The 57,671-nt window shown below is 29.1% G+C and carries 50 protein-coding genes; 41 read left to right on the top strand and 9 right to left on the bottom strand.

The features are described from left to right. Window positions 1–139: 139 nt before the first annotated feature. Window positions 140–1,234 carry a redox-regulated ATPase YchF gene (gene ychF, locus EF514_RS08890; RefSeq protein WP_127725093.1) on the bottom strand — a complete coding sequence of 365 codons (1,095 nt, stop codon included), beginning with the start codon at window positions 1,232–1,234 and terminating at the stop codon, window positions 140–142. A gap of 138 nt (window positions 1,235–1,372) precedes the next feature. Between ychF and EF514_RS08885 the strand changes: the two genes are divergently transcribed. The 38 genes from EF514_RS08885 (at window position 1,373) to gltS (ending at window position 43,222) form a co-directional block, all read left to right on the top strand. After that, window positions 1,373–2,260, top strand: coding sequence for an ATP-binding cassette domain-containing protein (locus EF514_RS08885; protein ID WP_127725092.1), 888 nt, complete (start codon window positions 1,373–1,375; stop codon window positions 2,258–2,260). A gap of 1 nt (window position 2,261) precedes the next feature. Beyond that, window positions 2,262–3,098 (top strand): ABC transporter permease subunit, encoded by an 837-nt coding sequence (locus EF514_RS08880; protein ID WP_127725091.1) that lies wholly within the window; start codon window positions 2,262–2,264, stop codon window positions 3,096–3,098. A 158-nt stretch (window positions 3,099–3,256) separates the two neighbouring features. Continuing rightward, on the top strand, window positions 3,257–4,051 hold the full coding sequence (rpsB, locus tag EF514_RS08875) for a 30S ribosomal protein S2 (protein WP_127725090.1): 795 nt from the start codon (window positions 3,257–3,259) through the stop codon (window positions 4,049–4,051). Window positions 4,052–4,111: 60 nt separating this feature from the next. After that, window positions 4,112–4,759, top strand: a complete 648-nt coding sequence (gene tsf, locus EF514_RS08870; RefSeq protein WP_127725089.1) for a translation elongation factor Ts — start codon at window positions 4,112–4,114, stop codon at window positions 4,757–4,759. A 13-nt stretch (window positions 4,760–4,772) separates the two neighbouring features. Beyond that, on the top strand, window positions 4,773–5,480 hold the full coding sequence (gene pyrH / locus EF514_RS08865) for a UMP kinase (protein WP_127725088.1): 708 nt from the start codon (window positions 4,773–4,775) through the stop codon (window positions 5,478–5,480). 11 nt (window positions 5,481–5,491) lie between these two features. Beyond that, window positions 5,492–6,049 (top strand): ribosome recycling factor, encoded by a 558-nt coding sequence (gene frr, locus EF514_RS08860; protein WP_127725087.1) that lies wholly within the window; start codon window positions 5,492–5,494, stop codon window positions 6,047–6,049. Window positions 6,050–6,249: 200 nt separating this feature from the next. Then, window positions 6,250–6,975: an isoprenyl transferase gene (locus tag EF514_RS08855; protein ID WP_127725086.1), complete on the top strand. Its 726-nt coding sequence runs from the start codon at window positions 6,250–6,252 to the stop codon at window positions 6,973–6,975. Then, complete coding sequence (locus EF514_RS08850; protein ID WP_127725085.1) at window positions 6,976–7,752, top strand: phosphatidate cytidylyltransferase; 777 nt, start codon at window positions 6,976–6,978, stop codon at window positions 7,750–7,752. A gap of 10 nt (window positions 7,753–7,762) precedes the next feature. After that, window positions 7,763–8,767, top strand: a complete 1,005-nt coding sequence (rseP, locus tag EF514_RS08845; RefSeq protein WP_127725084.1) for an RIP metalloprotease RseP — start codon at window positions 7,763–7,765, stop codon at window positions 8,765–8,767. Between the two features lie 7 nt (window positions 8,768–8,774). Beyond that, window positions 8,775–9,824, top strand: a complete 1,050-nt coding sequence (ispG, locus tag EF514_RS08840) for a flavodoxin-dependent (E)-4-hydroxy-3-methylbut-2-enyl-diphosphate synthase (RefSeq protein WP_127725098.1) — start codon at window positions 8,775–8,777, stop codon at window positions 9,822–9,824. An 11-nt stretch (window positions 9,825–9,835) separates the two neighbouring features. Then, window positions 9,836–14,104, top strand: coding sequence for a PolC-type DNA polymerase III (locus EF514_RS08835; RefSeq protein WP_420836577.1), 4,269 nt, complete (start codon window positions 9,836–9,838; stop codon window positions 14,102–14,104). Window positions 14,105–14,201: 97 nt separating this feature from the next. After that, window positions 14,202–14,663: a ribosome maturation factor RimP gene (locus EF514_RS08830; RefSeq protein ID WP_127725082.1), complete on the top strand. Its 462-nt coding sequence runs from the start codon at window positions 14,202–14,204 to the stop codon at window positions 14,661–14,663. Window positions 14,664–14,674: 11 nt separating this feature from the next. Continuing rightward, a complete protein-coding gene (nusA, locus tag EF514_RS08825) occupies window positions 14,675–15,847 on the top strand; it encodes a transcription termination factor NusA (RefSeq protein WP_127725081.1) in 1,173 nt (390 codons plus the stop codon). A gap of 21 nt (window positions 15,848–15,868) precedes the next feature. After that, a complete protein-coding gene (gene rnpM, locus EF514_RS08820; RefSeq protein ID WP_127725080.1) occupies window positions 15,869–16,138 on the top strand; it encodes an RNase P modulator RnpM in 270 nt (89 codons plus the stop codon). A 24-nt stretch (window positions 16,139–16,162) separates the two neighbouring features. Beyond that, a complete protein-coding gene (gene infB, locus EF514_RS08815) occupies window positions 16,163–18,466 on the top strand; it encodes a translation initiation factor IF-2 (protein WP_127725079.1) in 2,304 nt (767 codons plus the stop codon). Between the two features lie 8 nt (window positions 18,467–18,474). Then, window positions 18,475–18,828, top strand: coding sequence for a 30S ribosome-binding factor RbfA (gene rbfA, locus EF514_RS08810; RefSeq protein ID WP_127725078.1), 354 nt, complete (start codon window positions 18,475–18,477; stop codon window positions 18,826–18,828). Beyond that, window positions 18,815–19,774: a DHH family phosphoesterase gene (locus EF514_RS08805; protein WP_127725077.1), complete on the top strand. Its 960-nt coding sequence runs from the start codon at window positions 18,815–18,817 to the stop codon at window positions 19,772–19,774. Before rbfA ends, EF514_RS08805 begins: the two co-directional genes overlap by 14 nt. Beyond that, window positions 19,771–20,661 carry a tRNA pseudouridine(55) synthase TruB gene (truB, locus tag EF514_RS08800; protein ID WP_127725076.1) on the top strand — a complete coding sequence of 297 codons (891 nt, stop codon included), beginning with the start codon at window positions 19,771–19,773 and terminating at the stop codon, window positions 20,659–20,661. Before EF514_RS08805 ends, truB begins: the two co-directional genes overlap by 4 nt. 1 nt (window position 20,662) lies before the next feature. Beyond that, entirely contained in the window at window positions 20,663–21,577 is a 915-nt protein-coding gene (locus EF514_RS08795; protein WP_127725075.1) for a bifunctional riboflavin kinase/FAD synthetase, read from the top strand. A 116-nt stretch (window positions 21,578–21,693) separates the two neighbouring features. Then, window positions 21,694–21,960 carry a 30S ribosomal protein S15 gene (gene rpsO, locus EF514_RS08790; protein ID WP_127725074.1) on the top strand — a complete coding sequence of 89 codons (267 nt, stop codon included), beginning with the start codon at window positions 21,694–21,696 and terminating at the stop codon, window positions 21,958–21,960. A gap of 48 nt (window positions 21,961–22,008) precedes the next feature. Then, window positions 22,009–24,144 carry a polyribonucleotide nucleotidyltransferase gene (locus tag EF514_RS08785; RefSeq protein ID WP_127725073.1) on the top strand — a complete coding sequence of 712 codons (2,136 nt, stop codon included), beginning with the start codon at window positions 22,009–22,011 and terminating at the stop codon, window positions 24,142–24,144. Between the two features lie 89 nt (window positions 24,145–24,233). Then, complete coding sequence (gene dut / locus EF514_RS08780; protein WP_127725072.1) at window positions 24,234–24,665, top strand: dUTP diphosphatase; 432 nt, start codon at window positions 24,234–24,236, stop codon at window positions 24,663–24,665. Window positions 24,666–24,708: 43 nt separating this feature from the next. After that, window positions 24,709–26,958, top strand: coding sequence for an FtsK/SpoIIIE family DNA translocase (locus EF514_RS08775; RefSeq protein ID WP_205666430.1), 2,250 nt, complete (start codon window positions 24,709–24,711; stop codon window positions 26,956–26,958). Beyond that, on the top strand, window positions 26,951–28,267 hold the full coding sequence (rimO, locus tag EF514_RS08770) for a 30S ribosomal protein S12 methylthiotransferase RimO (protein ID WP_127725071.1): 1,317 nt from the start codon (window positions 26,951–26,953) through the stop codon (window positions 28,265–28,267). The genes EF514_RS08775 and rimO overlap by 8 nt, the downstream gene beginning before the upstream one ends. After that, window positions 28,264–28,797, top strand: a complete 534-nt coding sequence (pgsA, locus tag EF514_RS08765) for a CDP-diacylglycerol--glycerol-3-phosphate 3-phosphatidyltransferase (protein WP_127725070.1) — start codon at window positions 28,264–28,266, stop codon at window positions 28,795–28,797. Before rimO ends, pgsA begins: the two co-directional genes overlap by 4 nt. Before the next feature lie 9 nt (window positions 28,798–28,806). Further along, window positions 28,807–30,036, top strand: coding sequence for a competence/damage-inducible protein A (locus EF514_RS08760; protein ID WP_127725069.1), 1,230 nt, complete (start codon window positions 28,807–28,809; stop codon window positions 30,034–30,036). Between the two features lies 1 nt (window position 30,037). Further along, window positions 30,038–31,069: a recombinase RecA gene (recA, locus tag EF514_RS08755; protein WP_127725068.1), complete on the top strand. Its 1,032-nt coding sequence runs from the start codon at window positions 30,038–30,040 to the stop codon at window positions 31,067–31,069. Between the two features lie 18 nt (window positions 31,070–31,087). Next, the gene (locus tag EF514_RS08750) at window positions 31,088–32,065 is read left to right on the top strand and encodes a metallophosphoesterase family protein (protein WP_127725067.1); all 978 of its coding nucleotides are present in this window, start codon (window positions 31,088–31,090) and stop codon (window positions 32,063–32,065) included. Further along, entirely contained in the window at window positions 32,062–33,507 is a 1,446-nt protein-coding gene (locus tag EF514_RS08745) for an AAA family ATPase (RefSeq protein WP_127725066.1), read from the top strand. The genes EF514_RS08750 and EF514_RS08745 overlap by 4 nt, the downstream gene beginning before the upstream one ends. Before the next feature lie 2 nt (window positions 33,508–33,509). Beyond that, window positions 33,510–33,743, top strand: a complete 234-nt coding sequence (locus EF514_RS08740; RefSeq protein ID WP_127725065.1) for a hypothetical protein — start codon at window positions 33,510–33,512, stop codon at window positions 33,741–33,743. 1 nt (window position 33,744) lies between these two features. Then, complete coding sequence (locus tag EF514_RS08735) at window positions 33,745–34,401, top strand: OLD family protein (protein ID WP_127725064.1); 657 nt, start codon at window positions 33,745–33,747, stop codon at window positions 34,399–34,401. A gap of 121 nt (window positions 34,402–34,522) precedes the next feature. Then, window positions 34,523–36,058 carry a ribonuclease Y gene (gene rny / locus EF514_RS08730; RefSeq protein WP_127725063.1) on the top strand — a complete coding sequence of 512 codons (1,536 nt, stop codon included), beginning with the start codon at window positions 34,523–34,525 and terminating at the stop codon, window positions 36,056–36,058. A 47-nt stretch (window positions 36,059–36,105) separates the two neighbouring features. Then, complete coding sequence (locus tag EF514_RS08725; protein WP_127725096.1) at window positions 36,106–37,068, top strand: tyrosine recombinase XerC; 963 nt, start codon at window positions 36,106–36,108, stop codon at window positions 37,066–37,068. 88 nt (window positions 37,069–37,156) lie between these two features. Next, window positions 37,157–38,413: a helix-turn-helix domain-containing protein gene (locus EF514_RS08720; RefSeq protein ID WP_127725062.1), complete on the top strand. Its 1,257-nt coding sequence runs from the start codon at window positions 37,157–37,159 to the stop codon at window positions 38,411–38,413. Between the two features lie 140 nt (window positions 38,414–38,553). Beyond that, window positions 38,554–39,786: an arginine deiminase gene (gene arcA / locus EF514_RS08715; protein WP_127725061.1), complete on the top strand. Its 1,233-nt coding sequence runs from the start codon at window positions 38,554–38,556 to the stop codon at window positions 39,784–39,786. Window positions 39,787–39,801: 15 nt separating this feature from the next. Continuing rightward, window positions 39,802–40,794, top strand: a complete 993-nt coding sequence (gene argF / locus EF514_RS08710) for an ornithine carbamoyltransferase (RefSeq protein ID WP_127725060.1) — start codon at window positions 39,802–39,804, stop codon at window positions 40,792–40,794. 15 nt (window positions 40,795–40,809) lie between these two features. Next, entirely contained in the window at window positions 40,810–41,748 is a 939-nt protein-coding gene (gene arcC, locus EF514_RS08705; RefSeq protein WP_127725059.1) for a carbamate kinase, read from the top strand. A gap of 223 nt (window positions 41,749–41,971) precedes the next feature. Further along, window positions 41,972–43,222, top strand: coding sequence for a sodium/glutamate symporter (gene gltS, locus EF514_RS08700; RefSeq protein WP_127725058.1), 1,251 nt, complete (start codon window positions 41,972–41,974; stop codon window positions 43,220–43,222). A gap of 139 nt (window positions 43,223–43,361) precedes the next feature. Here gltS and EF514_RS08695 read toward each other — a convergent pair whose 3' ends face one another. After that, on the bottom strand, window positions 43,362–43,679 hold the full coding sequence (locus EF514_RS08695; RefSeq protein ID WP_127725057.1) for a LysM peptidoglycan-binding domain-containing protein: 318 nt from the start codon (window positions 43,677–43,679) through the stop codon (window positions 43,362–43,364). Between the two features lie 166 nt (window positions 43,680–43,845). Between EF514_RS08695 and lexA the strand changes: the two genes are divergently transcribed. After that, on the top strand, window positions 43,846–44,463 hold the full coding sequence (gene lexA, locus EF514_RS08690; protein WP_127725056.1) for a transcriptional repressor LexA: 618 nt from the start codon (window positions 43,846–43,848) through the stop codon (window positions 44,461–44,463). Between the two features lie 28 nt (window positions 44,464–44,491). Here lexA and EF514_RS08685 read toward each other — a convergent pair whose 3' ends face one another. From EF514_RS08685 to EF514_RS08655, 7 genes are all read right to left on the bottom strand, one after another. After that, window positions 44,492–45,550 (bottom strand): DmpA family aminopeptidase, encoded by a 1,059-nt coding sequence (locus EF514_RS08685; RefSeq protein ID WP_127725055.1) that lies wholly within the window; start codon window positions 45,548–45,550, stop codon window positions 44,492–44,494. 9 nt (window positions 45,551–45,559) lie between these two features. Further along, entirely contained in the window at window positions 45,560–46,846 is a 1,287-nt protein-coding gene (locus EF514_RS08680) for a methionine gamma-lyase family protein (protein WP_127725054.1), read from the bottom strand. Then, window positions 46,833–47,750, bottom strand: coding sequence for a tRNA (adenosine(37)-N6)-dimethylallyltransferase MiaA (gene miaA, locus EF514_RS08675; protein ID WP_127725053.1), 918 nt, complete (start codon window positions 47,748–47,750; stop codon window positions 46,833–46,835). The genes EF514_RS08680 and miaA overlap by 14 nt, the downstream gene beginning before the upstream one ends. Window positions 47,751–47,754: 4 nt before the next feature. Further along, window positions 47,755–49,611 (bottom strand): DNA mismatch repair endonuclease MutL, encoded by a 1,857-nt coding sequence (gene mutL, locus EF514_RS08670; RefSeq protein WP_127725052.1) that lies wholly within the window; start codon window positions 49,609–49,611, stop codon window positions 47,755–47,757. Further along, on the bottom strand, window positions 49,608–52,238 hold the full coding sequence (gene mutS, locus EF514_RS08665; RefSeq protein WP_338067659.1) for a DNA mismatch repair protein MutS: 2,631 nt from the start codon (window positions 52,236–52,238) through the stop codon (window positions 49,608–49,610). Before mutS ends, mutL begins: the two co-directional genes overlap by 4 nt. Further along, entirely contained in the window at window positions 52,231–53,634 is a 1,404-nt protein-coding gene (miaB, locus tag EF514_RS08660; protein WP_127725051.1) for a tRNA (N6-isopentenyl adenosine(37)-C2)-methylthiotransferase MiaB, read from the bottom strand. The genes mutS and miaB overlap by 8 nt, the downstream gene beginning before the upstream one ends. Window positions 53,635–53,700: 66 nt before the next feature. After that, window positions 53,701–54,645, bottom strand: a complete 945-nt coding sequence (locus EF514_RS08655) for a LysR family transcriptional regulator (RefSeq protein WP_127725050.1) — start codon at window positions 54,643–54,645, stop codon at window positions 53,701–53,703. A gap of 113 nt (window positions 54,646–54,758) precedes the next feature. Here EF514_RS08655 and EF514_RS08650 point away from each other — a divergent pair, with 113 nt between their 5' ends. Beyond that, complete coding sequence (locus EF514_RS08650; protein WP_127725049.1) at window positions 54,759–56,174, top strand: aspartate ammonia-lyase; 1,416 nt, start codon at window positions 54,759–54,761, stop codon at window positions 56,172–56,174. A 3-nt stretch (window positions 56,175–56,177) separates the two neighbouring features. After that, a complete protein-coding gene (fumC, locus tag EF514_RS08645) occupies window positions 56,178–57,542 on the top strand; it encodes a class II fumarate hydratase (protein ID WP_127725048.1) in 1,365 nt (454 codons plus the stop codon). Window positions 57,543–57,671 lie beyond the last annotated feature (129 nt).

Here is a 57,671-nt window from a genome sequence, read left to right as displayed (position 1 = left end):
TAAACTATTTAGGAATGGCAAATAGGTTGCCATTTGTTTGCCAATTAATTAGAAATGTTAGGAATAATTAATATTAATAGGAATAAAGGGAAAAGGCTTGATTTACTGTATTTGAGTAACCAAGCCATCTATAAGATTTCTATACATTGAATTTAAATAAAACCACATCGCCATCTTGCATTATATAATCTTTACCCTCACTACGAATAAGACCTTTTTCTCTAGCGGCTGCCATGGAGCCACTATTTGCCAACTCATTAAAGGATATAGTATCAGCTTTAATAAATCCCCTTTCAATATCCGAGTGAATTTTACCGGCAGCTTGAGGAGCTTTCGTTCCTCTAACTATAGTCCAGGCACGTGTCTCCATCGGACCTGTAGTTAAAAAGCTTATTAAGCCCAATAATTTATAACTGGACTGAATTAATTTATCTAAACCTGATCTGTCTAAACCAAGTTCTTCTAAAAACAAAACTTTTTCGTCGTCATCAAGAGATTGAATTTCCGATTCAATTTCTGCGCTTATAACTATTACTTCATCGCCTTGATCACTAGCAAACTCTCTAACTTTTTGAACATATTCATTATTTTTACCATCATCTGCAATATCATCTTCAGAAACGTTAGCTACATATATAATAGGTTTATAGCTTAATAATGAAAAGTTTTTAATAAGTTTTTTCTCTTCTTCATTTAATTCTAATGACCGAGCAGGTTTTCCACTTTCAAGTATATTTAAAAGTTTTCTTAACAATTCAACTTCAGGTAATAGTTTTTTATCACTTTTTGCTTGTTTTTCGGCTTTAGAAAGTCTTTTTTCAATTTGCTCTAAATCAGAGAAGATCAATTCTAAATTTATATTCTCAATATCTCTAATAGGATCTACACTACCATCAACATGTATTATATTATCATCATCAAAACACCTTACTACGTGGACAATGGCATCAACTTCTCGAATATTAGATAAAAACTGGTTTCCTAATCCTTCGCCTTTACTTGCTCCTTTTACTAAACCTGCAATATCAAAGAATTCTATTGTAGTATAAAGTATTTTTTCAGAATTGCTTATTTCCGCTAAAACTTTTAATCTATCATCAGGTACATTTACAACACCTATATTTGGTTCAATAGTGGCAAAGGGATAATTTGCCGCTTCTGCTCCCGCTTTTGTAAGCGCATTAAAAAGTGTAGACTTGCCAACATTGGGAAGACCTACTATTCCTAATTTCATTAAATCGCCTCTTTTCTTAATCTTGTACAATTATAACATAGATAATCTGATTTCCAAATGCAAAATAAATATATAAACATTGGTTTTATAACATTCTTATAGTATAATGTTAAAAGAAATTATAAAGAGGTGAGTGTGATGAGTGCCATAGTTATTAGTGATTTGACTAAAAGAATTGGCAAAAAGAGTGTATTTTCGAACTTAAACCTAGAAGTATTAGAAGGTGAGTTTTTTGCTCTACTAGGTTTAGAAGATTCAGGGAAAACAACACTTTCAAAAATTTTGTTTAATTATTTAAAACCGGCTAAAGGTAAGGTTACAATCTTTGACATGGACTGTGTTAAAGATTCAAGAGCTATAAAAGAAAGTGTTGGATTTGTACCAGAAGAAGTATACTTTCAAGAAAATGTAAAAATTATAAATTTGCTAAAAACAACTTTAAATACTCATAATTTAAAGAGTTTAGAAGAAATAGATATGCTTTTAGATTACTTTGGTCTTGATTCTAAAATGAAAGTTTTAGATATGAATAATAATGAAAAAAAATTATTTTCTATAATCAATGCTTTAATAATTAAACCAAGATTATTAATTATGGATGAGCCGACAAAATACTTAGAACAAGAACAGATAGAAAAGCTTTTTGAGTACTTAAATAAAATGAAAGAGGAAAATTCTCTTACATTATTTATGCTTACAAAATCTTTAAGTGAGGCACAAAGATTTTGTGATAGAGTGGCTTATTTATATGATGGAAGTATTAAAGAAATTGAGTCTATGAGTAATAAGGTATCAAGTGATAAAATCATAAAAATATACAATGATTTGGAAGATTTAGATCCTTTTATAAATATAGGGGCAAAAATTATTAGTACTACTAAAAATAATATAGTTTTATATTATGATAAGGATATGAGAGTTTTGTCTAGAATAATATATGAATCAGGCATTGATAATTATAGTATCGAAAATTCATCTCTTTCTGATAAAATAGCTGCATATTATAAAGAGGAGGGAGAGGAATAATATGGTTTTTTCAAAAGAATTTAAATCTAATATGGGAAAAATGATTGCTTGGATTTTAGTACTAACTATATTAATAGGTTTATTATTTGCTCTTTATCCAATGATGTTAGATATAAATATGAAGAGTATGTTTGATACATTTGTAGAATCATTAACTCCTAATTTAAAACTTGTACTGGGATTAGATGAAAGTGTTGACTACACTAACTTAGGTCAATATATAGCATTTATATTCCAATATATTGCTGTATTAGTTGCTATGTTTTCCATGCAACTTGGAGGCAATTCTCTATCTAAAGAGCAGGAATATGGAACGATTCAATATTTATATTCTAATCCAATATCTCGAAATGAAATTATTAGTCAAAAGATTTTAGCCAACATTTTAACATATATTCTGTTTCTATTCATAATAATTATAATAACTTTTGGTCTATCTTATGCAATTCCTATTGATTCAACGATGAATGTGGATTCGGCAATAAGTACAAAGGATTTTATAATTGATTTGGTAAAGATCTTTGTGGCTCTTTTAGGAAGCGGATTAGTATATATGTCCATAGGTTTTTTTCTGAGTTCAATTTCAAAAAGTGCATCAATTTCTGATGGTGTATCTGTGATATTTGTACTTATAACCGTGGTTTTAATTATGGCGGGGAAAGTTTTTGGTTCCCTATTCTTTAATATTATTGATATGCTTCCATTGGAAGTATTTAAACCTTTCAGATTTGTTGTATCTAATTTTTCTCTAATGGGAATAGGGGTAAATATTATAGTTATAGTAGTATTTATGCTTTTGACTTATTTGATATATAATTCTAAGGATCTATACTATTAATTAATAATATACAAATTAATGTTCTTGATAGTTCAATTTTATTGTGTTATACTATCTACGTTAATCAAAGACACACATTTTTTGATAATTTAAGAGTTGCTTTATAGTCCTTAAATTAGTTGATAAAAATGGAGGAATAAAAAACGGAGGTGAATGTTTTGTCAGTTATTTCAATGAAGAGTTTATTAGAAGCGGGTGTTCATTTTGGTCATCAAACTAGAAGATGGAACCCTAAAATGAGTAAATTTATATTTACAGAAAGAAATGGTATTTATATCATTGATCTTCAAAAAACTGTCAAAAAAGTAGACGAAGCTTATGAATTCGTAAGAGAAATAGCATCAGAAGGTGGACAAATTTTATTTGTTGGTACTAAAAAACAAGCTCAAGATGCTATTAAGAAAGAAGCACAAAAATGTGAAATGCCATTTATAAATCAAAGATGGCTTGGTGGATTGTTAACAAACTATAAAACAATTAAAAAGAGAATTGAAAGATTAAATCAACTAAATGAAATGGAAGTTGATGGAACTTTTGATCTTCTTCCTAAAAAAGAAGTCATTCAATTAAAGCATGAAAGAGAAAGACTTGAAAAGTTTTTAGGTGGAATAAAAAACATGGGCGGAATGCCAGATGCTATTTTTATAGTAGATCCACGTAAAGAAAGAATTGCTGTTAAAGAAGCTCATATTCTTGGAATTCCTATTGTTGGAATTGTTGATACTAATTGCGATCCTGATGAAATTGACTATCCAATTCCAGGCAATGATGATGCTATAAGAGCTGTAAAGCTTATAACCGAAACAATTGCAAATGCAGTATTGGAAGGAAAGCAAGGTACTCAAACTGAAGATTATTCAGAAGAAGCTGAAGTAGAAGAAATAGATACAGAAGCAAAAACTGAAGATGTGGAAGTTGAGGAGCCAATCATAGATAAAGAAGAAATAGAGTAATATTTTGAGAGTTCTAAAGCTACGCCTTTAAAACTCTCTTTTTTTAGGAGGTAAAATAAAATGAGTATAAGTATTGAATTAATCAAAGAATTAAGAGAAAGAACATCTGCAGGAATGATGGATTCAAAGAAAGCATTAGTTGAAACAAATGGTGACATTGAAAAAGCTATAGAACTTCTAAGAGAAAAAGGATTAGCTAGTGTTGCTAAAAAAGCTGGAAGAATTGCTTCTGAAGGTATAGTTGATGCATATATACATGGAGGAAGAATAGGAGTATTAATTGAAGTAAACTCTGAAACTGACTTTGTTTCTAAAAATGAAGAATTTAAAAGTTTTGTAAGAGACATGGCTATGCAAGTTGCAGCTGCATCACCACAATATGTTACACGTGAAGAAGTTCCTGAAAGTGAAATTGAGCGTGAAAGAGAAATATTAAAAGAACAAGCTCTTAATGAAGGAAAGCCTGAAAAAATTGTTGAAAAAATGGTAGAAGGTAGACTAGAAAAATATTTTGAGGAAATTGTTCTTTTAGATCAAAAGTTTATTAAAGATCCAGATGTAAAGGTTCAAGATGTTCTAAATACTTTAGCTGCTAAGATAGGAGAAAATATTAAAATACGAAGATTTGTAAGATACGAAGTAGGAGAGGGATTAGAAAAGAAGGAAGAAGATTTTGCTGAAGAAGTAAAAAGACAAATGGGTCAATAATAGGTGTGATATAATGAGTCCAAAATATAAAAGAGTAGTTTTAAAGCTAAGTGGGGAAGCCATGGCAGGAGATAAAGGTATCGGTATTGACATGGATACTATAAGATCAATAGGACAACAAATTAAAACTATTCATAAAACGGGTGTGGAAATAGGTATTGTAGTTGGTGGCGGTAATTTTTGGCGTGGAAGAGATGCCACTAGTATGGATAGAGCAACTTCCGATTATATGGGAATGCTTGGTACTGTTATGAATGCTTTAGCATTGCAAGATGCACTTGAAGATTTAGGTGTGGCAACGAGAGTACAAACGGCTATTGAAATGAAAGAAGTGGCAGAGCCATATATAAGAAGACGTGCTATTAGACATTTGGAAAAAGGACGAGTAGTTATTTTTTCTGCAGGAACTGGCAATCCTTATTTCTCTACAGATACTACAGCAGCATTACGAGCTGCAGAAATAGGTGCCGATGTAATTCTTTTAGCAAAAAAAGGTGTCGATGGAATTTACGATTCCGATCCGAAACTGAACAAAAATGCTAAGAAATTTTATAATTTAAGTTATTTGGAAATTTTAAGTAAAGAATTAAAAATAATGGATACTACTGCAACTTCACTTTGCATGGACAACAATATTCCGTTGACTGTTTTTGGAATAGATGATCCTTCTTCCATTATTGATGTAGTAAATGGAAAAGATATAGGTACTAATGTTAAATAGGGGAGGTCACTATGATATCTAATATTAAAAGAGATGCTGAAGAGAAAATGAAAAAAACTATTTCAGTATATAGAGAAGATCTTCAGTCTATAAGGGCTGGAAGAGCTAACCCTGCATTGCTAGATAAAATTACAGTAGATTATTATGGACAAACAACACCGCTTAATCAAGTTTCGGGTATATCTGCACCAGAACCGAGACTACTAGCAATACAACCTTGGGATGCAACGTTAATCCCTGCTATTGAAAAAGCTATTTTAAAATCTGATTTAGGTTTAAATCCGTCTAATGATGGAAAAATTGTAAGATTACAAATTCCTCAATTAACTGAGGAAAGGCGTTTAGAGCTTACTAAAGTAGTAAGGAAAAATGGAGAAAACGCTAAGGTTGCAATACGTAATATCAGAAGAGATGCCATAGATGAAATAAAAAAAATGGAAAAGTCAAAGGAACTTTCTGAAGATGATAGAAAGTCTGGAGAAGAAGAAATCCAAGAATTAACAGATAAATATATTGAAGAACTTGATTCAATAACTAGGAGTAAAGAAGATGAACTTTTAGAAATTTAATAAAAGGGTCCTAATTTAAAGTTAAATTAGGGCCTTTTTTAATTTATTATTAAGCTGCTCAAAAAAATATTTTAGATGAAAGAGGGTATAGTATATTAGTAATGAAATTTTATTAATTTCTAAGTTGAAATTTAAAATTATCCTAATGCGATTATATTTGTTATAATATTATAAGTTAATAGAATTAATGAGGAGCTTTTATGATAATACCAAAAGAATTAGATTTGAATAATATCCCTAATCATATTGGAATAATTATGGATGGAAATGGAAGATGGGCACAAAAGAGACACTTGCCTAGATATATGGGACACCGTAAGGGAAGTGAAAGAGTAATAGAAATTGTAGAGGCATGCTATAGATTAAATGTAAAATCACTTTCTCTTTTTGCTTTTTCTACAGAAAACTGGAAACGACCAAAAGATGAAATTTCCAAATTAATGGACTTACTTGTAATATATATTAAAAGTCAATTAAACAGATTAGTAGAGAATAATGTAAAGATTAATATTATGGGAGATCTTTCAGTATTCCCTCCAAATATAAAAAAAGAAATTGACAGGGCATTGTCAGCTACTGAAGACAATGATAAAATGATACTCAATATCGGTTTAAATTATGGTGGAAGAGATGAAATAATCCGAGCAGTTAAATTAATTTCTACAGACCTTTTAAATCATAAAATTAATATTGAAGATATAAATGATGAATTGTTTTCAAGTTATTTATATACAAAGAACCAAACTGAACTTGATTTACTTATTAGGCCTAGTGGTGAATTAAGAGTTAGTAATTTTATGTTATATCAATTGGCTTATTCAGAGTTTTGGTTTTCAGATGTACTGTGGCCTGATTTTAATGAAAGTGTATTATATGAAGCTATAATTGACTTTCAAAATAGAAATAGAAGGTTTGGTGGAGTGTAATTGTCAGATTTAAAGCAAAGAGTTATTACAGGAATCATTGGATTAATATTACTTTTTTCAATAATATACTTAGGTGGATTATATTTGAAGGTAGCAATATTTATAATTAGTGTGATAGGAGTACTTGAATTTTCTAAAGCATTAAAAAACATTAACCTAAATATTAATTTATTTTCGATTTTAATAGGAATTATTTTATTGTTAGTTTTTAACTTATATAATATATCTTCTGACTTCAGCATTATAATAGTTTTAATGATTTCTTTATTATTTATGCTGTTTACAAATAGTTATGATTTTAGCAGTACTGCTGCAACAATTTTAACTTATATTTATATACCTTATACTTTTAATTTATTAAATATTTTTAGCAAAACTCCTTACTTGCTACTAGTATTTATAATTGCCTTTGCTACTGATACTTTTGCCTATTTTATAGGTTCAATGTTTGGTAAGCATAAATTAATTGAAAAGGTAAGTCCAAATAAGTCAGTTGAAGGTGCCATAGGTGGTACCCTAGTTGCAGTTCTGTTAACTCTAATTTATTTTTGGTATGTGAAGATACCAATTACTGTTTTATCTATTTTACTTGTGTTTATTGCTTCAATAGCAGGACAAATAGGAGATTTAACAGCTTCGAAAGTTAAGAGAATAACTGGTATTAAGGATTATGGAAAATTATTGCCGGGACATGGTGGTATTCTAGATAGATTTGATAGTACAATATTAGTTATTCCTTTTGTATATATATTGTATTTTTTTATAAATTTATACTAATGGAGGTATGATGTTTACTTTAATAGGCTCAATAATAGTATTTTTGATAGTTATTTTGATACATGAATTCGGACATTTTTTTGTAGCAAAATTAGTTGGTATAAAAGTAGATGAATTTTCTATTGGGATGGGTCCGGAAATTTTTCACAGGAAAAAAGGAGAAACTCAATATTCATTAAGACTTCTTCCAATAGGAGGATATGTGGCTATGGAAGGAGAAGAAGCATACTCTGATGATCCAAGAAGTTTTAATAATGTGTCTGTTTTTAAAAGAATGGCTGTAGTTGTAGCAGGTGTATTTATGAATTTTTTGCTTGCAATTATAGCTTTTTTCGTTATAGCTTTGCTTGTTGGTTCGCCAACAAATAAAATTGATAATGTATTGGAAAATTCACCTGCTCAATACTCTGATTTAAGAGCAGGAGACGAAATTATAGTAATTAATGGGAATAAAATTAATAGCTGGAGTGATATTTCAGAAAATATTTCCTTGTCACAAGGTGATGATATTGAAATTGAAATTATTAGGGGGAAAGAGAATCTAAAAAAGACTATCAGTTTAATGGAAAAAGACGGAAATAGGGTTATAGGTATTGAACCGGCATATGAAAAATCTATTCTTCTTTCAATGAAATATAGTTTAGAACACACAATTTCTCTTATAAAAGATATTTTTACAACTTTTAAAATGCTTTTCCAAGGAAAATTAAATGTAGGTATGTTTGCGGGACCAATAGGTGTTATTCAAATAATAGGTCAAGAGACATCAAAGGGTATTTTATATTTAATAAATATCCTTGGTTTCATAAGTGTCAATCTTGGGATTATAAATTTACTTCCAATTCCTGCATTAGATGGGGGAAAGTTAGTATTTTTATTAATAGAAAAGGTTAGGGGAAAGAAAGTTGATGAAGAATTAGAGGGGAAATTAAGCTATATTAGTTTTTCCTTACTATTAGCACTAGTATTATATGTAACTCTATTTGGAGATTTAAAGAGAATTTTTGGTTGGTGATTATGTGATTAATAGAAAAGTTACAAAAAAAATATTTGTTGGAGATGTTCCAGTGGGTGGGCATTCAAAAATAACTGTCCAGTCAATGACAAATACTATTACTAAAGACGTTCAAAGTACTGTAAGACAAATTAACGAATTGGAAAGTGTTGGCTGCGACATAATTAGATTTGCAGTAAATGATTTAGAAGATGCTAAATCAATCCCCACAATAAAAAGTCAGATTAATATACCTACAATAGCTGACATTCAATATGATTATAGGCTGGCTATAGCTTCAGCTGAAAATGGAATAGATTGTCTAAGGATTAATCCTGGTAACATAGGAGATAAAAATAAAATTAGAGAGGTAGTTAATGCTTGTAAATATTATGGAATTCCAATTAGAGTTGGAGTAAATTCGGGATCAATAAAAAAAGAATTTCTTAATAAATATAATGGCGTAAATGAAAATTCAATTTGTTACAGTGCCTTAGAAGAAATAGAAGTTTTAGAATCTTTAAATTTTTATGATATTAAAGTATCTCTTAAAGCTAGTAATGTAATGTTATCAATTAATTCTTATGAAAAATTTTCGTCATTATGTGACTATCCTCTTCATCTTGGAATTACTGAATCAGGACCGGCATTTAGCGGGACTGTTAAATCATCTGTTGGAATAGGAGCTTTATTGAGCAAAGGTATCGGTGATACTATTAGGGTATCATTAACTACAAACCCTGTAGAAGAAGTAAGAGTGGGAAGAGAAATTTTAAAATCCTTAGATATTATAAGTGATGGAGTTGAGATAATTTCTTGTCCAACTTGCTCTAGAACTAAAATAGATTTAATAGATATTGTAAATAAAGCTCAAGTTAAATTACAGACCGTTAATAAAGATATTAAGGTAGCCTTGATGGGCTGCCCTGTAAACGGACCAGGTGAAGCTAAGGAAGCGGATATTGGTATTGCAGGTGGCGATGGCATAGGAATAATTTTTAAAAAGGGTAAAGTAATTAAAAAAGTAAAAGAAGAAGACCTTTTAGATGAGCTACTTAAAGAAATAGAAGAAATGTAGGTGATTTTTTGATTAGTTTTTCTGAGTTTTTAAAAAAGATAAATATACAAGATGAAAATTTAGAAAACAAAAATATAGATATTGCTAAGGTTTCTTTAGATGATAAAAATATGGAGTTAACTTTAATTTTAAACTTATTTGAACATTTGTCTCAAAAAGAAAGTGATTTATTAAAGAGAAGTATTGATAAGTATTTTATTGGTATAAAAGTCCAAATAGTATTTAATGAAGAGTTTTTAAAATATAAGGACGAATATGAATTAATCCGTTCAGAGATATTGACTTATAATCCCTCCAGTACAGTTTGGATAGATGAACTTAAAATTAACATAAATAAAGAATTTAAAAACATTGAAATAATAACACCTAATGAGTCAGTATATTTTTCAGTTTTACAAAATGGTTTAAAAGATATTTTAGAAACAAAGTTAAAGTGTTTTAATGAATATGAAATTACTTTTAAAGAACCGAAGGACAATATAAAATCTAAAGAAAGAATAATAGAGACTTTTGTAAATAATTATGAAAGTGAAGAAAAGAAAATGTGCAAAGAAACAGAAGTAGTTAGAGAAGTTATTAAGGATGTAAATCAAACTTCTTCTGATTTAGATTGTAATTATAGTTATGGAAGAAAAGATATAGGTCAAATTATTAATATTTCAGACTTAAATTTGAATATTTCAAAGGCTACTATTAAGGCGGATATTTTTAATATTGATAAAAGAGAACTTAAAGATTCTTCAAAGTACTTAGTTATTTTCTCTGTAACCGATTATACTTCTTCTTATATTGCCAAACTTTTTATATCGTCAAAAAAAATTGATGAATTATTGGATAATATAAAAGTTGGGGATAACGTTATAATCACCGGAAATATTCAGTATGACAATTATTCAAAAGCTGAAAACATAATGGTTAAATATATTGAAAAATCGGAAAAAATTATTAGAAAAGACAAATCTTCTGAAAAAAGAGTTGAACTTAAACTTCATAGTAAAATGAGTACTATGAGCGGCGTATCTTCTTTTGATGATTTAGCTAAAAGAGCAAAGTACTGGGGAATGAATACAATTGCAATAACTGATACTGCTGATGTTCAAGGGTTTCCAGAAGCTATGGAAGCAGGTTCTAAATACAATTTAAAAATACTTTACGGTTTAGATGCTAATTTTGTAGATGATAAAGAAAAAATTTTAAAAAATTATTTTAAGGATGATACTGATAAAGATACTTTTGTAGTATTTGACATAGAGACCACAGGTTTTTCTGCAAGAACTGATGAAATAACAGAAATCGGAGCTGTAAAAATCAAAGACGGAATAATAATAGATAGATATTCGCAACTAGTAAATCCTGTTATACCTATTCCTCAAGTTGTGGTTGAATTAACAGGTATTAGTAATGCCTTTGTAGCAAATGAACCGACTATTGATTTAGTTATTCCTGAGTTTTATGAATTTTGTAAAGACTCGATTTTAGTTGCTCATAATGCAAATTTTGATATGAGCTTTATTAAAAGAGATATGAGAAAGTATGGTTTCAATCACAAATTTCCGGTATTAGATACTCTTTCTTTAGCAAGAGCAGTAGTTAAAGATACAAAAAGATTTAATCTTGGAACTCTGTCTAAAAAATTGGGAGTTACATTGGTAAATGCTCATAGAGCTGTAAATGATGCTGAAGCTACTGCAGAAGTTTTTCTAAAGATGCTGGAATTGGCAAAAGAAGAAGGTATTGAAGATATTGGAGATATAAATTTACTTTGTAATAAAATTGACAGCTCTGCTTTATTTGAGGGTTCTGTATCCATTTTAGTTAAAAATGAAATAGGGCTTAAGAATTTATATAAATTAGTAAGTGAATCTCATATGAATTATTTTAACAGATTTGCTAAAGTACCTAGAAGTCTTTTAGATAAGTATAAAGAAGGGTTACTAGTTGGTAGTGGTAATTCAAGCTCGGAATTATATAAAGCGGTTTTTAATTTAGAAGATGATGAAGTTATAAAAGAAATAGTAAAATATTATGATTATATAGAAATACAGCCGGTAGAAAATAATTTAAATTTCATAGCTAATAATATGGTGGATAATTATGATGTTTTAAAAGAGATAAATATTAAATTATACAATATAGGTAAGGAATTAAATATACCTGTAGTGGCTACAGGAGATGTATTTTACTTAGATGAAAAAGATGATATTCTTCGTAGGATTATTTTAAATGGTCAAACAGGAAGACCACCAGAAAATGCAAAAATTCCTCAATCTCTTTATTTTAGAACTACAGAGGAAATGTTGGAAGAATTTTCATACTTAGGAGAAGATCAAGCTTATGAGGTAGTAGTAGAAAATACAAATCTTATTAGCTCAATGTGTGAGGATATTAAGCCAATTCCAGATGGTACTTTTTCACCGGTTATAGAGGGATCTGAAAAAGATCTAAGAGATATGTGTTACAGTAAAGCTCATTTAATATACGGAGAAAAGCTGCCCAAGATTGTAGAAGAAAGATTAGAACGTGAGTTAAATTCTATTATAAATCATGGTTATGCTGTTTTATATATAATAGCTCAAAAACTGGTTAAGAAATCCAATGATGATGGATATTTAGTTGGTTCACGAGGATCGGTAGGCTCTTCTTTTGCTGCTACTATGAGTTCAATTACAGAAGTAAATCCACTTCCTCCTCACTATGTTTGCGGAAATTGTAAATATTCAGAATTTATTGATGATCCAAGTGTTGGTTCTGGTGTAGACTTACTTGATAAGGAATGTCCAATATGTGGTACTAAATTGACAAAAGATGGTCACAATATCCCTTTTGAAGTTTTTCTTGGATTTGATGGCGATAAAGAACCCGATATTGATTTAAACTTTGCAGGAGAATATCAACCTGTTGCACATAAATATACTGAAGAATTGTTTGGAGAGGGATATGTATTTAGAGCAGGAACTATAGGTACTGTAGCTGAAAAGACGGCCTTCGGTTTTGTTAAAAAATATTTTGAGGATAAATTTATACCGAATGTGGAAATTGAAAGATTAGCAAAAGCTTGTATAGGTGTAAAGAGAACGACTGGGCAGCACCCTGGCGGAGTAATGATATGTCCTAGAGAGAAAGATATATTTGATTTTACACCCATACAATACCCTGCAGATGATAAAAATTCGGGAGTAATTACCACACATTTTGATTATAACTTTATACATGGCAAAATATTAAAGCTGGACATTCTAGGACACGACGGACCTTCCATTATAAAAATGTTAGAAGATTTCACAGGAATAAATTCTCAAGAGATTCCATTAGATGATTCTGAAACAATAACCTTATTTTCAAATGCAGATGCTTTAAATTTAAACGAGGATATATTTTCAACTGAAACGGGAACTTTGGGTATTCCTGAATTCGGAACGGGATTTGTAAAACAGATGTTAATTGAAACAAAACCTAAAAATTTTGCAGAACTAGTTAGAATTTCAGGACTTTCTCATGGTACTGATGTTTGGACAAATAACGCCCAAGAATTGGTAAAAGCAGGAAAAGCAGAATTATCTACAGTAATTTCTACAAGAGAAGATATTATGTTGTATTTAATTCAAGCAGGAGCAGATAATAAGATGGCCTTTGATACGATGGAAAAAGTAAGGAAGGGTAAAGGTCTTACAGATGAACAAAAAGAAATAATGAAAAATCTTGACTTACCTCCTTGGTACATTGATTCCTGTGAAAAAATAAAATATATGTTTCCAAAGGCTCACGCCGTAGCATATGTTATGCTTTCCTTTAGAATAGCATATTTTAAATTAAACTATCCTTTAGCTTATTATGCAACATTTTTCACCATAAAGCTTGCAGATTTTGACGGAGAATTAATAATGAAGGGAATTAGTGCTGTTAAAGAAAAAATTAGTGAAATTAAAAGTATGAATGAAAAGCTAACTGCAAAAGATAAAGGACAGATAAATGTCTTGGAAGTTGTATTGGAAATGTTTGCTAGAGGTTATGAATTTGAACCTGTAAATATATATGAATCTGAAACTTCTAAATTTACTATTAAAAATTCAAAAGTACAAATGCCGCTTAGGGCTCTTATGGGCTTAGGAGAATCAGTAGCTCAAAACATAGTAGCAGAGCGACAGAAAGGAAAATTTCTTTCTATTGAAGACCTTGTATCAAGAACGAAAGCAACAAAAACTGTAGTATCAATTTTAGAAGAAAATAAACTATTAAGTAACTTACCAAAAAGTAACCAGTTAAGCCTGTTTAACATTTGATTTATTTCAAATTTGTGTTATAATTTTATAGAAAGCTATAGAAGACATTGTTAAGAGTGGGGGAATCCCACTCTTGTTTTATTAAAGGAGGTGCAATTTGAAAAAAAGTGAATTATTAAATACTGTTTATGAAATAGCAAAGAAGTGTGCTGATAAATTATCTTATGAAGTTGTAGACGTTGAATATCAGGAAGGTTCAAAGCATGATCTATTATCAATATTCATATATAAAGACAATGGTATTGATCTTGATGACTGTTCTTTTATGAGCAGAGATGTAGAACAAAAATTGGACGAATTGAATTTAATTGAAAAACCGTATTACTTGGAAGTTTCATCTCCTGGTTTAGATAGACCTTTAAAAACTAAAGATGATTACAGAAGAAATTTAGGAAAAGAAGTTGAAATAAAACTTTTTGCACCTCTAAATGGAATTAAAAATTATGAAGGAATATTAGAAAATTATAATGACGAATCGGTTTATATTTTAAATGAAGAAGACACTATAGATATACCGATAAAATCAATTTCTCTTATGAGACAGTTAATTAAATTTTAACGGAGGATATTATGAATGAAGAATTTATAGGAGCTTTAGAAGAATTAGAAAGAGAAAAAGGAATTTCTAAAGAGATAATCTTTGATGCTCTTGAATCTGCATTAGTTTCAAGTTATAGGAAAAACTTTGGGACATCACAAAATGTGGAAATTGACATTGATAGAGATACTGGTCAAATTGACGTATTTGCCTTGAAAGAAATTGTTGGCGATAATGAAGTTGAAAATACAAATTTACAAATGCCGGTGTCTTTAGCTAAAGAGAAAGACATAAAGTTAAATGTCGGAGATGTATATAGTCAAAAAATCAATCCGGCGAATTTTGGAAGAATAGCAGCTCAAACTGCTAAACAAGTTGTAATTCAAAGAATTAGAGATGCAGAAAGAGATGTTATTTTTGAAGACTTTACGGACAGAGAAAATGAAATAATTACTGGTCAGGTTCAAAGAACTGCTTATGGAAATGTCTATTTTGATTTAGGAAAAACAGAAGCAGTTTTACCACCGTCTGAACAAATTAAAGGAGAAGATTATCACCAGGGAAATAGGTTTAAGTTATTGCTTTTGGAAGTAAAGCAAACGACTAAGGGACCTCAAATAGTGCTTTCCAGATCTCATCCGAATTTAATAAAAAGACTTTTTGAATTAGAAGTTCCCGAAATAGCAGATGGAATTGTGGAAATTTTTTCTATAGCCCGAGAGGCTGGTTCTAGAACAAAAATATCTGTATTTTCAAAAGATGAAGAAGTAGATGCTTTAGGAGCTTGTGTAGGATATAAAAGAGCCCGAATTAAAGCTATTGTTGATGAATTATATGAAGAAAAAGTTGATATAATAATTTACGAAAAAGATATTGATGCATTTATAGCCAATGCTTTAAGCCCTTCAAAGGTTGAAAAAGTATTTATAAATGAAAAAGGAAAATCAGCACTTGTAATTGTGCCAGATTATCAATTGTCCCTTGCTATAGGAAAAGAAGGACAGAATGCAAGGTTAGCTGCTAAGCTAACAAATTGGAAAATAGATATTAAATCAAATAGCCAATTTGATGAATATTTAGAAAATGAAAATATAAGTGAAGAAGAGTTTAAAACGAAATTTGGCTATTTGTCAAATGAAAATCTTGATGTTGAAGATAAAGAAGTTGAAAATAACGACAATTTAATTGATGAATCCGTGGAATAAACTTAATGAATGAGGTTAATTATGGCGAAAATTAAGAAAGTCCCAATGAGAAAATGCATTGGGTGCGGAACAAATAAACCAAAAAAAGATTTAATTAGGATTGTAAAAAATAAAGAAGGGGAAATCTTTTTAGATAAAACTGGTAAAAAAAATGGTAGAGGTGCTTATATATGTTTTAATGAAGAATGTCTTGAAAAAGCTATAAAAAGTAAAGCTTTAAATCGTGCCTTTGAAATGGAGATAAGAGATGAAACATACAATGAATTGATAAACTCACTAAAGCAAGATTAGCACCTCATTTAAGGAGGTAGCTCGATGTCAAAGATAAGAGTACACGTACTGGCAAAAGAAGTCGGAATCACAAGTAAAGAATTGATAAATAAATTAAATGAAATGGATATTGCTGTTAAAAATCATATGTCCACAGTAGATGAAAATACTGTGGGAAAAATTAAAAAATTATATTTACCATCAAATGATTCTAAAAAAACAAGCAGCAATAAAAAAGAAATAGATAATAAAAATTTAGCAGATAAAAAGAAATCTAAAGAAAGCAAAAAAGAAAAAACAACAAATAATCAAAAAACTAAAAAAGATATTGATAATAAAGTAAGGAAAGACTCCCAACACGATAAAAAAAGCGGAGAACAATTAAAAAAATCCTCTAGTGAAGATAAAAAGAAACCTAAAAATTCAGATAAATCAGATGTTAAGAAAGACATTAAAAAAGAAAGAACTTCAACTAAGAAGGATTTTGATGAAAAAAAACTTCCAAGAAGAGATCTCTCGAAGAAGAAACCAAAGAAAAAAAGCAAGTCTCAAAAGAGATTGGAAAAGAAAGAAGTTGTTACAGGAGATGATACTATAGTTAATTTAAGTATGCCAATTACGGTTAAGGAATTTGCAAATGAATTAAATGTACCTTTGGCGCAAGTTATAACAAAGTTAATAGGCTTAGGAGTTATGGCTAGCCAAAATGAGATAATTGATGAAGATACTTGTATTTTAATAGCTGATGAATTTGGCAAAGAAGTTAATATAGTTCAGCCTGAAGAAGAAAAGTCAATTGAAGAAGAATTTGGATTAGATTTTGAGGATAAAGAATTCCAATTAAAACCAAGGCCACCTGTAGTTACTGTTATGGGACACGTAGACCATGGGAAAACCTCTCTTTTAGACGAGATTAAAAAATCACATGTTAGAACTTCAGAAGCTGGAGGTATTACACAACATATAGGTGCATACACTGTTAATATTGATGATAAAAAAGTTACTTTTTTAGATACTCCGGGACATGAGGCCTTTACTTCAATGAGACTTAGAGGAGCTCAGATAACAGATATTGCAATTTTAGTAGTTGCAGCAGACGATGGTGTTATGCCTCAAACTTTAGAGGCCATATCTCATGCAAAATCGGCGAATGTACCTATTATAGTAGCAATTAATAAAATTGATAAACCCTCTGCTAATATTGATAGAGTAAAACAAGAGCTTTTGGAAAATGGTTTACTTGCTGAAGATTGGGGCGGAGATACTATAATGGTTCCCGTTTCAGCTAAAACTTCTGAGGGAATTGATGAACTTTTAGAAATGATTTTACTTGAAGCGGAAATGCTTGAATTAAAAGCAAATCCTAATAGAAGAGCTATAGGGACCATAATTGAGGCTAAATTAGACAAAGGAAAAGGACCTATGGCAACTGTTTTAGTTCAAAAAGGAACATTGAGATTTGGGGATAATGTGGTTTCTGGTTTCTCTAGCGGAAGAATTAGAGCTATGACAGATGACAAAAACAGGACAATTAAAAAAGCAGGACCATCAATGCCTGCGGTAATACTTGGATTATCTGATGTTCCAAATGCAGGTGATTTAATTTATGCTGTAGAGGATGAAAAAGTCGCAAGAACAATAGCAGATAAAAATAAAGAATCCAACAGAGAGAATAGAATTAGTTTAAATAATAGAGTTTCTTTGGAAAATCTTTTTGATCGCATTAAAGAAGGGGAAATGAAGGAACTCAATCTTGTCGTTAAGGGTGATGTTAAAGGTTCTGTTGAAGCCTTAATTCAGTCTTTATTAAAATTAGATAATGAAGAGGTAAAGATTAGCGTAATTCACTCTGGAGTAGGTGGTATAAATGAAAGTGATATTACTTTAGCATCTGCTTCAAATGCAATTGTAATTGGATTTAATGTAAGACCTAATATTAATGCTTTAGATTTAGCTAGAGAAGAAGACGTAGACGTAAGAACCTATAGAGTAATCTATGACATTATTAATGATGTTGAGGCAGCAGTAAAGGGTATGCTTGCTCCTACAATTGTAGAAGAAATTATGGGAAGATGTGAAGTAAGACAGACATTTAAACTTCCCGGTAATACCATAGTTGCAGGCGTGTACGTACTAAGTGGTAAAATTCTAAGGAAGTCAATGGTGAAAGTATTAAGGGATGATGTAGTAATCCATGAAGGTGAAATTGGATCCTTGAAGAGATTTAAAGACGATGTTAGGGAATTAGCAACAGGTTATGAGGGCGGAATTACTATAGATAACTTTAATGATATAAGAGAAGGAGATCTTTTAGAAAGTTATGTTTTAAAAGAAATTCAAAGAGACTAGGTGATTATATGAATAAAAAAAGAGTCTATCAAATATCACAGGAAGTCAAAAAGTCACTTTCGGATATAATTCAAAATAAAGTTAAAGACCCAAGAATTCCTGAGATTATTAGTGTTTCTCACGTTGAGGTAACGAATGATCTTTCTTTTGCCAAAGTTCATATTTCAATATTTTCAACAGATGTTGAAATGGATGAAGTTTTAGAAGGATTAAATAATGCAAAGGGATTTATAAAGAAAGAACTTTCTAAATCTGTTAAATTAAGAGCTATGCCGGATTTAATCTTTATAGGAGATGAATCTATAGAACTTGGAATTAAAATGGCAAAACTTATAGATGAGGTTAACAATGGAGATAAATAGATTAAATAATTTAATAAATAATGCAAATAATATATATTTAGCTTCTCATGTTAATCCTGACGGAGATAATATCGGCTCATTATTAGCAATGTTTAAAATTTTAAAAAATTTAAATAAAGAGGTGCACCTCATAATAAATGATGAGGTGCCTGATTCAAATAAATTTCTTCCTAATTTGGAATATGCAGAAAAAAGTGAAAATTTGGATTTAAAGTCAGATTTATTTATTGCACTTGATTGTGCTGATTTAGACAGATTAGGCAGAGTTAAAGATTTATTTTTAGATTCCGAGACAACTATTAATATTGACCATCATTTTTCAAATACTAATTTTGCTGATTTAAATATTGTTAATTCTAAAGCTTCTGCAACCGGTGAGCTTTTATATACTATTTTTGAAAATTTGAAATATCCAATTGATACTGAAGTGGCAACTTGTTTATATACAGCAATTGCTAGTGATACTGGTAGCTTTAAGTATGACAGTGTAACTTCTTATACTTTCGAAGTAATAGCTAAATTATTGACTTATGGTATTAATAAAAGTGAAATTAATATAAATCTTTTTCAAAATAGAAGCTTAGAAAAAACAAAACTTTTAGTTAAAGCCTTAAATACGCTTGAACTTTTTGAAGAAAATAAAATAGGTGTTGTTACTATAAGTGATGAAATAATGTTAAAATTAGGTGCAAAGATTTCTGATGCAGATGGAATTGTTGAATTTATAAGAGATATTTCAGGTATAGAGATAGCAATCTTGTTAAAAGAAAAAAAAGACAACATAAGATTAAGCTTGAGAACTAAATCCTTTGTAAATGCTATTAATATAGCCTCAACCTTTGATGGTGGGGGACATATTAGAGCTGCTGGAGCTACTATATATCTACCTCTTGAAACTGCAAAAGAAAAAGTAATTAAGGCAGCTATTGGAGAATTAAATAAATGAATGGAGTTTTCGTTTTTAATAAACCGAAAGGAATTACTTCTCACGATGTAGTGTATTTATTTAGAAAAAAATTTAATATAAAAAAAGTTGGACATACTGGAACATTGGATCCAATAGCTACGGGAGTTTTACCAATCTGTATTGGAAAGGGAACTAAGATAGCACAGTATATTAGTTCGGATAATAAAGAGTATTTAGCTACATTTCAATTTGGATTTGAAACTGATACCTTAGATGTTACAGGTAAAACTATAAAGTATAATGATGTAGTGCCATCTTTGGAGGAAGTAGTCTTAGCTCTGAAAAATTTTCAAGGACAAATATATCAAAAGCCTCCAATGTATTCTGCTTTAAAAGTAAATGGTAAAAAATTATATGAGTTTGCTAGAGAGGGTATAGAAGTAGAAATTAAACCCAGATTAATTGAAATTGAAAAAATTTCTCTTATTGAGCAAATGTCAAAAGAAACTTTTAAAATTTTAGTTAAATGTTCTTCAGGAACATACATTAGAAGTTTAATAAGAGACATAGGTCATTTATTAAATACTTGTGCAACAATGGTAGAATTAAAGAGAACTAGAACCGGAATATTTAATTTAGAAGACTCTATTGATGAAAACGACTTAAAAAATTTGTCTGTTAAAGAATTGGAGAAATTTTTAATACCTATAGATAAAGCCCTTTATAACTTTGAAAGTTTTATTTATCCAGATGAATTTTATGATAAAGTTATAAATGGCGTTTTTTATAAAACTACAAAGTTAAATTTTGAAAATCCTGAAATGTTAAAACTTTACTGTAAAAATAAGTTTATAGGTATAGGCGAATATAAGGAAGACGAGAATACTATGGGCATAAAAATAAAAAAAAGACTAATAGGTGAATGAGATGGAAATATTTACTGTGGACAATAATTTTAAAGCTAAAGAAGAAGTATATATAGCTCTAGGTAATTTTGACGGAGTTCATATTGCACATAGAGTTCTTTTGGAAAAACTAGTTAAAGAAGCTAGAGCTAATAATTTTAAAAGTAGTATTTTAATTTTTAAAAATCATACTAAGAATATAGTTTTTAAACAAGAACAAAAACTATTGTCTTCAAATGAACAAAAATATAGATTCTTAGAAGAAATTGGGATAGACATTATTTATGAAAAAGAGTTTAATAATGAAATTATGACTATGGATCCTATTATTTTCATAGAGGATTTCCTGCTAAAAAATCTCAAGGTTAAAGGTGTTGTAATAGGATTTGATTATAAATTCGGATATAAAGCTAGAGGTAATATTGAGCTTTTGAAAAAACTTTCTTTAAAAAACCAATTTGATTTATTTGTCATTGATCCAGTTATTGAAGATGGTATGGTTGTTTCATCGACACTTATTAGATCCCTAATAAAAAAAGGTGATATAATACTTGCAAATAAATTGTTGGGATATAATTTTACTATACGCGGAACTGTAATAAACGGGAAAAAACTTGGTAAAAAAATGGGTTATCCAACTGCTAATATCAAACCAGATATTAATTATGAAATACCTAAATTTGGAGTCTATGATTCAACTGTTGAAGTGGATGGCAAGATTTATAGAGCCGCTACAAATATTGGAAAGAATCCAACTATTGAAAACAGCGGTTTAAGAATAGAAGCTCACCTATTAGATTTTCATAAGGAGATATATGGAAAACCTATAAAATTATCTTTATTGGAGTTTATTAGAGAGGAAATGAGTTTTGATAATATAGATGACTTATTTTCTCAGATAAAGGCAGATGTAGACTATATTAAATCGAAATTATAATTGTTTACTTTTAAATTTAATTATGTTAATATGTACTAGGTAATACCTCACATGTGTCTGTCGTTCCTCGGCGCTTACTCGTGTGAAGGCTTATTAGAAAATTTTGGAGGTTAAAAATGTTAAACAAAGATGAAAAAGGTCAAATTATTAATGACTACAAAGTTAATGAAAAGGATACAGGTTCTCCTGAAGTTCAAATTGCAATTTTAACAAAGAGAATAAATGACTTAAATGAACATTTAAAGGAGCACAAAAAAGATCATCACTCTAGAAGAGGTCTTTTAAAAATGGTTGGTAAGAGAAGAAACTTACTTAGATATTTAAAAAATAAAGATATTGAAAGATATCGTTCACTTATAGAAAAGTTAGGAATAAGAGGTTAACAAAAAGAGCGGAGGAGAACCGCTCTTTATTTTATAAAAGGAGGAAGTATGGAAAAAGTTTTCACTTTAGATTTAGCAGGAAAAACTTTAAAAGTTACAATCGGAAAAGTAGCTGAGCAAGCTAATGGAGAATGTATAGTTCAGTATGGTGATACAGTTGTTTTGGTAACTGCTACAGCATCTAAAAATCCAAGAGAAGGAATAGACTTTTTCCCTTTAAGTGTAGATTTTGAAGAAAAAATGTATGCGGTTGGGAAAATGCCGGGAGGTTTTATAAAAAGAGAGGGAAGGCCAAGCGAAAAATCTATTCTGTCTGCTAGATTAATAGATAGACCTATTAGACCTTTATTCCCTGAAGGCTATAGAAATGACGTACAAGTTGTTGCGACAGTATTGTCAGTGGATCAGGAATGTTTGCCGGAAATTGCAGCTATGATAGGATCTTCAATTGCATTATCTATTTCAGATATACCCTTTGATGGACCTACAGGTTCTGTTTTAGTAGGTTATGTAAATGGGGAATATATTATTAATCCCAATGAAGAAGAGAGAGAAAAATCTGATATATATTTAGTGTTATCGGGAACTGAAAGTGCAATTATGATGGTAGAAGCAAGTTCTAATATAGTAACTGAAGAACAAATGTTAAGTGCAATTTTAAAAGGGCATGAAGAAATTAAGAAAATTTGTAAATTTATTGATGATATTACTAAAGAAATCGGCAAGGAAAAGACAGAGTATGTGGTATTTAAGCCTGATGAAGAAATAGCTTCCAAGGTAAGAGATTTTGGCTCTAATTTAATTATTTCTGCTATAAATGAAGCTGATAAAATAGCTAGAATTGAAAAAGTTGATTTAGCAAAAGAACAAATAAGAGAACACTTTGAAGCTGAAATGGAAGAGTTTTCAAAAGATATAGAAGCTGTTATGGAAGAAATAGAGATAACAGAAGTTAGAAGAGAGATATTGGAAGAAGATATAAGACCAGATGGAAGGAAGTTAGATGAAATAAGACAACTTTCATCAGAAGTAGGACTTCTTCCAAGAACACATGGATCAGGACTTTTTACTAGAGGACAAACTCAAGTAATATCTGTAACTACTTTAGCTGGCCTTTCTGACGTGCAAATTATTGATGGTTTAGGCGATGACAAACCAAAAAGATATATTCATCACTATAATTTCCCACCTTTTTCTGTAGGGGACACTAGACCTATGAGAGGACCTGGTAGAAGAGAAGTAGGGCATGGTTCCTTGGCTGAAAAAGCATTAATTCCTGTTCTTCCATCAGAAGAAGAATTTCCTTATGCCATAAGAGTTGTTTCAGAAGTATTAAGCTCAAATGGATCTTCTTCACAAGCATCTGTATGTGGTTCCACATTATCTTTAATGGATGCGGGAGTTCCAATTAAAGCGCCAGTTGCTGGTATTGCTATGGGTCTAATTGAAAAAGACGGAATTACTAAAATTTTGACAGATATTCAGGGATTAGAAGATCATTTTGGGGATATGGACTTTAAAGTTGCGGGAACCAAAGATGGTATAACTGCAATTCAAATGGATATTAAAGTTGAAGGAATTAGTAAGGAAGTTTTAGAAGTAGCTTTGGAAAAAGCTAAAAATGCTAGATTAGAAATTTTAGAGCATTTAAATACTACTATCAGTGAACCTAGAGAAGAGCTATCACCTTATGCACCAAAGATTGATATAATAATTATTGATCCGGAAAAAATAGGAGAGGTAATAGGAGCTGGTGGTAAAGTTATAAATAAAATTATAGAGCAAACAGGCGTAAAGATAGATATTGAAGAAGACGGTAAAGTATCTGTTATTTCTGAAGATACAGAAAAGTCAAAAGAGGCTATTGATATGATAGAATCAATAGTTAAAGACGTTGAAGTAGGAGATGTCTACGAAGGTAAAGTTAAAAAGATTATGAAGTTTGGCGCTTTTGTAGAATTGAAAAAGGGAGTTGAAGGATTACTTCACATTTCTCAAGTTCAGCATGAAAGAACAAACAAAGTCGAAGATGTGTTAAATATGGGCGACTCTGTGAAGGTGAAAGTAATTGACATTGACGAAAATGGCAAATACTCACTATCTAGAAAAGCTCTATTACCAAAAGAAGAAAATAACAACACCAAAGATAAAGACAACAACGAAAAGAAAGATAATCAAAACTAAGGAAATTAATTATAATCGGGACACTATTTTATGAATGTTTTCATATTATTAAATATAATAGTTTATCCCGATTTTTTTAAGGAGTAATTATGAAGATTAAAATAGTAAATAAAAGTAAAAATGATATTCCTAATTATCAGACCGAAGGTTCTTCGGGTATGGACTTGCAGGCTAATCTTGAAAATAAAATTGTTTTAAAAAGTTTAGAAAGGAAATTAATTCCAACAGGAATATTTATTGAATTACCTGTGGGATATGAAGCACAAATTAGAGCGCGCTCAGGTTTATCATTAAAAAAAGGATTAACACTTGCAAATGGAATTGGTACCATTGATTCAGATTATAGAGGAGAAATTAAAGTCATAGTGGTTAATTTAGGTAAAGAAGATATAGAGATAAATCATGGAGATAGAATAGCTCAAATGGTAATTATAAAGTATGAAAGAGCTGACATTGAAGTAGTTGAAGAACTAACTGTTACAACAAGACAAGATGGTGGATTTGGTCACACTGGTGTATAATATATATACTTTCTTTATGTTATAATTATTAAGAGGTGTTTATTTGAGTACGAAAAATAAAAAAAGAAATATTAACAACAAAACAAAGAAAAAAAATAAAACAAACCTACCTAATAAAGAATTAGTAAGTATATTTTCAATTATTTTTGGAGTTATTTCATTAATAAGTATTTTTAGTAATAAGATGGGAATAATGGGAACTGTCTTATATCGTTTTTATTCATTTCTAGGCGGAAGAGCTAATTTTATATTTCCTTTGGCAATTATATTTTGGGGAATTTTATTAAATCGAAAGTCTACGGATGATAATAAGAAATATTTCATATCAAGTTCAATTATAATATTAAGTATATTGGTTATTTTAGATAGTACTAAAGCATCTAATTTAACTTTAATAGACAGAATCAATTTAGCAATAGACTATTCCGCCATAGCTTCATCTGGCGGTGTTATTGGTGCCATAATAGGTTTTTTTCTTTACAAACTCTTTGGCTCAATAGGAACTTATATTCTTTTATCAATAGTTATAATTATAAATTTATTTATTATAACTGGAAAAAGTTTTGCATCTTTTAAACAATACTCTCTGGAAAGCATTGAAAAACTCAAAACAATGCATTTAGATTTTAAGACTAAAAAATCAGAAAAGAGATCAGATGAGAAAGAAAGTAATGTTGAAAATCAGAAGAATATAATTATACGAGAAAATAACATAGAAAGCTCTATTGAAGAATCTGATTTAAATTTAGATGAGTTATCCGAAGAAATTGTGGATACTTTTAACAATTCGGAAGTAGTGAAAAATGAAGAGGAAATTATTGAAGAAGTAAGTAAAATTGACTATACAGAGAATAAGGAATATGTATTTCCACCTGTTGAGTTACTAGATTCCTCTATTTCAAAATCAAAAGTTTCTAACCGTGAAATATTGGAGAACGGGAAAATAATTGAACAAACTATGGAGAATTTTGGTATTGATTCAAAAATAGTAGCTATTAATAAGGGACCGGTTATAACTTGTTACGAGTTAGAGCCTGCTCCAGGGGTTAAATTAAGTAAAATAGTATCATTAAATGATAATCTCTCTATGAGCTTAGCAAGTCCTGATATTCGCATTGAAGCTCCTATACCGGGAAAGTCTGCTGTAGGAATTGAAGTTCCTAATAAAAACAAGGAATCTGTTTCAATAAGGGAACTAATTGAAAGTAAGGAATTTAAAAATTTAAAATCTAATTTACCATTGGCTCTTGGAAAAGATGTATCAGGTTCAATAGTAATTTCCACTATAGATAAGATGCCACATCTTTTAATAGCAGGAGCTACAGGTTCCGGTAAATCTGTTTGTATTAATACTATTATTACAAATATAATTTACAAATCTTCTCCGAAAGATGTAAAATTAATGCTAATTGATCCTAAGGTTGTTGAGTTAAATGTCTATAATGGAATTCCACATTTATTAATACCGGTGGTTACCAATCCTCAAAAGGCAGCCTTTGCTTTAAACTGGGCTGTAGGGGAAATGGAGAATAGATATAAAATTTTTGCTGAAAATAGTGTTAGAGATATAGGTTCCTATAACAGAAAGATGGAAAGAAGCAACAAATTAGATAAAAAAATGCCTCAAATAGTAATTATAGTTGACGAACTGGCTGATTTGATGATGGTTGCTGCAAAAGATGTTGAAGATTATATTGCTAGGCTTGCACAAATGGCTAGAGCTGCAGGAATTCACCTGATTTTAGCAACTCAAAGACCATCAGTAGATGTAATTACAGGTACAATAAAAGCCAATATACCTTCAAGGATTGCATTTTCTGTTTCATCTGCAATTGACTCCAGAACTATTTTAGATTTTTCAGGAGCCGAGAAATTAATCGGGAAAGGGGATATGCTTTTCTATCCTAATTTTTATTCAAAACCTTTAAGAGTACAAGGTGCATTTATAAGTGATGAAGAAGTTGAAAATGTAGTTAATTTTGTAAAGGCAAATAATATAGTTGAAAATCATAGCAGTAAAAATATAGAAGAAAAAATTGAATTAAAAGCTAAAGAACCTACTGAGGATAGAGATCCTCTTTTTAAAGATGCTTTAGAATTTGTAGTAAATGATGAACAAGCATCAATTTCTTTTTTACAGAGGAAATTAAAAATTGGATATTCAAGAGCTGCAAGAATAGTAGACCAAATGGAAGAAGCTGGAATTTTAGGGCCTCATGAAGGATCCAAACCTAGGAAACTGCTTTTAACAAAAGATGAAGTAAGTCAATTTTTGGAGGAAGATAATGAATAGTGTTTTTTTTATTACCTTAGGTTGTTCTAAGAATGATGTTGATACTTCATTAATGGGAAGTGTTTTAGATAATAAAAAATATTACGTAGCTGACAATGTGTTAGAAGCTAATATTATAATAATAAATACTTGTGGTTTTATAGATGCAGCTAAAGAAGAGTCCATAGATACGATATTTAATACTTTAAAATATAAAGAGCATGGAAATTGTAAAAAAATTATTTTGGCAGGTTGTTTAGCACAGAGATATTCTAATGAATTGTTAGAAGAAATTCCAGAGGTTGATGGTATTATTGGCACAGGAAATATATCTGATTTAAATGAAATTATAGACAGTACACTTCTTGATAAAAAACCAATTAAAATCAAAAATTTAAATAGCGATTATTTAGAAGGCTATAGAAAGAAAAATATTTTAAGAACTGAATATGTAAAAATTTCAGAAGGTTGTAACAACAATTGTTCCTATTGTATAATTCCAAAATTAAGAGGGAAAAACAGGTCTCGAAAAATTGAAGATATATATAATGAGGTTCAATATCTAGTAGACAATGGGACAAGGGAAGTAATTTTAATTGCTCAAAATACTACTGATTATGGAATAGATAATTATGGAGAATATAAATTAAGGGATTTAATTTCTAAGTTATCTGAAATCAATAAACTAGAGTGGATAAGAGTTATGTATCTATATCCGGACAATTTCACAGATGAATTAATAGAAGAGTTTAAAACAAATGATAAATTACTAAAGTATGTAGATATACCTTTACAGCATGTTAGCGACAATGTTTTGACTAAAATGAATAGAAAGACAAATAAAAGCAATATTTATAGACTTATAAGGAAATTAAGATTAGAAATTCCAAATTTAATTATTAGAACTACTTTTATAGTTGGATTTCCTGGTGAAACAGAGGATGACTTTAATGAATTAATAGATTTTATAGAAGTTAATAAATTTGATAAGTTAGGTGCATTTACTTATTCACATGAAGAGGATACTAAAGCTTACTTTTTAGAAAATCAAATTTCTGAAGAAGTTAAAAAAAGCAGACTTGATAAATTAATGGCGGTACAACAATATATTTCAAATGATCTTTTAAGTGAGAAAATTGGTAAGACTTTTAAAGCTTTAATTGAAGAGAAAGAGGATAATAATTTATATATAGCTAGAACATATATGGATGCACCCGAAATAGATGGAATAGTGTATATTAATACTGATAAATTTTTGGATATAGGAGATTTTGTAACTGTAAAAATAAATGAATCTCTAGACTTTGATCTTATAGGAGAGTTAATATGAATTTACCAAATAAATTGACTTTAATTAGAATATTAATGGTACCCTTTTTTGTGATTTTAATGTATTTGGATTTTTCAAACTCCAGATTAGCTGCTACTTTAGTTTTTTCCATAGCTTCTTTTACGGATTTTCTAGATGGATATTTAGCTAGGAAAAATAATTTAGTTACTAATTTTGGAAAATTTGCAGATCCTTTAGCAGATAAAATTTTAGTTTGTGCTGCTTTAATTTTATTAACTGAAATTGGAAGCATTCCGGGATGGGCAGTAATTATTATTATAGCTAGAGAATTTGCTGTAACCGGGTTTAGAATTATTGCTGCTTCAGAAAATATAACTATAGCTGCTAGTAATCTTGGAAAGTTTAAAACTATTACTCAGCTTATATCAATGATAATTTTATTATCTGATATTAGTTCTATTTATATTCTAGGTATAATAATATTTTATATTTCAGTATTTTTCACTATTTTATCAGGAATTGACTATTTTGCAAAAAATATTCACGTGTTGGATTTAAAAAACTTATAGGAGATAGTTATGAATGCAGGTATTATAACAATAGGGACTGAACTTTTAATAGGAAGTGTCTTGGACACTAATTCAAAATATTTGTCTGAAAAATTATCTGAGATTGGTGTACATGTAAGTTATCAATTATCATTGAGGGATGACTTTATAGAATTGTCTACCCAGATTAAATATTTATTGGGTAAAGTTGATATTTTATTTCTATGTGGAGGATTAGGACCTACAGAAGATGATATTACAAAAGAAGCATTGGCTGAAGTAATTGATAAAAAACTTGTTTTAGATGAATATCAGTATAAGAAAATGTTAGACAGATTTTCTAAATTAAAGAAGATAATGTCTCCAAACAATAAAAAACAAGCTTATGTAATTGAAGGTTCGAAAGTTCTAGATAATAAATGGGGTACTGCACCAGGAGAAGTTATTGAGTATAATGACAAAAAAATATTTTTGTTTCCGGGGCCGCCTAAAGAATTTGAACCAATGATTAATTATTATTTAAAAAGTAATATAAAAGAAAACAACGGAATTGTTTTAAAATCTTTAAATATCACTGGTCTTGGTGAATCTACAATTGAAGAAATAATAAGAAATCTAAACCTTGAAAAAGAGCATATCTCTATAAATACTTTCGCCCATTTTTATGATACGGAAATTAAAATAATTGCAGAAGGATTAGATGAACATTCTTTAAATGTTGAGGTAAACAACATTGTAAGTAAATTATACTCAACTTTTGGAAATTTTTTATATTCAGAAGGTGAAGTTAAACCGAAAGAAGCTCTTGTTAGAAAACTAATTGAAAAGAATTTAACTATTGGATTTGCCGAATCTATTACCGGAGGATTGCTATCTTCAAAATTAACAAGCGTGAAAAATGCATCAAAAGTTTTAAAAAATTCGATTATATCTTATTCAAATGAATCTAAGGTACAGGTTTTAAAGGTATCAGAGGATACTTTAAACAATTTTGGGGCAGTAAGCTATGAAACTTCTATTGAAATGGCGGAAGGGCTTTATAATATGGGTCTATGTGATATAGCAGTATCTATTACTGGAGAGGCCGGACCAAATCCAAGTGAAAAAGAAATAGGAACTGTTTTTGTATGTTACTACTATAAAAATTATTTTGAGGTCAAGGAATATTTATTTAGCGGAAATAGAACTGAAATTCAAGAACGTGCGGCAGATGCAGTAATAACACATTTACTTTTAAATATAGATAAAGAAGGAGAATAATATGGATAATGAAAATAAGAAACAAGCTTTAGATTTAGCTATATCGCAGATAGAAAAACAATATGGCAAAGGTTCCATAATGAAATTGGGAGCAGATACTAAACTTGATATAGAAACTATTCCCACAGGTGCTTTGGCTTTAGACTTGGCTTTAGGAGTTGGTGGAATTCCGAAAGGAAGAATTATTGAAATCTATGGACCTGAATCATCTGGGAAAACCACATTGGCTCTTCACATACTTGCTCAGGCTCAAAAAGAAGGTGGAATTGGCGCCTTTATTGATGCTGAACATGCTTTAGATCCTGGTTATGCTAAAAACTTAGGTGTGGATATTGAAAATTTAGTAATTTCACAGCCTGATACTGGCGAACAAGCTTTAGAGATTACAGAATCTCTAGTGAGAAGCAATGCTGTTGATGTAGTCGTTGTGGATTCAGTAGCAGCATTAGTACCTCGTGCTGAAATTGAAGGAGAAATGGGAGATTCACATATTGGATTACAGGCAAGACTTATGTCACAAGCATTGCGAAAATTGACAGGAGCTATTAATAAGTCTAAAACATCTGTAATTTTTATAAATCAACTTAGAGAAAAAGTTGGAGTTATGTTCGGCAATCCGGAAGTTACTACTGGCGGTAGGGCATTGAAATTTTATGCATCTGTTCGTCTAGAAATTAGAAAAATAGAAAATCTAAAACAAGGCGAGGAAATTATTGGAAACAGGGTAAGAGTCAAGGTTGTTAAAAATAAGGTAGCTCCTCCTTTCAAACAAGCAGAATTTGACATTATGTATGGAAAGGGTATTTCAAAAGAGGGAAATCTTGTAGATATTGGAGCACAGACTAATATAATAAATAAATCTGGCTCTTGGTATAGTTATGAAGACCATAAACTAGGTCAGGGTAGAGAGAATGCAAAGACATATCTAATAGAAAATCCTGACATTGCTAGAGAAATTGAACTTAAAATTAGAAATCTATACAAAATAGATGATGAAGAGATAAATGAGGAACAAAAAGAAACAGAAGAATAAAGTTAAGGCTGTGATATATTGAAATTACTGTACTTTACTGATACGCATTTGCGCTCAACAAATCCCAAAAATAGAATAGATGATTTTTATGAAACTCTAAAATTGAAAATGAATGAAATTGTTGATATTAGTATGGAAGAAAATGTAGATTATATTCTACATGGCGGAGATATGTTTGATCGTCCGGATACTCCGATTTCTTTAATATCAGAATTTTCAAAAATTTTCAGCAAATTTAAAGCCCCAATTTACGTAATAAGTGGTAATCATGATATATTTGGTCATAATACGAAAACCTTAAATCGAACTATGTTGGGACTGCTTACAAGTTTAGGGATTTTTAATTTAGTAAATGATAAAAAAACGATCTTAAAGAAAGATGTATCTATCCAAATCACTGCAAATCCATATAGTTATGGAATTGATGATAAAAGTAACAGATATAAATATAAAGTGACAGAAAGAAATAATGATGTTGACTATATGATTCACATGACTCATGGCTTTTTAATAGATAAACCATTTCTAAAAAATGTTCCGCATACATTAATAAGCGAGATTTCTGACACGCTGGCAGATATTACTTTAGGAGGTCACTACCATTATGGATTTAAAACTTTGGAAATAGATGGTAAGTATTTCATTAATCCGGGAGCTATGGTTAGAATTTCTAATGGTTTAGTTGAATTTAAAAGAAAACCTAAAGTTGTAATTATAGAGTTACTTGAATCAATTAATGTTAAAGATATTTATTTAAAAAGTGCATTACCTGGTGATATGGTCTTAGATAGAAGTGAAATGGAAAGACATAAATTTAAACAGGATAAAATATATGAGTTTAAAGAGATTTTAGATTCAACATCTTCATTTAATAACTTAGATATCTATGAATTATTAAGTGAAATAGCAGTTAATGATTCCATAGAGGAAAAAGTAAAGAAGGAAGCTATTGAAAGGGTTCAAAATATGCAAATTAAGGGAGCGGAAATTTCATGATTTTTATTACAAAACTTGAATTGATAAATTTTCAATCTCATGAAAACAGTATATTTGAATTTGATCGTGGTTTAAACGTAATTTTAGGAAAATCTGACAGTGGAAAGACCGCCGTTTTAAGAGCTATTAAATGGGCTCTTTACAATGAACCTTTAGGCGATTATTTTATTAGAGAAGGAGAAAAGGAAGTATCTGTTACAATCTATTTTAACACAGGAGCAATTGTAAGACGGTATAGATCTTCTTCTAAAAATTCCTACTATCTAAAAAAACATAATGGTGAAGAATATAATTTTGAAGGTTTCGGAGTAGATGTTCCAAAAGAAATAAAAGATGAAATTGGAATGCGAAAAATCAATTTGGATAATAAAGAAACCAATATAATAAATATTGCAGAACAGCTGGAAGGTCCTTTCCTTTTAAATGAGAAGTCCTCAATTCGTGCCAGTGCAATAGGTAGATTAGTAGGAGTAAATTATGTTGATGATGCTCTAAGAGAAACAGTACGTGATAATAAAGCTATATTGTCAAATATAAAATCTTTAAACATACAGAAAGAGGAATTAATTAACAAAATAAAAGAGTTTGATTACATTGATGGATATGAAGAGAAGCTGGACAATTTAATCGATATTAAAGAAAACATTCAAAATAGACAAAATAAATTAAGTAAATTAAACTCTATTAAGAGTAAATTCTCACATAACTCTTCTGAAATAAAGAATACAAATAGTGAGCTTGATAAATATATATACATTGATAAATTTGAAGATATTTATACAAAAATTGAAAATAAATTAACTAAATACTTAAGATATAAAACTATTTATAATAAATTACTGAATAACAAAGAATATATACAGTCAAATAAAAGAACGTTAGAAAAACTAGCTTTTACTTCTGATATGGATATTATAAATTTAAAATTAAATGAGAATATTAAAAGTTACAAATTTTACTTTAATCTAAATGAAAATTTTAAAAAAATTAATTATGATATTGAGCTTAATTTAGAAATAAAGGAAAAGTATAAAAGTACTCAAAGATTAGACGATATTAAAAATTGTTTAGACGTTGATTTAGAAAACTATAACAAATTAACTAATTTACAAAATAAAATTTTTGAAAACAACAAAAGCCTAAATAAAGGGGAAATTTATATAAATAGATTTAAAGATTTAGATAAACTAAATACCCTATATAAAGACATTTCAAATAAAAATACTTTATTGAAAAAATATTTGAATTTGTATATTAACTATAAAAATGTGATGAAAAAAATAGATGAATTTGAAATAACTATTAGAGAAAACGAAGAAAGTTTAACTAATATGATAAATAAATATAATGACATTCTTTTAAATGTGGGATATTGTCCTTTGTGTCATAGCAAGATAAGTGAAAGTACTATAGATCATATTAAGGAGCATTATGGAGAATAATTATGGATTATGAAAAAAACTTAAATGTATTAAAAGATGAACTTGAAAAGGCTAAAAATTTAAAATATAAAGCTGAGGCAAGACTTGAGCAATTAAATCTTCAAAGAGATATGTTAATTAATGAAATTCAAGAAATGGGAATCGAGCCTGATAATTTAGAATTGCAAATTGAAAAATTAAAGAAAGAAATAGATAGTTTATTTGAAGAGGCAAATAAGCTTATGCCAAGAGATTAATATGAATATTGATTTATTAAGTAAAGAAATATCTAATTTACAAAGAAAAATTGACGTTGATAAAGGGAAAAAAGAAATTTTATCAAATCAGTTAAATGATATTATCTCCGAGTTGGATTCATTAATTGAATATGAAGAATTACTTTCTAAGGTGACAGTCTTGTTACAGAAAACTTCAAGCTTTGGTAGAATTCAAGCTAAAAAACAAATTGAAGAGCTAGTGACTAAATGTCTACAATTTATCTTTGAAACAGATATAGAGTTTGTAATTGAGATAACAGAGAGTAGAAATATACCCCAAGCTGAATTTTATGTAATTTCTAACTATGATGGTTATAGTGTTAAAACCAAACCCGAAATTTCAAGAGGTGGAGGAGTTGTAGATATAATATCCATTGCTCTTAGGTTGGCCTTTATTCAAATAAACAAACCTAGAGTAGAAGGTCCTATTTTATTTGATGAACCAGGCAAACACGTAAGCGATGATTATATTTTTAATTTAGGAGAATTTCTAAAACAATCTTCAGAGTTATTTAGAAGACAAATTATAATGGTCACACATAACAATCACCTATCTCAAATATCAGACTTATCCTATAATGTTGGAATTAAAAATGGTATTAGTTTTGTAGAGAAACATATGGAGACCGATTTATAACTTCAAATATACACTTCATAACCTTGACTTATTTTTTTAAAAGATATAAAATATTTTCATACGAATTTATAATTAAGCATATTAAATTTGGAACTTGAAAATTAAATAGGGAGGTGTATAAATGTTATCGAATATAATTGTCGTGTTTTTCTGTATAATAATTGGCGTAGCCAGTGGTTATGCCATTCGAAAATATATAGGTGAAGGTAAGCTTAAAAATGCTGAGGAATTAGCAAAAAAAATAATAACTGATGCAGAACACTCAGCTGAAAGTAAAAAGAAAGAATTGCTTTTAGAAGCTAAAGACGAAATTCTTAAGATGAGAATTGAAAATGACAATGATATTAAGACAAGGCGAGATGAAGTTCAACAATTGGAAAAAAGAGTTCTTTCTAGAGAAGAAAGTATTGAAAGGAAATCAGTTCAATTAGAGAAAAAAGAAGATACTCTAAACACTAAGCTTGAAGAAGTGAAAGCTAAAAGTGAAAAAGCTGATTTATTAGTAGAACAAAGAGAAAGTGAGCTTCAAAAAGTAGCCGGTCTTACTGCAGACGAAGGTAAAAAGATTCTTTTATCTGAATTGGAAAATGAAATTATTCAAGAATCCGCACTTATAATTAAGGAAAATGAAGCAAGAATAAAAGATGAAAGTAATAAATATGCAAAAAATATAATTTCTCAAGCAATTCAAAGATGCGCCGCAGATCAAGTTGCTGAAAGTACTGTTTCTGTAGTTAGTCTTCCCAATGATGAAATGAAGGGCAGAATAATTGGTAGAGAGGGCAGAAATATTAGAGCTATTGAATCCCTTACCGGAGTTGACTTAATAATTGATGATACTCCTGAAGCAGTAGTTTTATCGTGTTTTGATCCAGTTAGAAGAGAAGTGGCAAGAATTGCTTTGGAAAAATTAGTTTCAGATGGCAGAATTCATCCTACTAGAATTGAAGAAATGGTTGAAAAAGCTCAAAATGAAGTAGATGTTGCTATTAAAGAATCTGGTGAACAAGCAGCTTATGATGCAGGAGTTCATGGATTACATCCTGAACTTATAAAATATTTAGGAAGACTTAAGTTTAGAACCAGTTATGGTCAAAACGTTCTTAAACATTCTGTTGAAGTTTCTAATATTGCGGGAATACTTGCAAGTGAAATTGGAGCTGATGTTAAATTAGCTAAGAGAGGTGGCTTACTACATGATATTGGTAAGAGTATTGACCATGAAGTAGAAGAGCCTCACGTTGACTTAGGAGTTGAACTTGCAAGAAAATATAAGGAATCTGAACTAGTAGTAAACTGTATTGAATCACATCATGGAGATGTTGAAGCTAAATCTGTTGAGGCGGTTTTAGTTCAAGCTGCTGACACAATTAGTGCTGCTAGACCGGGGGCTAGAAGAGAAACCGTTGAATCTTATATAAAGAGATTGGAAAAACTAGAAGAAATAGCAAACTCTTTTGAAGGAATTGAAAAATCTTATTCTGTACAGGCAGGTAGAGAAATTAGAATTATTGTTAAACCTGAAAAAATTTCAGAAGCTGAAATTGCTTTAACGGCTAGAAATATTGTTAAAAAGATTGAAGCTGAATTAGATTTCCCTGGACAGATTAAAGTAAATGTAATTAGAGAAACTAGGGCTATAGATTACGCTAAATAATAACCTGCATAAGCAGGTTATTTTTTTATAGATAGAGGGTGAAAAAAATTATAGCAAGTAATATACTAGATGATTTTTTAGCTTATTTAAAAACAACTAAAGGATCTTCTGATACAACGATAAGAGAGTACTACTATGATATTAGAACTTTTTTAAGATTTATTTTAGTTCGGAAGAACTATGTAAAAGATGTTGAGTTTAATGAAGTTGATATAGATGAAATTGATATAGAAATTCTAAAAAGTGTAGATAAACAAGATATATATGCTTTTAATTCTTTTTTAGAAAATCAAAAAAACAATTCCAATAAAACAAAGTACAGGAAAATTTCTGCTATTAGAACTTTTTTTAATTATCTTTCTACTAAAATTGATGTTATAGACTTCAATCCTTTAGAAAATATAGATATGCCCAAAATAGAAAAAACCGTTCCTGTGTATTTGACTTTGGAAGAGGCCGTAGATCTTTTAAAAACAGTGCAAAGTTCAAAATCAAAATTTAAATATAGAGATTATGCTATTATTACTTTATTTTTAAATTGTGGAATGAGATTATCAGAACTTTCAAATTTAAATATAGATGATATAAAAAAAGATAATACTTTAGTAGTCAAAGGCAAGGGTAATAAGGAGAGAACAATATATTTAAATCAGGCGTGCTTAGATGCTCTTAATCTTTACTACGAGCACAGACCTAAGGTAGATGATAAAGCGTTGTTTTTATCTATGAGAAACAACAGGATGGGGAATAGAGCTATTCAAAAAATGGTAGAAAAATATGTAAAGCTAACGGGTTTAGATCCTGATAAATACACTGTGCATAAATTAAGACATACAGCAGCTACTCTTATGTATCAACATGGAAATGCAGATATTAGAGCTTTGCAAGAAGTATTAGGACATGAATCGGTTACAACTACACAAATTTATACCCATATAAACAATAAACATTTAAAGGCAACCATTGAAAACAATCCGCTTTCAAAAATTAATATATCTGAAGAAATTTAAAGGATAAATAAAATATTTTATTTATCCTTTAAATATGTTAAAATATTATAGAAATATTTTCAATAATTAATTATTATAGGAGGTTGTTATGGATATAAATTCAGAACTACAGGCAAAATACAGTTCATCTTTTGATGAAAAAAAGATTTGCTCCTATAACGTAGAAGAAATTTCCAGTCCCACAAATCCTATAATGCATCAAGAATCACGATTTCTTTTCTTCATCGAAGGAAAGGGAACTATTAAAATTAATAACATTTGTTATGATATAAAACCTTACTCCTGCGTTGCTATTGTACCTTGGACAATTACTGAAGTAACTGATGTTATAGAACGTTTACAATTCATTAAGATTGTATATAATTTCAATTATTTTAATCAAAGTATTAAATCAACTTATAATACGCTAGATGAAAGTATAGATATTATTAGTGAATTGTCTAATAATCCAATTGTTTATGCTAATGAATTAGAGACAAAAAAAATTATTCGAATTTTAAATGATCTTAAATCTGAAATAAGTATGGAGTCTGTTTTAGATATTAGAAAAGAACAAATTTTATCTAATGCTTTTATTAGTAATAAAATTATGGAAATGATAATTTGGTATATTCGTCAAACAAAAAATAAGAATTTAAAAATAACAAAAATCGCAAATAATGATTTGGACAAACGAGTAACTATTTTTAAATATTTATATTCTCATTTAAGTGAAAAACCAACTTTAAAATCCGTTTCAACTAAATTCTATATTTCTGAATCCACCTTGTCAAAATATTGCAAAAAAATTATTGGAGTTAATTTTCATGATTTACTTAATGAAATGAGATTAATAAAGACTATGGATTTTTTATTATACTCAGATTTTTCTCTAAATATTATTGCGGAATTGGTGGGTTTTAATGATGCTTCTCATCTTTCAAATTTTTTTACGAAAAGAATGGGATCCACACCAAATCAATATAGAAAAATTAATAAAGATGTTTTTAAAATATTAAATCCTGAAAGAAGTAATTTAGGTTATGAAGTTATAAATTACATTACTGTTTTTTTTATGGAAGATATTTCCGAAGTTGTAGTTGCTAAAAAATTTGATATGTCTGTTCAGGAACTTAATAGAATACTACAATACACTGTAGAAAAGAATTTTGATGAGTTGATTAGTTTTTTAAGAATTAACCATGCCTGCAAATTATTAAAAACCACTGATAATACTATTTTAGATATCGCTATTACAGTGGGTTATAATAATGTAAAAACTTTTAATAACCATTTTATAAAATTAAAAAATATGAATCCATCTAAATTTAGAAAAGAAGTAAACATACAATATGATTATGAATAACTATTTATTTGAAATAAATAGTTATTTTTAAATATCTTTAAATATACAATTATATAAGGTATCTTTTTCCAGTTTTAAAATATAATTTTAGTTAAGATTTAACATAAGATACCATATGCTATTTGACAGGAGGTCTTATAATGGCAGTAATTAATGTAACAAGCGAAATAAATCCCTTAGAAAAAGTTTTAATTCATAGACCAGGTAGGGAATTGCTGAATTTGACTCCAGATACCTTGGAAAAACTTTTGTTTGATGACATACCTTTTTTAAAGAGAGCCCAAGAGGAACATGATGCTTTTGCAGAAATCTTAAGAGACGAGGGAATAGAGGTTGTCTACTTAGAGGATTTAATGGCAGAAACTCTAACTCAAAATAAGGATTTAAGAGAAACTTTTCTTAAACAGTTCATTACAGAGGGCGGTATCCATTCACCTAGATTTATTAAAATTATATATGAGTTTTTAAATTCAATAGAAGATAATAAAGATTTAGTTTTAAAAACTATGGAAGGAATAAATATAAATGAACTACAAATAGGAAATGCAAACTCCTTAGTTGATATGGTCTACAGAGAAAATTCTAAAATGATTTTAGACCCTATGCCAAATTTATTTTTTACCAGAGATCCTTTTGCATCTATAGGAAATGGTATTGCTTTAAATAAAATGTATTCTCAAACTCGCAGCAGAGAAACAATATATGGTCATTATATTTTTAAATATCATAAGGAATTTAAGAATAAAGTTGATATGTTATATGCTAGAGATTTGCCTTTTCATATTGAAGGAGGGGATATATTAAATATTAATGAAAGTACATTGGCTGTTGGAATTTCTCAAAGAACAGAACCAAATGCTATAGAATTGCTAGCTAAGAATATATTTTTCAATTCTAACTCTAAAATTGAAAGGATTATAGCTTTTGATATTCCGAAAAAGAGAGCATTTATGCATTTGGATACAGTGCTAACTCAAATAGATATTGATAAATTTACTGTACATCCAATTATTTTAGAAAATCTTAAACTATTTGAATTGACTAAATCAAACAAAAAAAATGAACTTAAAGTTATAGAAATAGAAAATGAACTTGAAAATGTTCTTTCATCCTCACTTGAAATAGATGTTGAGTTAATCCCTTGTGGTGGAGGAGATGAAATTGTTGCTGCCAGAGAGCAATGGAGTGATGGCTCCAATACTCTTTGCATAAAACCGGGAACAATTATTGTATACGAAAGGAATGATGTAACTAATGACTTACTTAGCGAAAAAGGATTAAATTTATTAGTAATGCCTAGTGCTGAGTTATCAAGAGGTAGAGGAGGACCAAGATGTATGAGTATGCCTTTAGTAAGGGAAAATAATTTTTGAAAGGATGATGATAAAATGCCGGTTAATTTACAAGGAAGAAGTTTTTTAAAATTATTAGATTTTACAACAGAAGAAATTGAATATTTATTAAATTTATCAAAACAATTTAAAAGTTTAAAACTATCTAGAACACCCCATAAGTATTTAGAAGGAAAAAACATAGTACTTCTATTTGAAAAAACATCTACCAGAACTAGATGCTCTTTTGAAGTAGGAGCTTATGACCTAGGAATGAATGTTACTTATTTAGAACCAGGAACATCTCAAATGGGTAAAAAAGAATCTGTGGAGGATACTGTTAGAGTTTTAGGAAGATTTTATGATGGAATTGAATATAGAGGTTTTTCACAAAAATTAGTAGAGGAAATGGCAGATAAGGCGGGAGTACCTGTGTGGAACGGTTTAACAGATGAATTTCATCCTACTCAAATGCTTGCGGATGTACTTACCATTGAAGAACATTTCGGTAAAATAAAAGGTTTAAATTTAACTTTTATGGGAGATGCCCGTAATAATGTTGCTAATTCTTTAATGGTAGTTTCAGCAAAATTGGGAATAAATTTTACAGCTTGTGGACCTAGGGAATTAATGCCTGATGAAAATTTAGTTGAAACTTGTAAAAAAATTGCAGTTGAAAATGGCTCCACAATAACTTTAACCGATGACATTAAAAAAGGCTGTTCCGGTGCCCATGCTATTTATACAGATATTTGGGTTTCTATGGGAGAGCCTGAGGAAGTATGGGAAAAAAGAATAAAATTATTGGAACCTTACAGAGTTACTAAGGAAGTCATGGCTATGGGAAATGAAGATGCGATTTTTTTACATTGTCTACCATCTTTTCATGATACAAAAACTGAAATTGGTAAAGAGATAGCAAAAAAATTTAATATAAATGAAATGGAAGTTTCAGATGAAGTTTTTGAATCTAAACAATCAAAAGTATTCGATGAAGCGGAAAATAGGATGCATACTATTAAAGCTGTTATGTATGCAACTTTAAAGTAATTAGTGAGGTAAAATATGGCGAAAAGAATTGTTATAGCTCTTGGAGGAAATGCTCTTGGAGACAGCCCTGAAAAACAATTGCAGTTAGTAAAAAATACTGCGAAATCAATAGTTGATTTAATAAAAGAGGGTCATGAAATAATGATTGGTCATGGAAATGGGCCACAAGTAGGTATGATCAACTTGGCAATGGAATATGCTTCTCAGGGTAATGTGAATACTCCCTATATGCCTTTTCCGGAATGTGGGGCCATGAGTCAAGGATATATTGGATATCATTTACAACAGGCTATTAATAATGAATTAAAAATGCAAAACATAGATAAAATATGTTCAACAGTTATTACAGAGGTAGTTGTAAATAAGGATGATGAAGGATTTTCTAATCCTACTAAACCTATCGGGGCTTTTTATTCAAAAGAGGAATCTGAGAAAATATCAAAAGAAAAAGGTTATACTTTTATTGAAGATTCTGGGAGAGGTTATAGAAGAGTAGTTGCTTCACCAAAACCTGTTGAAATTGTAGAATCTAAAATCATTAAAAATATCATCGATGGCGGAAATATAGTTATAACTGTTGGTGGTGGAGGAGTACCAGTTATTAAAACTGATTTAGGTTTAAAGGGAGTTCCTGCAGTAATAGATAAAGATTTATCTAGTGCAAAGTTGGCCTTGGAACTTGAAGCAGATATGCTAATTATTTTAACAGCAGTTGAGAAGGTTTCAATTAATTATAACAAGCCAAATCAAATAGATCTTTCTATTTTAACTGTTGAAGATGCCGATAAATATATTAAAGAAGGACATTTTGCAAAGGGATCCATGCTTCCAAAAGTTGAAGCTTGTAAAAATTTTATAGTAAATAGTAAAAAAGATTCTATTGCAATTATTACTTCTCTTGAGAAAGCAGCTGAAGCTATAGAAGGCAAAACAGGTACAATTATTAAAAAATAATATCATTAATACAATATATTTCATATCATATACAAAAATACAAAAAGCTAAAATGAGTATTATATTACTTCTTTTAGCTTTTTGTATATCTTAAATACTTTTATATAGCAATAAAGTATGTTAAAATTAATCATATTGTAAAATCGATTTTACAATATGATTAATTTTATTGAAAAAGGAAGGAGGATAAAAAAGATTTTTAACATAAAATTGGAGGTTTATTATGGGATTTGAGAAGGTAAATGGTATTTTAAATATTAATGTTGATTCAACAATGACTTTGGCGTTTGCAGCTTTACTATTATTATTAGGTTATTTTGTAGTTAATAAAGTAAAAATTATTGAAAAGTATTGTATTCCAGCTCCTGTAGTGGGAGGATTTATTTTTATGTTTGTGACTTGGCTTGGATATAGTACTAATACATTTAATTTTAATTTTGACAATATATTTCAGAGTACTTTTATGTTAGCTTTTTTTACAACGGTAGGATTAGGAGCTAGTTTTACTTTACTTAAGAAGGGTGGAAAATTACTTATTATATATTGGCTAATTTGTGGTGTAATATCTATATGTCAAAACACTATTGGTATAAGTATATCAAAAATAATAGGATTAGAAGCTCCTTATGGATTACTTGCTAGTTCGATTTCAATGATTGGAGGGCATGGAGCTGCTTTATCGTATGGAGATACGTTTGCGAATATGGGTTATGAAACAGCACCATTAGTAGGAGCTGCTGCTGCTACCTTTGGATTAATATCTGCGGTTTTAATAGGAGGTCCAGTTGGTAGACGTTTAATAGAAAAAAATAATCTTAAGCCAAAAAGTGGTGAAGATTTTGATACTTCAATAACTGATATAAATTTAGACACTAGTCAAAAACTTTCTGATTTGGACATAATAAAAAATGTAACTTCAATATTAGTCTGTATGGCATTAGGCATTATGGTTTCGAAATGGATTACAGACGTACCCTTAAAAGGGGAGTTAGAATTTCCTACATATGTTGGTGCAATGTTTGTTGCAGTAATACTTAGAAATTTCAATGAAAAAGTCAAGTTATATAATTTTAATTTTTCATTAGTAGATGGTATTGGCAATGTTATGCTTAATTTATACTTATCACTAGCATTAATGACATTAAAATTGTGGGAACTAGCAGGATTAATTGGTGGGGTATTATTAGTAGTAATAGCACAAGTTATATTTATGATATTAGTTGCTTATTTCATAGTATTTAGAATTTTAGGTAGTGATTATGATGCTGCTGTAATGTGTGCAGGACTGTGTGGACATGGACTTGGAGCAACTCCATCATCAATAGTCAATATGACTGCATTAAATGAAAAATATGGAATGTCAAGAAAAGCAATGATTATAGTGCCAATAGTGGGTGCTTTTTTAGTAGATATAATATATCAGCCAACAACTATTTGGTTTATCAAAACTTTTGTAAGTGGATTTACTGGTTAATATATCAGATATTATAAATATTATAAAAGGAGAGGATATAATTATTCACAAAATAATAATTTTGTGAATAATTATATCCTTGTATTTTTATATTTTTTATATTGTAGTTCAGAAGTTAGCTATTGTATTATCTTATTTATTAATAACTAGGTATTAATAGTACATCACCAGGATATATATTTCCTTTTATATTATTAAGCTCTATAATATTGCTAACATATTCACGTTTATCTCGTTTAATATCAATATTTTCATTGACTATGGACCATATAGTGTCATTCTCTTTAACTATATAGTTAATATAAGAATCTTCAACATCTAAATTGGAATTATTAGCATTAAAGTTTGATACATTATAATCAAAGGAATCTACAGTATTTATACCAGTCGAAAATATAAAAGTAATTAATAAAAATATAATTATTCTTGTTTTTTTTAAGTAAATTTTTTTCTTCATACTATCACCTATTACCTTTTAAAATCAAATATACGTTCGGAATATCTGTTCTTATTTAATTTTAATCGAACATACATTTTTTGTCAATACTTTATAAACAAACGTTTGAAATGTTTGTTCTTTTTTGTTATAATATAAACAAATTATAATGGAGGTTTATGTTATTATGTATGAAGACTTAACCCAACGTGAAACGGAAATACTTATGTTTTTGAAAAGATCTCTTGATGCAAAGGGCTATCCACCTACTGTTAGAGAAATTTGTCAGGAGCTTGAAATAAAAAGTACTTCAACTGTTCATGGTAGCCTTGAAAAGCTGGAAAATAAAGGATACATAAAGAAAGATCCTACCAAACCAAGAGCTATTGAAATAGTAGACACTAATGATGATTTTTTAATGTTAAAAAAGAAAACGGTTGATATACCAATAGTTGGTTCAGTAACAGCTGGAATGCCAATTTTAGCCTATGAAAACATAGAAGATACCTACCCTCTTCCTGTTGAATTTGCGCAGGATAAAAATTTATTTATATTAAAAGTTCGCGGTGAAAGTATGATAAATGCTGGTATTCTAGAAGGAGATTTTGTAGTTATTGAAAAAACTGAATTTGCTAGAAATGGTGATAAAGTACTTGCACTTATAGGTGAAGAATCTACAATAAAAACTTTTTATAAAGAAAACGATGGTTATAGATTACAACCTGAAAATGATTTTATGGAGCCCATATATGTTAAAGAATTGAGTATTTTGGGGAAAATAGTAGGTTTATATCGAAGAATGTAAAAACAGACGGATTTTAACCCGTCTGTTTTTATATTTCAAATTCCATACCTAAATTCGATAAATTATCTTTTAAAGAGTAAATTACTTTATCATTTCTACCTTTGGTAGTAACACTATGTATTATTGAACTTACTATTGATTCTTCTATTGAATCAACAGTAGCATTAAATATAGTGTCGATTTTATCATCATCTAGCATTTTTGTATTTAAAATCGTTTTTTCAGAGTCATGATAAATTTTATTAGAAGTAGAAAAAGCTATAGCAATATCTCCGCTTCCATGACCCATATATGAACCAACGCGCCCAAGCGCTATTGAAGCCCTGTTTGCTATTCTTTTTAGTTGTCTATCATTAGCAGGAATATCAGTTGCAATTACTATAATTATTGAACCTTTTTCAAATTCTTCTTTTTTGTTTGCTTTTCTTGCATTGTACATCATTTCGCCTATTGATTCACCACAAATTCTAAAGTTTTTAATTGTACCAGTGTTTGACAATACTAAAGTACCAATGGTATATTCTTCATCATCTAGCTGAACTATTCTTGAAGATGAACCTATACCACTTTTTAGATTCATAGAAATCATCCCTCTTCCCGCTCCTATACTTCCCTCTTCGAAATCCTCAGAAGCATTTTTAATTGCATCAATTACATGTTCTTCTGTAATATGTAGTCCTCTCATGTCATTTAAAACTCCGTCATTACACTCTGTTACTACACAATTAGTAGCACCTGAATTAGCTCCCATATCAGGATTTTCTTCCATCATGTATTTAATTGAAGCAGTTAAGGCAGTACCCACGCTTAAGGTATTAGTCATAATTATAGGTGATTCTAAAGTTCCCAATTCTTCTATTTGAACTAAACCTACACTTTTGCCAAAGCCGTTTAAAACAGAACAAGCTGCTATGACTTTTTCTTTGTAGGTGTTGCCACCATGGGGCAAAATAGCTGTAACACCAGTTTTAATTGGACCAGAGTCAAGTGTTACATGTCCAACCTTTACACCCTTAACGTCTGTAATTTTGTTTCTAAGACCTTTCTTATATTTTCCGAAAGTATATTTTTTTGAATAAATTCCCATAACTCCTCCTCATATATCTATATAGTTTTTTGATTTAAAATTACTAAGAACTTTCATAAGCGCAAATTTACCATGGTAGTAAGTAAGACCACCCTGATAATAGACATAGTATGGTTCTCTCATTGGTCCGTCAGCAGAAAGCTCTATAGAAGAACCCTCAATAAAATCCCCTGCGGCCATAATTACTTTATTGTCATATCCTGGCATATCCCATGGCTCCGGTGTAAAATGGGCGTCAACTGGAGAAGCAAATTGAATAGCTCTACAAAACTCACATAATTTTTCCGGATCATTTAACTTAATGGATAGTATAATGTCAGAACGTTTTTCCCTATAATTCGGAAAACATTCGTATCCTAATTTTTCAAAGGCAACAGAAAATAGTAATGCTGATTTAATAGCATCCTCAACAACTTTAGGAGCTAAAAAAAGCCCTTGTAATATTTGACGAGTAATGCCAAAAGTTAATCCACATTCTTTTCCTATTCCCGGTGCTGTAAGTCTATTTGATATTAAATTGATATATTTTTGTTTACCAACTATATATCCGCCTGAGTATGCTAAACCGCCACCGGGATTTTTAATTAATGAACCTGCTACAATATCAGCTCCGAAATCAGAAGGTTCAGTAATGTCAGTAAATTCCCCGTAACAATTATCTACGAAAATAATAATATTAGGTGCAAAATTTTTAATTGATTCAATGGTTCTTTTCAATTGCTCAGTACTCAATGCTTTTCTATCACTATATCCAGTAGAACGTTGTAGCATCACCACTTTTGTATCAGATTGTATAGCTTTTTTAACTGCTTCAATATCTATTTCATTTCTTACCATTGGAACTTCAGAGTATTTAATACCTTGCTCCATCATATTTCCAGGCTCATCTCCAGTAACTCCAATTACCTTTAATAAGGTGTCATAGGGTTTACCTGATGCTGAAAGAAGATGATCACCTGATCTTAATATTCCAAATAAGCTAAGAGATATTGCATGTGTTCCGCTAACTATATTAGGCCTTACCAAAGCATCTTCCGTATTGAAAATATCACTATATATTTTTTCAACTTTTTCTCTTCCTATATCACCATAGCCATATCCGGTTGTCCAATTAAAATCTGTAGCTTGAAGTTTGTGATTTTGCATAGATTTTAAAATTTTTACCTGATTATACTGACTAATATCATTTAATTCTTTGAACCTTTCTGAAAGTACTTTTTCACATTCTTCTACAAAATCACATATATTATTATCTATTTCATAATTTTCAAAAATAAATTCTTTAAATATTTCCAAATTTGTCTCCTATTAAATTAAATATTTTATTTTCAAGATTTATATCATTTTTGTCAAACCAAATAATTCTATTGTCTCTTTTAAACCAGGTAATTTGTCTTTTTGCATAGTTTCTTGAATTTTTCTTTATTAACTCAATAGATTCCGTTAAAGTTATATTACCTTTTAAATAACTTATTATTTCTTTATAGCCTATAGCTTTAAAAGCATTTGAACTATCACTATAACCCATATCTAATAAGTTTTTAACCTCTTCTACAAGTCCGCTATCAATCATTGTATCTACACGATTATTTATTCTTTTATAAAGTGCATTTCTGTCCATATTTAATCCTAGAAAAAGCAAGTTATAATCATTATTTTCTTCCCTAAATTTAGAAGTTTCTTTTTTATCTCCAAACTTCAATATCTCTAAAGCTCTTATAATTCTGTTTTTATTATTTTTATCCATTGTAATAGCTAGTGTTGGGTCTAAATCATATAATTTATGATATAGGTAATTTAATCCCTTTTCTTCATATAAAGCTTCTAAATACTTTCTATACTCCTCATCTTTTGTCACTTCTTGAAAATTTAAATTATAAATAATTGAATTAATATACAAACCTGTTCCGCCTACAATAAAGGGGAGTTTTTTCTTTTTAGATATTTCCATAATTAAATCTTTAGATTTTTTCTGAAAATCCGAAACAGTAAAATCTTCATCTGGATCCACTATGTCAATTAAATGATGGGGAATGTTAATTTTATTTAAATCTATCTTATCAGTACCAATATTTAGTTTTTTATATATTTGCATAGAGTCCGCGGAAATAATTTCACAATTATATTTATCGGCAATTTTAAGGGATAATTCTGTCTTTCCTATTCCTGTAGGACCAGTTAAAATCAATAAATTATTCAATAAATCACTCCCTTAAAAATAATTTTTCAATATCTCGTTTTTTTATTTCAATAATTGTAGGTCTGCCGTGTGGACATGTATAGGGATTTTCACACTTTATTAAATCTTTAATAAGCTTATTTATTTCATCAGTAGAGAGTTTATCTCCAGCTTTAACAGCAGATTTACAAGCTTTTCTCATTATTTTATATGGATCAACTTCATAGCCTGATTTAATATCTTTGTCTAAGGACGCAATTGCATCATATATAAAATCAATATGTGGAGTCTCTCCAAAAATTACAGGCACCTCTCTTATAATAACTGCATTTTCACCAAATTCTTCAATTTGGAAACCTAAGTTTAAAAATGTTTCAAAATTATTTTCAATTTTAGACATTTCATCAGCACTTAAATTAATCACTTCTGGAGTTAATAATATTTGTCTTACAACCTCAGAAGATTCAAACTGCACTTTATAATGTTCATACATTATTCTTTCATGGGCTGCATGTTGATCTATAAGATATAGTATACTTGAAAAGCTATCTTCTAAAATAATATAGGTTTTAAAGAGAATTCCCACAATTCTATAATCTAAAAGATTTTTGTTAATTTGAGAATGTGAATCTTTCAGTTCGTTTTCTTTATAAACATTTGAAGTTGTATAGTGATCACTTGTATCTTTTAAAAAATTAATATTTTCAATTTCAGTACTGTAATTTTCAAAGGTTAAATTTTCTTCATTAAAAATATTTTCATTAATCCCATCTAAAGAATCAAGATAATTATTTTTTTCTTCGGGACTCTCCTCTTCCTTTGTAGAAAATATTTCAAAAACCGATACATTTTTTTTAAACTCTTCTTTTGTATTTGAAATGGGATCTATAATTTTTCTATTTGGGAAGAGAATTTCCTCTATAGTTTCTCCGATTATAGCCATTACATTGTTATCCTTTGATAATTTAACTTCATGCTTTTTTGGATGAATGTTTACATCAACTAAAATAGGATCAATTTCTAAAAATAAAAGAAAGACAGGGTACCTGTTTAGAGGAATCAAAGAATAATAATATTTTTCTATTAATCTTGAAATATCTAAATTTCTAACGTATCTTCCGTTGATATAAATATATTGATGAAATCTATTGGATCTATATAATTTATTATTTGAAAAATAAATATTGATTTTATAAGATTCTGATTCAAAAGAATTATTTAATAAATTTGTAGCTATATCCCTTCCCAATATAGAAAAAATTCTATTTTTAATATCATTTTCAATAGTAGTATTTAAAACAACCTTATTGTCTCTTATTAATTTAAATGCAATATTAGGATTACCTAAAGAAATTTTTTGTACTACTTCAAGAATATAATTAAATTCAGTGTTATTGTTTTTTAAATACTTTTTTCTAACAGGTGTATTATAAAATACATCATAGATAAAAAATGTAGTTCCATTAGGTAGTCCTACATTATTAATCTTTGTAATATTACCATTTTCAATTTCAGCTCTTATTCCGGATAAATCTGTATCAGTCTTAGTTAAAACTTCTACTTTTGAAATATGAGAAATACTTGCCAGTGCTTCGCCTCTAAATCCTAAGGAAACAATGTTGTTTAAATCTTCCGCTGTTTTTAGCTTAGAAGTGGAATGACGCAAAAAGGCAACAGAAAGATCTTCTTTTGTCATACCATCTCCATCATCTGTGACTCTAATATAGTTACCAATGTCACCTTTAACTTCCACAGTAATATTTCTGGAATTTGCATCTATTGAATTTTCAATTAATTCTTTTACTATTGAAGCGGGATTTTCTATAATTTCTCCCGCAGCTATTTTAGAAACTGTAGCTTCGTCTAATACTATAATACTCATTTCAAATCCTTTGAATTTATTATCAATTGATTTAGAAGGTTCATTGCTTCAATGGGAGAAATTTCATTTATATTTATAGAAGAAATTTCATTTATAAAATTATCCTTCTTAACATCAAAAATACTTTTTTGTTCTATTTTTACACTATCTTTTTTTAAGATATTCTTATTTATATTCATATCTTCATTGTTTTGAATATATTGCAGTAATTCATTCGCTCTACTTACTATATAATCATTTACACCGGCTAATTTTGCCACTTCAATACCGTATGAGTTATTACTAAATCCTTCAATTATCTTTCTTAGGAAAATAATTGTATCCTCTTTTTTTTCCACAGCAATAGTTAAATTAGAAATACAGTTATACTTATTTTTCAAGTTAACTAATTCATGGTAATGTGTAGCGAAAAGAGTTTTAGCTTTTACATCAGTGGCAATATACTCTATTATTGCCCAGGCAATGGCCAATCCATCATAGGTACTTGTTCCTCTACCGACTTCGTCTAAAATTAGGAAGGAATTTTTAGTGGCATTTTTAATTATATTTGACACTTCTTTCATCTCTACCATAAAAGTACTTTCACCACGTGCCAAATTATCTGAGGCCCCTATCCTCGTAAAAATTCTATCTACAATTGAAATATTAGCACTTTCACAAGGCACAAAAGACCCCATATGAGCCATTATTATAATCAAGGCAACTTGTCTCATATATGTTGATTTTCCTGCCATATTTGGCCCTGTAATCACGTGAATTAAGTTTTTATCCATATCCATATAGGTATCATTAGGAACGAATAACTCTTCCATAAATTTTGATTCAACTATTGGATGTCTACCATTTTTTATAGAAATTATCCCGCTATCATTTAAAGTAGGTCTAATATACTGATTTTCTCTAGCAACTGTAGATAGAGATACAAATACATCAACTTTAGAGATTTCTTTGGCTGTTTTTTGAATAAAGTATAAATTTTCTAATAAAAAGCTCTTTAAGTTATTGAAAATCTGCATTTGTAACTTTAAAGCTTCATCTTTAGAACCTAGTATTTTAGATTCCATTTCTTTAAGTTCAATGGAAAAGTATCTTTCTGACCCCACTAAAGTTTGTTTTCTAATATATTCATCAGGAACTTGGGAAATATTTGACTTAGTTACTTCTATAAAATATCCTAAAATTTTATTATACTTTACTCTTAAATTTTTAATTCCCGTTCTGTTCTTTTCTTTTTCTTCTAAATTAAGAATCCAACTTTTACCTTCATCGCTAGCTTCAAATAATATATCCAAATCTTCTGAATAACCCTTTTTTATAAATCTATTATCATCAATTACAGCCGGAGGATCATCTACAATAATGGATTCAATTTCTTTCACTATATATTCTAAGGGATCTAATGATAAAGACAAATTTACGATTGTATCTATTTGGGAGTTTTGAAGTAAATTTTTAATTTCCTTTATTGCTTTTAAGGAATTTAAAAGAGAAATCATTTCTTTAGGACTGATAGTCTTATTAGAAATCTTAACACTTAATCTTTCAATATCATAAATTTCTTTTAGCATTGTTGATATGTCATTTAATAAAATTAAATCTTCATTTAGACTTTCAATAATATCTAATCTTTTTTCAATTTTAACTTTATCAATAAGAGGCTCTTCAATCCATTTTTTCAATTCACGTGAACCCATAGAGGTTTTAGTTCTATCAAGAATTTCTAAAAGAGATTCAGATTTTGAATTTGTATTAATACCTTTAATTAGTTCAAGATTTCTCTTTGAATGTTCATCCAATATTAAAAAGTTTTTATCTTCATAAAAGATAATGTTATTTAAGTGATTTAAATCATTTTTTTGAGTTCTTATTAAATATTTTAATAAATTATAAATAGATGCAAAATTATCAACTTTATTTTCAGCCTTTAAGACGTTTAAATCTTTAAAAATATTACTATTAATATAAGTTTCATCTTCATCAGTTAAAGAAATGTCCTCTAAATTTTCATCAATATAATTAATATAAAATTTTGACGCATTTAAAAATTCTTTTATATACTTATTTTCAAATTTATTAATTAATATTTCCGAAGGATTGATTCTATAACATTCATCAATTAGGAAATTTACTAAATCATCAATATTAAAGAAACTTTTAAAAGTTGTATATAACTCTCCGGTACTATAATCTGCATAGCTCATATACAAACTTTTATTGGACAATACTATTGAAAGCAAGTAATTATTTTCATCTCTTTTTAAATAATTATAATCTGTAAATGTTCCTGGTGTAAATATTTTAGTTACTTCCCTCTTTACTAAGCCTTTGGCAGTTGCAGGATCTTCCATCTGGTCACAAATAGCTACTTTGTATCCTTTATTTATAAGTTTAGAAATGTAATTATCAGCTACATGGTATGGTACACCGCACATAGGATAATCTCCTGAATTACCACCTGCTCTCTTAGTTAAGGCAATATCAAGTTCTTTTGATGCAACTATTGCATCTTCAAAAAACATTTCATAAAAATCTCCAAGTCTAAAAAATAAAATTTCATCTTTGTATTCTTCTTTTATTTTTAAATATTGTTCCATCATTGGAGTTAATTTTTTTTCTTTATTATCCAATTATTTCACCTTTTAATGAAAAAGTATTGGCATCTACAATTTTTACATCTATAATTTTGCCAATATTATCTACATTTCCCTTAAAGTTTACTAATTTAAATTCATCAGTTCTACCCGTTAAATATTCTTTATTATTTTTACTTACATCCTCCACTAAAACCTTACATGTTTTCCCTATAAAATTAAGATTTTTAGTTAGTTGTATAGAATAGAGCACATCAAGTAATCTTTCAAATCTATTGTGTTTTATATCGTCTGGAACTTGCTCATTAGATTTTGCAGCAAGAGTTCCCTCTCGCATTGAATAGATAAAAGTAAAAGAAGTGTCATATTGTACACGTTTAACTAAATCTATTGTCTCTAAAAAATCTTCTTCCGTTTCTGAAGGAAACCCTATCATTAAGTCAGTACACAAGGCTATATCGGGATTTACATTTTTAATTTTATCTATTTTTCTCAAATAATCCTCTTTTGTATATTTTCGGTTCATAAGCTTTAAAACTCTACTTGAACCAGCTTGTACAGGTAAATGTAAAAAATTACATAGTTTATCTATATCTCGGTATGCATAAATTAAATCATCTGAAATATCCTTAGGATGAGAAGTCATAAATCTAATTCTTTCAATTCCACTAATTTCACTAACTCTATATATTAACTCAGCAAAACTAATAGGACTTTCCAATGATTTCCCATAAGAATTTACATTTTGACCAAGTAAAGTTATTTCCTTAGTACCATTTTCAGCTAGAAATTTAATTTCTTTTAAAATATCCTCTGGCTCCCTACTTCTCTCTCTACCACGAGTAAATGGGACGATACAATACGTACAAAAATTATTGCATCCATACATTATATTTACATAGGATTTATAAGAATATAGTCTATTTGCTCCAAGATAATCATCTAAATTATCTGAGTTCTCTTCAATATCAACAGTTGTTTTATTAGAAGCGTAGTTTTTACTTAAAAGTTCCGGAAGTTTCCAAATATTATTAGTTCCAAAAATTATATCTACATTCTCAAATTTTTCTAGAACATATTCTCTAGATTCATCCCTTTGCATCATACATCCACATACGCCTATTTTTAAACCGGGTTTACTTTTCTTTAAATGTTTTAAACTACCCAATTGTCCATAAACTTTATCTTCTGCTGAGTGTCTTATTGAGCAGGTATTTAAAATTATTAAATCACTATCTTCATTTTCTTCTACTAAATTGTATCCCATTTTTTCAAGAAGCCACTCAATTTTTTCTGAATCATGTTCATTCATTTGGCATCCATGTGTAATTACTTTTGCATTCTTGTCAACAGAGTAATTTTCTACTATATTTTTTATATATTCATTTATATTTTCATTAGAATCCTTTAACAAATCTAAATTATTTATCATACTTATCACCAATAAAACATTATATCATATAATGCTAAACCTTAATAATATCTATTAATAAGTAAATTATATTTTTATACTGTTAGCAATTTTTAAAAATTCTTGAGTTGCTTTTTTTAAATATTTAAATTTTTTATAGTAAAAAGAAACCTCTCTTGCTGAATCAAAAGTTTCTAGCTTATAGATATATATTTCTTTATTTTCGCCAACATTTTTAAGTAATATATCACTTACAAAAGAAACTCCCATTCCAAAACAAGTTAAATTAAAACAAGTCATCTGTTGATCTAATTCCAATAAAATATTAGGTTTTACATTTTCTCTTACACAAATTTTTTCCGCTCTTATACGTGTATCATTTCCTTCTTTTAAAAATAAAAAAGGTTCATCTTTAAAAGTTTTTAAAGGTAGAGTTTTAACAGATTCATCTAAGTATTTTCCGGATTTAATATCTTCGTAGGGAATTTGGTATTCTCCTACTCTATTGTTAGATTCAAATTTAGCTGGTACAGCTAACATAATATTGTCCTTTGAATAAAAATTACGCTCATATACAGAGCTATCAAAATCATAATTATCAATTACCAAATCCAAAGAACCATTATAAAGATACTTTTCAAGTTCTGCTGTATTCGTTTCTATAATATTTAATTTAACCTTTGGATATTTATTTGAAAACTCAGATAGAATGGGAGGTAAAATATAAGAAGTAAATAAATTTGTGCCTCCTATTGAAATGCTACCGGCTTGCAAGTCACTAAGATCCTGTAAGTAATTGTTGAAATTTTCCTCTATCTCCAAAATCTTTTCTAGAGACTTAATATATTCCAATCCAAATTCTGTAAGCCCTATTGGCTTCGTTGTTCTATCAAAAATATCAAAACCTATTTCCAATTCAATCTTTTTAATTGCCGCACTTAAAGATGGTTGTGAAATAAATAAATTCTTCGCAGCTTTTGAAAAACTTTTTTCTAAATAAACTTCATAAACATATTCAATACCTTTAAACATTATATACCCCTGTCTATAGTTCTATACATTATTATATATTTGATTATATAATAGAATAAAACTATAATTATATCAAGAGAAATTTGTTTAAAGTGTAAATTTTGGAGGGTAAAATGAATAGTGAATTATACAGGATAGAAGAAGATTCCATTGGAAAAATTAAGATTCCTAAAGAGGCGTACTATGGCTCCCAGTCACTTAGAGCTAAAGATAATTTTAATATTACTGGACAGAAATTATATTCGGAATTAATTATTTCAATGGCAGAGATAAAAAAGGCTGCAGCTATAACTAATATGGAAATTGGAGATCTAAATTCAAAAATTGGAAACGCTATAGTGAAAGCTTGTGATGAAATAATCCTTGGAAAATTTCATGATCAATTTATTGTTGATCCAATACAAGGTGGTGCTGGGACATCTACTAATATGAATACTAATGAAGTAATAGCCAACATAGCGCTGGAACTAATTGGAGAAGAAAAAGGAAATTATAAAATTATTAATCCTAATGATCATGTAAATATGGGACAATCAACTAATGACGTATATCCTTCAGGCGGAAAAATGACTGTATTAAAATTGATTATTAAAGCTATTAGTAAATTAGAAGATTTAGAATCTGCTCTTTTAAAAAAATCTGTTGAATTTTCCGATGTTATTAAAATGGGAAGAACACAACTTGAAGATGCAGTACCTATAACTCTAGGTCAGGAGTTTAATGCTTACAGCAGTGCAATTAAAAGAGATATTAGAAGGTTTACTCTTGCAATGAACGAAATGCAGGTTTTAAATTTAGGTGGTACTGCCATTGGAACAGGTTTAAACGCTGATGTAAATTATGTTAAGAACATAGTCCCTAATTTAAGCAAAATAAGTGGTTTAAATTTAACTCAAGCAGAAGATTTAATAGATAATACTCAAAATTTGGATTCTTATGTAATGGTTTCAGGAGTAATTAAATCCTGTGCAGTTTCTTTATCTAAAATAAGTAATGATTTAAGATTAATGAATTCCGGACCTAGAACTGGTTTTGGAGAAATTAACTTACCTCCTAAACAAAACGGTTCTTCAATTATGCCCGGAAAAGTAAATCCAGTTATTCCTGAAGTTGTAAATCAAGTTGCTTTTAATATTGTAGGAAATGATGTAACTATAACTATGGCTGCCGAAGCGGGTCAATTAGAATTAAACGCCTTTGAGCCTATTTTATTCTACAAGCTATTTGATTCATTAAATACACTTATAAATGGAATTACTACTTTTATAGATAATTGTATAGTTGATATTGTTGCTAATAGAAAAGAAAGTAGAAGATTAGTAGATCACTCTATCGGGATGATTACGGCAATTAATCCTTATGTTGGCTATGATAGGGCTGCTAAAATAGCTCAAGAGGCTTTAAAAACAGGAAAATCCATTAGAGAATTAATATTGAGAGATGAACTTATACCGGAATCAGAAATAGATGATATTCTAGACCCATTTAAAATGTTAAAACCTGGTGTAATAGGTAAAGATAGTAGGTGAAATATGAAATATAGAATTGAAAAAGATTCAATGGGCGAAATTAAAGTTTCTGAGGCTGTTTACTGGGGTGCTCAAACTCAAAGAAGTTTTAATAATTTTAAAATCGGAAAAGAAATAATGCCAATTGAACTTATTAGAGCACTTGCTCATCTAAAAAAAGCATGTGCAAGAGCAAATTTTGAATTTGGAAAACTAAGCGAAAAGAAATGTCTTTTAATTGAACAATGCTGTGATGAGATTATATCTAAAAAATTGGATGGAAATTTTCCCTTAAAGATTTTTCAAACAGGAAGCGGTACTCAAAGTAATATGAATATAAATGAAGTTATTGCTAACAGAGGTAATGAAATAGCCTCAGAAAAAATTCTTCATCCCAATGATGATGTAAATATGTCTCAAAGTTCCAATGATACTTTTCCTACAGCAATGCATATAGCTGCGATTATTGAAATAAATAAAAACTTACTACCTTCCATTGAAAGTTTAATAAATACATTTAAAGATTTAGAAAATAAATATGATCAAATAGTTAAAATCGGTAGGACACATTTACAAGATGCTACACCTATAAAATTTTCTCAAGAAATTAGCGCATGGAGAAATATGCTGGAAGTAAATAAAGAGATGATTATTGAAAGTAATGAGGGGCTTTTAAAACTAGCCATAGGAGGAACGGCAGTTGGAACAGGGATAAACGCTCCTAATCAATTTGGTGAAAAAGTATGCGAAATTTTAAGAGATAACTTAGGCTATAAGTTTCTATCAGAAGACAATAAATTCCATGGCCTAACCAGCAAAGACTACATTGTATATTCTCATGGTGCTATAAAAGCAACAGCTGTAAATTTAATGAAAATTGGTAATGATATAAGGTGGCTTGCCAGTGGTCCAAGGTGCGGTTTAGGGGAAATTAATATTCCCTCTAATGAACCCGGTTCTTCAATTATGCCTGGGAAAGTAAATCCCACTCAGTCTGAGGCCTTAACTATGGTCTGTGTACAAGTTATGGGTAATGATGCTACAATAGGTTTCGCTGCATCACAGGGTAATTTTCAATTAAATGTATTTATGCCTGTAATCATTTATAACTATTTACAATCAGTTGGTTTATTAGCAGATGCTATAAATTCTTTTAATGAACATTGTGCTGTTGGAATAGTACCAAATGAAGAAAAAATGGATTTTAATCTGCATAATTCATTAATGCTTGTAACAGCATTAAATCCAAAAATAGGTTATGATAATTCCGCTAAGGTAGCAAAATATGCTTTTAATCACAATTGTTCTTTAAAAGAAGCAGCAATTCATTTAAATTTACTTACAGAAGAAGAATTTGATTTAATAGTTAAACCCAATGAGATGGTTTAAATTAATTTAAGAGAATAAATAAAATCCATTATATTTTTCATATAATGGATCAGATTGAAGACAAAAGGCATTTTAGATTTAATTTTTACTCTAAAATGCCTTTTGAAATTCAAAAATTGATAATTTTTA

Origin of the sequence: Anaerosphaera multitolerans, from assembly GCF_004006535.1 — a bacterium.
GTDB classification, from domain to species: domain Bacteria; phylum Bacillota; class Clostridia; order Tissierellales; family Peptoniphilaceae; genus Anaerosphaera; species Anaerosphaera multitolerans.
Note: the sequence above shows the minus strand (reverse complement) of the source record. Positions and strands in the feature narration are given on the sequence as shown.

Bases quoted from the DNA above. Each gene is read 5' to 3' on its own strand.
- ychF (WP_127725093.1), bottom strand. From the start codon at position 1,234: ATGAAATTAGGAATAGTAGGTCTTCCCAATGTTGGCAAGTCTACACTT.
- EF514_RS08885 (WP_127725092.1), top strand. From the start codon at position 1,373: ATGAGTGCCATAGTTATTAGTGATTTGACTAAAAGAATTGGCAAAAAG.
- EF514_RS08880 (WP_127725091.1), top strand. From the start codon at position 2,262: ATGGTTTTTTCAAAAGAATTTAAATCTAATATGGGAAAAATGATTGCT.
- tsf (WP_127725089.1), top strand. From the start codon at position 4,112: ATGAGTATAAGTATTGAATTAATCAAAGAATTAAGAGAAAGAACATCT.
- pyrH (WP_127725088.1), top strand. From the start codon at position 4,773: ATGAGTCCAAAATATAAAAGAGTAGTTTTAAAGCTAAGTGGGGAAGCC.
- frr (WP_127725087.1), top strand. From the start codon at position 5,492: ATGATATCTAATATTAAAAGAGATGCTGAAGAGAAAATGAAAAAAACT.
- EF514_RS08855 (WP_127725086.1), top strand. From the start codon at position 6,250: ATGATAATACCAAAAGAATTAGATTTGAATAATATCCCTAATCATATT.
- rseP (WP_127725084.1), top strand. From the start codon at position 7,763: ATGTTTACTTTAATAGGCTCAATAATAGTATTTTTGATAGTTATTTTG.
- nusA (WP_127725081.1), top strand. From the start codon at position 14,675: ATGAATGAAGAATTTATAGGAGCTTTAGAAGAATTAGAAAGAGAAAAA.
- rnpM (WP_127725080.1), top strand. From the start codon at position 15,869: ATGGCGAAAATTAAGAAAGTCCCAATGAGAAAATGCATTGGGTGCGGA.
- infB (WP_127725079.1), top strand. From the start codon at position 16,163: ATGTCAAAGATAAGAGTACACGTACTGGCAAAAGAAGTCGGAATCACA.
- rbfA (WP_127725078.1), top strand. From the start codon at position 18,475: ATGAATAAAAAAAGAGTCTATCAAATATCACAGGAAGTCAAAAAGTCA.
- EF514_RS08805 (WP_127725077.1), top strand. From the start codon at position 18,815: ATGGAGATAAATAGATTAAATAATTTAATAAATAATGCAAATAATATA.
- truB (WP_127725076.1), top strand. From the start codon at position 19,771: ATGAATGGAGTTTTCGTTTTTAATAAACCGAAAGGAATTACTTCTCAC.
- EF514_RS08795 (WP_127725075.1), top strand. From the start codon at position 20,663: ATGGAAATATTTACTGTGGACAATAATTTTAAAGCTAAAGAAGAAGTA.
- rpsO (WP_127725074.1), top strand. From the start codon at position 21,694: ATGTTAAACAAAGATGAAAAAGGTCAAATTATTAATGACTACAAAGTT.
- EF514_RS08785 (WP_127725073.1), top strand. From the start codon at position 22,009: ATGGAAAAAGTTTTCACTTTAGATTTAGCAGGAAAAACTTTAAAAGTT.
- dut (WP_127725072.1), top strand. From the start codon at position 24,234: ATGAAGATTAAAATAGTAAATAAAAGTAAAAATGATATTCCTAATTAT.
- rimO (WP_127725071.1), top strand. From the start codon at position 26,951: ATGAATAGTGTTTTTTTTATTACCTTAGGTTGTTCTAAGAATGATGTT.
- pgsA (WP_127725070.1), top strand. From the start codon at position 28,264: ATGAATTTACCAAATAAATTGACTTTAATTAGAATATTAATGGTACCC.
- EF514_RS08760 (WP_127725069.1), top strand. From the start codon at position 28,807: ATGAATGCAGGTATTATAACAATAGGGACTGAACTTTTAATAGGAAGT.
- recA (WP_127725068.1), top strand. From the start codon at position 30,038: ATGGATAATGAAAATAAGAAACAAGCTTTAGATTTAGCTATATCGCAG.
- EF514_RS08745 (WP_127725066.1), top strand. From the start codon at position 32,062: ATGATTTTTATTACAAAACTTGAATTGATAAATTTTCAATCTCATGAA.
- EF514_RS08740 (WP_127725065.1), top strand. From the start codon at position 33,510: ATGGATTATGAAAAAAACTTAAATGTATTAAAAGATGAACTTGAAAAG.
- EF514_RS08735 (WP_127725064.1), top strand. From the start codon at position 33,745: ATGAATATTGATTTATTAAGTAAAGAAATATCTAATTTACAAAGAAAA.
- rny (WP_127725063.1), top strand. From the start codon at position 34,523: ATGTTATCGAATATAATTGTCGTGTTTTTCTGTATAATAATTGGCGTA.
- EF514_RS08720 (WP_127725062.1), top strand. From the start codon at position 37,157: ATGGATATAAATTCAGAACTACAGGCAAAATACAGTTCATCTTTTGAT.
- arcA (WP_127725061.1), top strand. From the start codon at position 38,554: ATGGCAGTAATTAATGTAACAAGCGAAATAAATCCCTTAGAAAAAGTT.
- argF (WP_127725060.1), top strand. From the start codon at position 39,802: ATGCCGGTTAATTTACAAGGAAGAAGTTTTTTAAAATTATTAGATTTT.
- arcC (WP_127725059.1), top strand. From the start codon at position 40,810: ATGGCGAAAAGAATTGTTATAGCTCTTGGAGGAAATGCTCTTGGAGAC.
- gltS (WP_127725058.1), top strand. From the start codon at position 41,972: ATGGGATTTGAGAAGGTAAATGGTATTTTAAATATTAATGTTGATTCA.
- EF514_RS08695 (WP_127725057.1), bottom strand. From the start codon at position 43,679: ATGAAGAAAAAAATTTACTTAAAAAAAACAAGAATAATTATATTTTTA.
- lexA (WP_127725056.1), top strand. From the start codon at position 43,846: ATGTATGAAGACTTAACCCAACGTGAAACGGAAATACTTATGTTTTTG.
- EF514_RS08685 (WP_127725055.1), bottom strand. From the start codon at position 45,550: ATGGGAATTTATTCAAAAAAATATACTTTCGGAAAATATAAGAAAGGT.
- mutL (WP_127725052.1), bottom strand. From the start codon at position 49,611: ATGAGTATTATAGTATTAGACGAAGCTACAGTTTCTAAAATAGCTGCG.
- miaB (WP_127725051.1), bottom strand. From the start codon at position 53,634: ATGATAAATAATTTAGATTTGTTAAAGGATTCTAATGAAAATATAAAT.
- EF514_RS08655 (WP_127725050.1), bottom strand. From the start codon at position 54,645: ATGTTTAAAGGTATTGAATATGTTTATGAAGTTTATTTAGAAAAAAGT.
- EF514_RS08650 (WP_127725049.1), top strand. From the start codon at position 54,759: ATGAATAGTGAATTATACAGGATAGAAGAAGATTCCATTGGAAAAATT.
- fumC (WP_127725048.1), top strand. From the start codon at position 56,178: ATGAAATATAGAATTGAAAAAGATTCAATGGGCGAAATTAAAGTTTCT.